Genomic DNA, 57,671 nt, shown 5'->3' on the forward strand with positions numbered 1-57,671 from the left:
TTACCCGAAGCTTTCTTCATGCACCCAAACCCTTGCGGCTTGGCATGCATAAGGCAGATAGAATATATTGTTGTTTTCTTATTCAAGTACTTTTTCCAGTGTGTTAAGATATTAGTAGTGAAATTCAGAAGTGAGTAGTTCCAAGGAACTTCAAACGGATGAACGGAAGCTCAAAAGCTTTAGGTGCCTATATCGTCGGTGTCCACCTCTTCCCATTCCGAACAGAGAAGTTAAGCCCGCCAGAGCCAATGGTACTGCCGTAACAGGTGGGAGAGTAGGTCGGTGCCCAATTTTATAATCAAAGCCTTGTCCCTTAAAGACAAGGCTTTTTTTGTTAAAAAAAATTGGTTTAGGAGACGGACATAAACCTTCTATTTTATTTCCTGACTTTAATTTGTATTTTTAAGTACACAGCATATAATTAATATTACTTTTATATTGTCCTCTTTTCAGCGAGGACTTTTTTATTTTTACTTTATGGAAGAACCAAACACCGACAACCAATTAAACATCGAGTTATCTGAAGAAGTTGCTGAGGGTATTTACTCAAACCTAGCCATCATAACTCATTCGAATACAGAATTTGTAGTTGATTTTATTCGCGTTATGCCCGGTGTGCCTAAAGCGAGGGTGAAGTCAAGGATAGTATTAACTCCTGAGCATGCCAAGCGGTTCTTAAGAGCCTTGGAAGATAACATCGAAAAATTTGAATCACTCAATGGCCGAATTAAAATTAATGAAGAGCCGCCCGCTTTTCCACTAAATTTTGGCGGCCCAACAGCCCAAGCATAAAGTGAAGCAACATCTTAAAAAGTTAGTTTATGGAAATACTGATCCCCGTAAGGGGACCAAAGTACACGTCATATCTCATTTTAAGAAGATTGAGAATGTATGGAATAGCTCCCAATATTATGATTTTGGAATTGAGCGAATTACCAGACTTTTTTTAGTTGTATCTAAAGTGTTTTTTCCCGGAATTTACATTGATTATTTATCAAGGAATTCTACATATCAGCACCGGAAAATAACAGGGGAATTCTACATAATATTTAAAACTGTAATGCCATTTCTAATGCTCTACTATAGCTTATGGCATGAGCACTGGCTTTTTGTAATTAATATTTATTTATTGATTGAGACTTTTCTATATATTTTTCACAAAATATTTCTCCCGGAGCATAATCATTACAAAACTCATAACCGCTCACTCATTTTGTTGTTCTTTAATTTTATAGAGGTTATTGCTTCTTTTGGAGTTGTTTACGCTGCTGGTAATTATCTAAACCGTCCTGTAGATAATTGGGCAGATGCCTTGTATTTTAGCTTTATAACGGGTGCAACTATCGGCTACGGCGATTATCACCCGGTAAACGAAGCGGGTAAATTACTGGTTATGCTTCAAATTATAAGTACACTTTCTTTCCTGATCCTATTTTTTAACTTTTTTGCTCCCCGGGTTCAGGATACTGGATTTGTTGATCTAGATAAATAATAATTTTAGAAATATCGTTAGGATCAAACCACTTAATATCTTTGGATTTATTGAACCAGGTTAATTGCCTTTTGGCAAACCTTCGGGTGTTTTGTTTAATCTTATCTATGGCTTCCCCAAATGTAAAATTCCCATCAAAATAATTTAGAATCTCAGAATATCCTACCGTATTTAATGCATTAGCTGTACGGAATGATTTTAGTTTTTCAACTTCCTCCACTAAACCATCCGAAATCATTTGATTCACACGGTTATTTATCCGATCATACAATTTTTTTCGATCTGTATTCAGTCCGATTTTAGCAATATTGAAAGGCCTTTTCTTAGCTATGCGTGTACGATATTCTGAAAAACGTTTACCTGTACTTTCAAAAACTTCCAATGCCCGGATGATTCGCTGTGGATTATTAATGTCAACCTCATGATAATAATCCGGATCAACTTCCTTCAGCCTTTGCTGTAAATATTCAATCCCTTTTTGGGAAAATACATTATTGATATGACTTCTTATTTCTTCTGAAACCTGCGGCAAGTCATCAAAACCATTACAAACAGCATTAATAAAAAGTCCCGATCCTCCAACTAAAATAACCTGGTTATGGGTTAAAAATAACTTTTGAAGTAATTTAATAGCTTCTTTTTCATAATCACCAACAGTGTAGTTTTCGTGAATGGAAAGTGAGTCTATAAAATGATGAGGTGCAGCAGCAAGCTCTTCTTTCGAAGGCTTTGCAGTTCCAATATCCATCTCCTTATAAAATTGCCTCGAATCGGCTGAAATAATTTCTGTATGGTAATACTCTGCCAGCTGAATTGCCAAAGCCGTTTTGCCTATGGCTGTTGGGCCGGCAATAACAATCAGGGTTTTAATACTCATTATGTGATAAAAGGCAGAAGCCTTAATTTTTAGAACTTAATAATCTTCTTTTTCCAAATCATCCGGATCAAAACTTTCATTGTCTGAAAATTCATCCATTTCTTCGTCAGAATCCTCTTCTTCAGTTTCGTTATCAGAAGTAATGCCCATATCGTTCATTTTTTCCAACTCTTCGTGATCTTCCGGATTAAAATCCATTTCATTTAAAAAGTCAAATTCTTCAGAAACTGCTGGTGCAGTTGGTGGCATCAAACCTGTTCCGGCAAGGCGTGGAGCTTCGCCAGCACTCCGGAAAACATATGGATAGGTTTTACCTGCCTCATCATTAAGCAGAATTTTAATCAGCTCCACATGGAAATCAAGCGGCCTGTCAAAATTATAGGTATAATAAAATTTTTGATGAGGATCATCAATAAAGGAACTTAATTTGGAGTTCTCCATGGTTGCCACACCATTTTTGACTTTGCGCTCATTAGGCAAATAAGCAATTTCCTCACTTTTTATCCACTGATCGTTGCTTACATAAAACGATGAGGATGTCTCGGGATTATATTTTGTAGATGCATGAATTGCATGATGTAAATCCTGAAAAGTCTGATTTGATTTAATGTCGATTTCCCTTACAACATCATCATAATCTTCAAAAGAAACCTTAAATCTGTAAATCGCCATTATAATTGTTTTTCAATTAGAATTCAAAATTAATATTTTACCAAAACGATTAACTATAATCGCTCAATAATGTTTTCAAGATATTTAATTAGTAGGGATTACCGGGATGAGTCCCATTTCTTTCCCTTTTTCTATCATAAAATGCAATGCCTCATGTCGGGAATTTTTAATATCCCCCTCTAAAATTGCTTCGCGTATCTGGTTTTTGATCATTCCCACTTCTTTACCTTCTTTTAAACCGAATGCTTCCATAATATCAGATCCGCTAATTGGTGGCTGCCAGTTTCTGAGCTGATCCTGCTCTTCTACATCTTTTAATTTTTGCTGTACAAGCTCAAAATTTTTACGGTATTTTTTAACTTTGTATTCATTTTTAGTTGTCACATCTGCGAAACATAGCATCATTAAACTATCAATGTCATCGCCAGCTTCAAATAATAAACGTCTGACCGCTGAATCGGTTACAATATCCTGAGCTAAGACAATTGGCCTTAAATGAAGTTGTACAAGCTTTTGAACAAATTTCATCTTTTCATTCAGTGGTAGTTTGAGCGAAGCAAAGATTTTTGGAACCATTCGGGCACCTTTATCTTCGTGTCCGTGAAATGTCCATCCATGTCCTTTCTCAAATCGTTTGGTTGCTGGCTTTGCTATATCATGTAAAATAGCGGCCCAACGTAACCACAAATCAGTTGTATGTTCTGAAATATTATCAAGTACCTGCAGCGTGTGATAAAAATTATCTTTATGACCTTTGCCCTCTATAATCTCCACTCCATGCAATTCATGCATCAGCGGAAAAATATGTTTTAATAAACCTGTATCAAATAAATATTTAAAACCTATGGAAGGGATTTCAGACAAAATTATCTTGTTGAGCTCATCTGTAATTCTTTCTGCCGATACAATTTTAATCCGCTGATTATTTTGTTTTATGGCTTCAATAGCTTGCTGATCAATTGTGAATTTTAGCTGGCTTGCAAAACGGATTGCACGTAGCATGCGCAATGGATCATCTGAAAATGTTTCTTCCGGATTTAGAGGTGTACGAATTAATTTCTGCTCCAAATGCTTTATTCCGTTAAACGGATCAATCAAAACTCCGAAATTATTCTTATTCAATCCTAATGCCATTGCATTAATGGTAAAGTCGCGGCGCTTTTGGTCATCTTCCAGAGTTCCGTTTTCTACAATCGGTTTCCGGGAATCGGAGCGGTATGATTCTTTTCGGGCGCCCACAAATTCAATTTCCAGATCATTATACCGAAGCATTGCTGTGCCGAAATTTTTAAAAACGGAAACCTTGCTTTTTATCATTTCCCCTGCAGCTTCAGCAAATTCAATTCCGTTGCCAATTACCAAAATATCGATATCCTTTGAATTGCGGTTCAGAAAAATATCCCTGACAAATCCACCTATCACATACACTTCTGTATGGGTTTGGTCAGCAAGTTTGGAAAGTTTATTGAAAATTGGGTTTTGAAGATATTTTTCCATGTTTATTTACGCATCAGGCTTTTAAATTGCAGCCGGAAAGGCATAATTTCAGAATGTATTCAAAGGAGGGAATATTATTGCGTTTTTTCAAGAAAAAGAACAAAAGCTTTTACTTACGGATGAATTTAAATCTTCCGTCAGCTTCTAATTTCATAATGGTGGATGGCTTTCCAATCGATGAATCATTCTGCTGCCAGTTTACAACATAATCTACGCCATTAATAATGTCATCACTGATATCACTAAACATTTGCGGAGAAGGTTCTCCGCTTTTATTAGCAGAAGTTGAGATGATAGGTTTTCTAAATCGCTGAATTAATTGCTGACAAAAATCGTTTTTCACAATGCGAATAGCTACACTGCCATCTTGTGAAATGGTATTTGGAGCCAGGTTCTTTGCTCCCGAATAAATTATGGTAAGCGGATTTTCAGCATATTCAATCAGATCATAAGCTACTTCAGGAATATCGCTGACATAGGATGCCAATTTATTTTCCGAATCCAGAAGAATAATCATGCTTTTACTTTCATCTCTTCCTTTTAATTTAAATATTTTATCCACTGCTTCTGCATTTGTAGCATCGCAGCCAATTCCCCAGATGGTGTCAGTTGGATAAAGTATTATGCCTCCATTTTTCAGAACTTCTAAAGCTTTATTAATTTCTTCTTTCATTTATTGTTGATGCTAACGTTTCTGGAGCAATTGTTAGTGCACATTTAAAGTGTTTTTCCGGACAGGATTTATAGCCATGAAGTCCGCAAGGTTTACAACTCAGATTTTCAGTTGTTTGAATAATTGTTTGAATATCTGATAAAGGCCCAAATCCAAATTCGGGTACAGTGGAGCAAAAAATAGCAGTTGTAGGGGCATTCATAGCAGATGCAAAATGTAAAGGTGCCGAATCGTTGACATAATTCATGGTTGCATCTTTCATCAAAGCTGCAGATTGCAAAAAGTTTAGTTTTCCGCAAAGATTAATGCAATTCTGGTTTTTCGAATTTCTGATAATCAGTTCACAATTTTCAAAATCAGAAGGTGCTCCGAGTAAAAAAATATGCAGATGCGGAGGTACTAGATTCAAAAAAGTTTCCCAGTGCTGATGAGGATATTGTTTGGTGAACCAAACCGAATTAGGTGCAATGGTAATATATGGTCTTGATTTATATGCAGCTACTTTCGTAAAATCAATTTCAGAAGGATAGAGTCTTGGCTTTTCGGCGAAACTGTCTGTCAGATCTTCAATCAGCAACTGGTTACGATCAATTTCATGCAAGGTTCCATTGGCTTTTATGATATGCGGGATTTTAACGTTGAAAAATGCAGAAAGTGGATTTTTATCAAAGCCGCGTGTTTGTTCAGCCCCCGATAAAACAGTTAACATACCTGATGAAAAATAACGCTGCAAATTTATGAGCAGATAGTATTTTTCGTTTCTGATTTGTAAAGATAATTTAAGAAGGTTTATAGTTTTTTGCCTTTTTTTATCCCAAACAAATACCTTTTTGATAAAGGGATGATCAGTTAAAAGTGATTCATTTCCTTTACGTACCAGAAAATCAATAGTTGCATCCGGATAATGACGATGCAGCTTTTCTGCCAGAGCAGTTGCTAAAACTACATCGCCAATAAATGCCGGCTGTACAATTAAAATTTTAAACATTAAACAGCAACATTATTTTCTCTCAGTGCATCATTTAATGATGTTTTTTTATCTGTAGACTCTTTACGCTGTCCAATAATTAAAGCGCAGGGAACCTGGAAATCTCCGGCTGGAAACTTTTTAGTATAGGAGCCTGGTATAACTACCGAGCGAGCAGGCACATATCCTTTATATTCTATGGGCTCATCGCCGGTAACATCAATGATTTTTGTGGATGCCGTTAATACAACATTGGCTCCTAAAACAGCTTCTCTCTCAACACGAACTCCTTCAACTACAATGGCACGTGATCCAATAAAGCAATTGTCCTCAATTATAACAGGTTCTGCCTGAACGGGTTCTAATACGCCTCCAATTCCAACACCTCCGCTTAAATGAACATGTTTACCAATTTGCGCACATGAACCAACTGTTGCCCAGGTATCCACCATCGTTCCTTCATCCACGTAGGCACCAATATTTACATATGAAGGCATCATGATCACGCCTTTTGCTAAGTATGAACCATAACGAGCTAATCCATGCGGAACAACCCGAACACCTATTTCTTTAAAATTGGTTTTGAGCTTCATTTTATCATAAAAAACAAAAGGACCTGCATTAATTTCTACCATTTCTCTGATGGGAAAATATAGAATTACTGCTTTTTTTACCCACTCATTTACATGCCATCTGGTACCTATTGGTTCGGCCGCCCTCAGTAATCCATTATCCAGATGATGAATTACCCTCTCAATAGCATCTCTATATTCCTTGAAGTTGGTCAGGTTACGGTCTTCCCAGGCTTCTTCAATTAGTTTTTTTAATTCGGTAGTCATAATGTTAATTTTACAGGCAAATTAAAGGATTTTATGCCGGTTTTCGCTGATTGCTTTAATTGTTATGTAATTTAGTCATCTATGGCAATTATTGAAAAACTTCGGATTGATAAATATTTATGGGCTATCCGGGCTTTTAAAACCAGAAGTATAGCTACCGAAGCATGCAAAGCCGGGCGGGTAAAACTATCCGGACAAAATTTGAAAGCTTCTCACATTGTTAAAATTGGGGAAACTTATACTGTTCAAAAAGGGATAGAAAGAAAAGTTATAAAAGTGATTGATTTGCTTGAAAGACGAGTAGATGCTAAAACGGCGGTGAATTTTTACGAAGATCTTACTCCTGTAGAAGAAACTCAGGCTTATAAATCTGTTTTTCATGCACCCACATTAACCCGCGACAGAGGAGCAGGCCGCCCAACCAAACGGGATCGAAGAGATATTGATGATTTACAAGAGGGTTGGTTTGATGAATAATAAAACTATCAGCCCTAAATTTTTTAAATTTTTATCTATCTCTTAATAGTTGGAAGTGCTATTCAGGATTTGGTTAAATTAAAAATCGCTATTTCAGCACGCGAGCCGAACCTGATGGGATAAGCCGTAGTACCTATTCCTTTTGAAACGTACAAATGAGGACGACTTTCTTTATACCAGCCATTAACATATCTTCCGCTTCCTCCGGGAGTAAACGGAGCATATCCCAAGATTTTTATTTGGCCGCCATGAGTATGGCCGGATAATACCAAATCAATTGGAATATTTCCCATCTCATCCTTTATAATATCGCGGTGCTGAGGACAATGAGTTAAAACTACATGATGATCTGCGGATTTATAGTTTTTCACTGCTTTTTTAAAATCCGCAGTTCCTGCCATAAAATCATCTATTCCTGTAATAGAAATGCTTGAATTGCCGAATTGATATTTTCTGGATTCGTTTATTAATAAATAACCATTGTGCTTTTTATAAATATCGCCTAGCTCATTAATAATAATGCCCCTTTCATATTCGCGGTTTCCCAGAATTGCAACTTTTTTAATATGATGATCAAACAAACTTAAAAATTCATCAAAAACAATTTGCTTTTTGTACCGATCAATAGAATCGCCTGTAAATAACAGGAGATCGGGATTTATCTTATTAATTTTTTTGGCGAGGTTTCGGTGATTTCTTCCAATTGACTGAAGGTGCAGATCAGAGATTTGTATAATTTTTAAATTATCTGAATTGCGGTCAGCATCATCTAAATAATATTCATTCGTTTCTATAAAATACTTTTCCAGCCAGAAAGCATCCAGAATAAATACAGAGCTGGTTAGAGTAAACATATCTATCAGAAACTGCCGTCTGGATATTTTAGGGATTTTAAACATCAATATTTAACGTTAACTATTATTAGATTATGTATATGATGAAGATAAACTTGGTTTGTTAGTTCTTAATAGGAAATTTTCATAGGAGATACGTCCCACAATTTAAAGGCTTCCTGTGCTTCATTTCGTAATATCTGCACTACAGGTAGTTTTCGATCTTCCATTGGCATATCTATCTCATCATAAATAAACTGATCATCGAAGCCTATTTCGGCAGCATCACTTTTAGTATTTGCATAATAAATAATATCCAAATGCGACCAATAAATTGCTCCCAGACACATAGGGCATGGTTCGCAGCTGGTGTAAATCACACAACCTGTTAAGTCGAAAGTGTTTAATTTTTTGCAGGCCTGCCGGATGGTTGAGATCTCGGCATGTGCTGTTGGATCGTTAGTTGTGGTTACTTTGTTTGCACTTTTAGCTATTACTCTGCCCTCTTTTACAATTACAGCTCCAAAAGGTCCTCCTTTATAATTTTCAACATTTTTTTTAGAAAGGCTGATTGCCATTCTCATGAACTTTTGATGCTCTCTATCCTCTTTTTTTAGCATTTCCTGTTTGATTATAATAAGTAATGTTGTAAAACAATAAACCCCGGCATTTGCCAGGGTTCAAATGTATCCCAAGGGATAGAATATTATTTATTTTCTTTTTTGTATTCGTCATTTAAGCCCGAAACCACTTCCTTGGTTACATCCAGGCTTTCATCAGCAAAAAGAACTGTTGGATTGGCTTTTGAATAAGTTAAAACCATTTTATATCCTTTTGTTTTTGCATGCTTTTTTAAGAAATCAGAAACCTTATTGTAAAGTTTTTCATTCTCTGCAGCTTCTTCACTTGCTAAAGCATTGCCTGCATTCTGATTAAAAGCAGCAAGTTCCTGTTGCTTACGGGCCAAACGCTCTTCAGTAGCAGCACGCTGCTCGGCGCTTAAATTTGCAGCACTTTGCTGATAGGCAGCAACTTCTCTCTGAAATGCAGTTCCTTTTGAAGTTAGATCTGTTTGGGCTTTTTTAGATTTAGCCTGAAATTTATCTTTAATAGTTTTAAAATACTCGTAATTGTTGAGTAAGGAATCAGAATTCACAAAGACAATCAGTTCCGTTTTTTTATCTGTTGCAGATACTGCAGTTTTAGGTTGTTCTTTATTGCAGGAGATTACTACCGCTGCCAAAACCAATGCGGCAGTAAATTTTGTTAGAGTTGCCAATGCTTTTTTCATTTATCTAATTTGTTTCTAAGGGTGATGAAGACCTCATATGTACAGCTAATTTAATGCTGTTTTAACACATGGAAAATTCATTCTTTTTTTAAAATTTAGGCAAATATAAACTTTCAGGCCAAGTATCCCAATCATTTAACTTTACTTAACAATTTGTAAATAAAACTGACGTTAATTTTCTCCACAATGGGTCAATATCCGGCTAAATTGGTTATTTTTGATACTTGTTGTTATACTAAAATATGAGCGAAGAAATTACAGACAGATCTAATTATTCAGCGGATAATATACAGGTTTTAGAAGGTTTAGAAGCGGTAAGAAAACGCCCTTCAATGTACATAGGTGATACGGGTTTTAAAGGATTACATCACCTGGTTTATGAAGTAGTAGATAATTCAATTGATGAAGCTCTTGCAGGTTACTGTTCGGATATCCAGGTAACTATTCATAAAAATAATTCAATTACAGTAGAAGATAACGGTCGGGGAATTCCTACCGCCATGCATACCAAGGAGAAAAAATCTGCTTTGGAAGTGGTTATGACCGTTTTACATGCCGGTGGTAAATTTGATAAAGATACTTACAAAGTTTCCGGCGGTTTACACGGTGTGGGTGTTAGTTGCGTAAATGCACTTTCAATCCACTTAACAGCAGTGGTGCATCGCGATGGACAAATATTTACCCAGGAATATAAATGCGGTAAGCCATTATTTGATGTTAAAGTTATTGGTGAAACAGATCGCACAGGTACTATTGTTAATTTCCTTCCGGATGATAGTATTTTTACGCTAACCACCGAATACAAATTTGATACAATTGCTGCCAGACTTCGTGAACTTGCTTTTTTAAATAAAGGAATTCGTTTATCCCTGCAGGATGAACGCGAAGTTTTGGAAGATGGCAGTTTGCTCAGAGAAGAGTTTTATTCTGAAGGTGGCTTACGTGAATTTGTTCAGTATTTGGATATAACACGTACTGCAATCATTCCCGAACCAATTTATGTGGAAGGTATTAAGCAGGGAATTCCTGTAGAACTTGCACTTCAGTATAATGATACTTATGCAGAGAATGTTCACTCATATGTTAATAACATTAATACGCATGAGGGAGGAACTCACGTAGCTGGTTTCCGCCGGGGGTTAACCCGTACATTAAAGGCATATGCCGAGAAATCCGGATTGTTAAAAAACATGAAGGTTGAGATTACAGGTGATGATTTTCGTGAAGGATTAACTGCAATTATTTCCGTTAAAGTTCAGGAGCCTCAGTTTGAGGGTCAAACCAAAACTAAATTAGGAAATAATGAAGTAATGGGTGCCGTTGATATTGCCGTAGGTGAAATTCTTGGTAATTTCCTTGAAGAAAACCCAAAGGAAGCAAGGCTTATTGTAAATAAAGTTATTCTTGCTGCTACTGCTCGTGCTGCTGCACGTAAGGCCAGAGAAATGGTTCAGCGTAAAAGCGTAATGGGCGGTTCGGGTTTACCCGGCAAATTAGCTGATTGTGCTAATAATGATCCTGCTGCATGTGAGTTATATCTTGTCGAGGGAGATTCTGCGGGTGGTACGGCTAAACAGGGTCGTGATCGTAATTTCCAGGCTATTCTCCCACTAAAAGGAAAAATCCTGAACGTAGAAAAAGCAATGGAACATAAGATCTACGACAATGACGAGATCAAGAACATGTTTACTGCAATGGGGGTAAGTATTGGCACCGCCGAGGATGATAAAGGATTAAATATGGATAAACTGCGTTATCACCGGATTATAATCATGACGGATGCTGACGTAGATGGCTCACATATTACCACCTTAATTCTTACCTTCTTTTTCAGATATATGAAAGAATTGATAGAATTTGGATACATCTATATTGCTGCTCCGCCATTATATCTTGTTAAAAAAGGTCGTGAATTTGAATATGCATGGAATGATGACCAGCGTGATTCTGCGGTTCAGCGTTTAAAAGGTGCCGGTAAAGAAGAAAGTGTACATATTCAGCGTTACAAAGGTTTGGGAGAGATGAATGCAGAACAATTATGGGAAACAACCCTAAATCCGCAGACCCGTACTTTAAGAAAGGTAACTATCGAAAATGCAGTTGAGTGCGATCGTATATTTTCAATGCTTATGGGAGATGAAGTTGCTCCCCGCAGAGAATTTATTGAACGAAATGCCAAGTATGCACGTATAGATATCTAGTTTATGTTTTATGAATATTTGAAATAATCAAACCCTTCCATTTTCGGAGGGTTTTTTTTATTTGCCAAAAAAATCAGGGACCATCCGGTACATACCTAAGATAAATTACAGCACTTATTTCCTTGCTGGACCTTATGGTGATATTGTGTTTTATTTTACCGTCCCAAACCGTAAGGTTTGACGTATTTGGCGGAACCAAACCTAAATTCTCCGCATAAAGTACTAATTCATTTAATTCTGAATTTTTATCAAGCCTGAAGTTTTGTTTATACGGCTTTTTGAAAATCCCTATTTTCTGCAACAGGGGACGTCGATTAAGGTAAATAGAAACAGTGTCATTATCCTCCCTTAAATAATCCCTGATTTCTAACTTAAGTACATTATTTTTTACGTTAATAATTATCGGCTTTGCCAGTTTGGTTTCAAGAAAATTTACCGAATTAGATTTGTCAGCTAAAATTGCTTGTAAAATTTCTGCGGGGATAGGTTCAAGATCCTTAACCATTTTTGAATTATATCTTCTGAGGTATACATTTCCCGGTGTGCAAGGCGAATTATTGATCAGCGAGCCGGTCCATTTCCCGGTTAAAAAATCAGTGCTGTCTTTTTGAATAAATTCAAGTCCCATGTATTTAATACAAAGCTTTAAAACATCATTTGGCATTTTTTCTTTTAAGATAACCAGCTCAGTAAGCTTGGAGGATTTTTGATTTACAGTTCCAATAAAATCAAGAATGCCATCAAATTGCAGGGGATCTTCATTTCTGTATATATACGCAGTTCCTGTTATTAAGTCTCCGGTTTGATCTTCGATATGAAGAGCATAACCTGAATTATAGGAGCTTTGGGCGGTTATATATCCCTGCCAAATTCCTTTGTAATTAATTTGCGAAAAAGTATTTGATGTGAAGCACAGAAATAAAAGACTGAAAAACGTAAAACACTGACCAGATTTTTTCCAAAAATTTTGCTTCATATTATCTTGGTTTTTTCCCCTTATATTTTAAATAGACTGCTGCTGTTTTTTGTTTATCTGATGAGATCATTATACGATGGATTTGATCGCCGTCAATTACTAAAAGCTGAGATGTATTGGGTGGAATTTCGCCCAGATTTTCTGCGTAAAGCAGCAATTCATTTAATTCGGTATTTGGATCTAATTTAAAATTAATGAGTGTGGCACGCTTAGAAATCCTCACGTTTTTGGCTAATATATTCCGATTTAAATAAACCGAAACGGTATCATTATCTACTTTTAAATAATCTATTAACTGGATTTGCAGATTTAAACTGGTTACAGATATTTCCGTAACTTTTCGCGGTTCAGTAGCTAGAAAAGGCGAATCGAAATTAATTTCCGTTACCGGATTGTCAGAAATCGTTAAGGGGGCAGCCGTTATAACAGAATCCCTGTTCTCATGCAAAAATTGGTCTAAGCCGGCAACTGTTCTGGATAATATAACTCTTCCGGGTATGCACTTATCGTTTGGATCATCTTTATTAAATCCTGTCCAGCTGCCTTCCAGATATTCATTATTATTCTCTTTACGATAAACTACCTTGATATCTTTAATACAAGCTACCCAGTTCCAGGGTACTTTATCAATTTTAACCCAATCTCTGCTCTCAATTAACCGGATAGTATCATTTTCAAAATATCCTGACAAGCCAATTTTTATTTCAACATAATTTTCGAGATAGGCGTAGGAATCTCCCCAGATATTTTTTTTCTGATTTAGTTCCAGCTCAAAATCGTAAAGTTCGCTATAGCCTCCAGGTTGCTGGGTAATTTTTCCAAACCATTTACCGCTTACATTTCGCTGAGAAAATGCAGGGGTAAGGCTGGTAAATAAGATCAGTAAGCAGACAAGCGTTTTCATAAGTAAAGCTATTGGTAATCAATATACTGATTTTCAATGGCTTTACGAATAGGCTATTTACTCAACTTTAACAATAATTTCTTGTAATTGATAATTGCATTATACTCCTGTAATATATCTCCACCTAAAACACCAATAACGGGGGGTAGCTGCAGGTTTTCATACGCAAGGCAAATGGAGGATAGGTCGAGCACGGCGGCTTCAAAGTTTTTAATCTTTATTTTGCCTATTTTAATTTCAGCCAGCTGAATCGTAAAACTTTCCATAGAATCAGTTCCCAAGCCTGTAGAAAGTTTGTCGGAAAATAGCAGATCTGAAGAAGCTGTGTATTTTTCTACGGTATTTTTGTCCAAAACAGTTTTAGACGCTCCCGTATCCAAAACCACATTAAAGGGATTGCCAAAAACAACAACTTCCACTAAAATGTGGAAGCCGTCGTTTTGTAAATTTATGAGTTCTAGAGGAACTGAAATCGTTTTCATATGCTGCTATTTCCCTTTAGGGGGAAATTTAAGAACAACTATATTACATGGGAATCACGTAAGACCTGATTCATATTACGGACAGCTTCTGCACTTTTGTTAAAAGCAGCCTGCTCTTCTTCGTTCAATTTGTAATCAATGATTTTCTCCCACCCGTTTTTCCCAATTACAACAGGTACGCCCATACAGATATCATCCTGACCATATTCTCCGCTTAAAGAAACACAGCAAGGGAATACTTTTTTCTGATCGCGAACGATACTCTCAACTAATGCAGCACCGGCAGCTCCGGGAGCATACCATGCAGAGGTTCCTAATAATCCGGTTAATGTTGCACCACCGACCATAGTATCTGCAGCAACTTTCTTTAAAGCTTCGCCGTCAAGTAAATTTGAAACAGGGAAGCTGTTCATTGTAGCTAAACGCGTTAAAGGAATCATTGTGGTATCCCCATGACCGCCAATAACAACACCCTGAAGATCATTTGGAGAACAGTCCAAGGCAAGACTTAAATAACATTTAAAACGTGCGCTATCAAGAATTCCACCCATTCCAATAATCCGGTTTTTAGGTAATCCACTTGATTTTAACGCAAGGTAAGTCATGGTATCCATCGGGTTGCTGATCACCACGATGATGGCATCAGGAGAATACTTTAAAATATTTTCCACTACACCCTTAACAATATTTGCATTGGTTCCAATTAATTCCTCGCGGGTCATTCCGGGTTTACGTGGAATTCCTGAAGTAATTACTACAACGTTTGAATCAGCAGTTTTGCTGTAATCGTTGGTGCTTCCGGAAACTTTGGTGTTGAAGCCAAGCAAAGTTGCGGTTTGCATCATATCAAGAGCTTTACCTTCTGCAAAACCTTCTTTGATATCTAACAAAACCAATTCTTCTGCTAATTCTCTTCTGGCAATATTATCTGCACAGGTTGCACCAACAGCGCCGGCGCCTACAACGGTAATTTTCATATAGTGATTTTTTGATTAGAAATAAATCTTGCCGAATATAGATATTCTTCTTCTTTTTTGAGAGGATAACAGGATTATTTGAAAGCCAATTATAGAATATTTACGCTTTTTATATGATCGCTAATAACAGTTTTAATTTAACTCCTTTTCTATTCAAAATATCAGAATGGATATCCGATAGCCAAATTAAAAACCAAATTATCTCTTCGCCATTGTTTATCTGCAAATTTAATCTGATCCACTACCCAGCGATCTCCTTTTGGAAGCCAGGGCTTCCGCAGGGGGAAAGCAAGATCTGTACGCAGAACCAGGAAAGAAAGATCAAAGCGCAAACCAAAACCGGTTCCAACAGCAAGTTCACTTAAAAATTCTTTGCTGAATTTGGCCCCCGGCTTGTTGGGGTTTTCATTGAACAGCCAAATGTTACCCGCGTCCAGTAAAAGAGCTCCATGAACAATGCCGGCAAGTTTCTGGCGATATTCGGTATTAAATTCAAGCTTTAAATCTCCGGATTGATCTGGCAGGAAATTGTCGATACTTGAATCATCCGGACGGTAAGTTCCAGGCCCCACAGAACGGGCCCTGAAAGCACGGATACTATTGCTACCGCCAATAAAAAATTGTTTGATAAAAGGAAGCTCTGAAGAGTTTCCGTAAGGGTAACCTAATCCAGCTATTAAACGACTGGCTATTTTTGAGTTTGTTCCTGTTTTAAAATAGTATCTCAGGTCTCCATCGATTTTTGCATACTGGGAATACCGTGCTCCGAATAATGTTGCCGTATCGCCTGTTGTATAATCTGCTTTCTGCAATAGTCCCAGAATGTTTCCCGCCAGATCTACATTTCCGTTGAAAAAAATATTGTTTTTACGGGTAACTTCCAGCTGATCATTATAAGTAAAAGAATATGTTGAACCTACGATGAATTGTTTTTCAATCGTTTTTGCAAGAGTAATATTGTTTCTAACACTATCGCTGTATAAAGGAGTAATATTGGCCGGCTGAACATAATTAAAGCTCAATAAATTCACTTCATGTTCTTTGCGAATATTTTCTTTCCAGTTGTATCCGGCAGATGCACGGAAGGAATTTAAAGAATAGAGTTTTCGTTTATTTAGGATTTCATACCCCAGAGTGAATTTAGAGCGGGGAACAAAAGCATTGGATGTGTTTACATCAAAAAATGGGATCAGAAAACGGGGTACAGAAAGAGTTGCTTCAGTTCCTGCACGGAAAGTGTTATAACCCCTTTGTGTGCCGCTTACCTGCACTTCAAAACTTCCGTATCCTCTAATACTTAACTGTTCGGCGCCCCGGAATGCATTTCGATTTCTCCAGCTAAGCGATAATTCAGATCCTGTTAAATTATTTGATTTTGTAGTGCCTAAAACTTCAGCCCGCAACGATTTTTTGGGCAGGGGAGTGAGATAATAAAATGCGTCAAGCGAAGGATTACTCTGACTATCATTACGCTCAAAACGGTTTTTTACAAATTTGAAAGAACCCAGAGTTGTAAGGCGGCTTAAAGATAAGTTGTGATCTTTTCGATTATAGACTTCTCCGCTTTTAAAAAACATAGAGCGACTGAAAACGGATGGCTTGAATGTGCTGTCTTTATCAATTACATAATACCCGTCAAACAGAACCGCACTGCTTTTAGACGTGTCGGCCTGTGATTGTGCAAGGGTAAAATTAGGATATATATAAATGTCATCTATTGTATAAACTTTCCGGGCTAATGACGGGGTTGAAGGTTTTACGGTTACATATAAATTTACTTTATGTTGCCCGATGGTACTATCTACACGAACAAATAAATAATCAGGACCGAAATAATAAAACCCGTTTTCTTTTAAATTCTGATCAATACGGTCACGTTCACCTTTTATTACATCCAGGTTGTACGGATCATTAACCTTTAAAAGGGTTTTTGAGGCTGTTGCAGAAATTGCCTTTTCTAAAATACTGCTGTCCGAAGGAAAATTAACAGAACTAATAAGGTATCGCGGACCTAACTCTGCAATATATTCCGCCTTAACTTTACTATTTTTTGAAATGGTATCACCGGTTACTACTGCCTGGAAATAACCTTTATTTTGAAGACGGTTTTGTAAAATATTCTGGTTATTCTGAAGATCAACATAGCTAGCAAAAACAGGTGGTTCGCCTATTTTATTTTTTAGCCAGTTACGCAAACCTTTGGGTTTTTTAGGAGTTCCGGCAATATTAAAGGCAAAAAGCTTAGGCCTTAAACCCAAAATGGAGGTATTGGGTTTAGGACGCAATAATCCTTTTAATTCAGTGCGAAGTGCTTTTGTCTCTTTTTTCTTAATACTATCGCCTTCAATTTTTACATCACCGCCTATATATAACTTTTCGCCTTTTGGCAGATACTTTATATTGCTGCATGAGGCTATAATAAGTATTGCGAATAACCAGAAGTATTTAATCAGATTCAACATTAATTATCAATATTAACCACTTGTTTAGCTTCAATTTTTTCTTGCTTTTTACTTTCTTTTTCTAGTCTTCTGCGCCCTTTTTCCTCTTCTGTTTTGCGGGCGAATATTTCTTTGAATTGATTGTAATCTAGGGTGATGATAAAGCCTACCCCGGTTTCGATAAGGTATCCTTCAACAACTCCCTGGTATTCATTTTTTCGGTAAGCCCGTAGCATATAGCGGCCATCTTTCGAAAGCTGGTAATCAAGTGCTACGTTACCTGCTATATTATTTGAACTCTGATTTGAATTTCTTGGGCCTTCTAATTCAAAATTACTTCCGATACTAACTTTTAAGCGGTCGTTAAGAAGCCTTTTGGAAAGACCAACATTCAGATCTGTCCGGTTTTGCAAAGAACCTGTAGTATAATCTTCGGATGAAACCAGATCAAAATTCAGATCTACTCCTTCAATTAAGTTACCCGCCAAATTGTTCAACTGATCGGACAAGATTTTGCTTACACTATTTCGAGCCATCGATTCAATTCCGCCGCCGCCTGCACTGCTGGCAAATGGATTTTCGGCAACAAAACGATTAAGTAATAGCAGAGCGAACACCTGTTTATTTAATTCGGAGGGCTGTGATTCAAGTTGGGTAAGACGATACTGAACATTGTCCAATACATCGCGGGCAACATTATAGTTTTTGTTGGTTGGAAGTTCAATATCAAAAGTGATCTCCGGCTTCATTAATTCTCCTTTCATATTCAGAGATACTTCAAAAGGCAACTTTTGCTTGTAGCGGTTTAAAGAGGCAGCAGGCTCATCCAGCTGACTTTCCACCAGATCAATCGGAGCGGTGTTGGCAACATAGATTGCTGTAACATTTACATCTGCAGTTGTTGGTTCTCCCTGCCAGTTAATGGTACTTCCTTTTTCTATTTCAAAACGTCTTTTTATAAAATTGAAGGAAAGTTCATAGGCACCTTTTACCAATTGAAATGCGCCGGTAAGATTTACTTTTCCGCTTGGGTCAATACCTGCAGTTAACTGTGCATCGCCTTGTACCTGCAGAAAATCGCCGTTGCCTTCATCAATAACAATATTGAAAATTGCTGCAGAATCTACTTCAATATTAACGGCTACATCCATGCCGCTGATGGCCATTGTATTTAATGTATCCAAACCTGAAGTAAGAGCGCTTGCATTTTCAGGATTCGAAAAGTCAACAAATTCAACAATTCCTTCACGGGAAATTACGCCCGGATCGCTTTGCGGAACAACTACCGTAAAATTTGTTCCTTTATTAATCTTCACGCTGCCGTCCACTTCGGGGCTATTCATATCTCCGCGAATGCGTAAATCACTATTCAGGAATACATTTCCGTAAAATAATTTATTATCTTTTTTAGTACTGCTTAAAACTTTAAAGTTTTCTGTTCTGGCTGTTAGTCCAAATCTGTAATCCAGGAAATTATTTGTAAAAACTGTACCGTCAACTACTGCTTCATTACCTATAGAATCTACCAATGTAAATGAGTCAAACTGAATCCCATCTCTGGTAAAGGCGATTTTTTCCTCATCAATCGTATAATAGGAGTTTAACATAGAAATGTTAAATGCGGCCTTGTTAAAGTTAATGTCGCCCCGAACAGAAGGTACATCCGGAGAACCTGTTAATTTTAATTCACCACTAAGATTGCCGCTTGCATTTTTAATATTTCCCATAGATAAACCTTCCATAGTCGCCAGGTTTACGTTTCTGATATTCAGATCAAAATCGAATGTGCTTTTATTTTCAGGTCTCAGATAATATTCTCCATCCAGAAAAATATCATTTCCTTTTCCGGTTATATTTACTGTTGCCGCGTAGGTATTGGCTTCGCGATTATTAACCTTCATGCTGATATCGCCCAGCGTATCGCTCCGGAAAGTGAAATCCTTAATATTCAGATCTCCAACAAATACCGGACTGCTTGCAAGGTTACTCAGGATTATGTTCCCGTTAATAGTCCCATCCGCTAAAAGTGAATCCTGTTCGGCAATTGCTGTAAGGGTTGCAATTTTAAAATTCGAAAAATCAACGCTGAGAGGAGCATTAATCTGAGCCGGGTTACTGGTCACCGAGAGGTTTTGGTTGTTATTTGAAATGATGAAATCATTTGCCAAAATCCCTTTAGTGCCGAATTGAATGAAGTTTTGCGAAGATACAGCCCATTCTTCATAATTCATGAGCAAACCGCCCGGATTAAAACTAAAGCGGTATTGATCTGTGAAGGCTGATAATAATCCCGCAATGCGATATTTATTTTTATCTGCCTGATCTTTAATGTTAAGATTTAAATCTAACTGATCATTTTTAGCACTGCCATCGAGACTGGTTTTATTTATTTGAATGGATGATGTAGAAATGTTGTCGAGATTTAAACTGTAATTTAAAGCTGTTTTATCTGAATTTATATCCAGCAGTAAATTATTAATAGTATTCCCGTTGTAAATTATTTTTGGAGCATTTGCTTCTAACGTTAAATTGCTTTGGGTGCTATTAAAAGATCCTTTGATGCTTACGGGTTCTAATCCTGTAAGTGCAGGCATAAATTCCTGAATTATTGGGCGGTTGGTTATGTTGGCTGTAAAAACGAAATCCTGTGCTGTACTTACCGGCAGCATTTTCCCATCGCCAATTTTAAAATGTCTGTTGATTTCATTAAAAAGAATATTTCCGGTTTCTGTAAGTTTATAATTTCCGATAATAGAGGCAGTTAAAAATTCAGATCGAATTCTTAGATCTTTTTGGTTGCCATTTACCGAAGCATCTACATTAATGCTGTCTAATTTATAGCGGTTTCCTTTTACAACAAGCAATAAATCAGAAGCTTTAATTGTTCCAATGAGCCGGTCGGGATCAGTGGATGGAAGGTCGGCAACAATTCTTCCGCGAAAGCGGAGATCTTCATTATATAAATTAAGTTTTTGAAAGTTGGCGCTATCCAGATCTAAAACCAGGCTGACTGCAGGAAACGTATTTTTAATATTGGCCCTGGCTTTTAAATTAAACCGAAGATTCTGATCATTCATTTTTGCAGAAAGATTCACATTCTGGTTAGCGATGCTTCCGTTTAATCCCAGATTCTGGTAGGTATATCCATTTACGTCGGCCCTGCGGGATGTTCCGCTGAATTGGGCAGTCATATATTTTGGATCCAACCCGGTTCCTGAAACTTTTGCATCAGCGGTAATCCGGCCAAGAGAGGCTTCCTGCTTTATCAGGCGTCCCGCATTAAAATTATTCAATTTTATAGCAGCATTAAAAGTTTCTCTGCCGGCACGGTTTCCGTTCTGTAAATTCCCGGCAATTTGAGCAGCACCATAACTAGAATTCAGGTTAAGGTTAGTTCTAAAACTATTTATGCCGCCATTAAATTTTCCGGTAACATTAAAGGATTCGGGCAGGCGAATGTTTGCCGGTATAATGCCGGCCGATAAAAGTTGATTTAAATCATCTCTGCTAGATTTAAACTCGCGAATATTTACATTAAAATTAGCCCGGTTCATGTCGGGTAACCCTGCTATATTGCCTGAGGCCTGTATTCGGGTATTTCTAAATCCTGTAATCCGGAGATTTGGTATAGTCATATTGCTTAAACTTCCTTTAACAGCTCCGTTAATATTCACAATTGCATTGGGATTATTTTTAAATGGATCTACATCGGCAAGCAGCGGGACAAATGTTAATACATCTTTAAAAGATAACCGACTGTTTTCAAGATTAACATTCAGGCTCATTTTTCCGGGATCTTTAGCCAGCGCATCCAGGGATGGATAACCTATTCGTACATAATCACGCAAAGTTGATCCCGGCGTTTTGATATACAAATCCTCTAAAAGTGCACCTGTATTGCTGTAAATAAAATTAGTTTGAAGTTCGTTCAAGACAAAGCCATCCTTGTTTTTAAAACTTGCGTCAGCAATACTACCAGAAATTGTATCCAGACTATAAGAAAAATTATCTGCCTGCAGGTTTAAATCAGTTATTCCCAAATGCGCATAATCCATACCTTTTTTTAGAACCGGCATGTTAAAATCATCATACTTTAAATTGGTATTGCTGAAATCCGCATTTCCAATGGTCAGCCTCCAATCATTGTTCAACGTCGCTGTTGCTACTTTTTTGACCTCGGTAACTACAATTTTAGCCTGCTCTGACCTGCCCAGAATTACTTCTGATTTTGTATTGGATAATTTAAGATTTTTTAATGCTACCCTTTGTTTCTTAAGATTTATAGAATCTACATCGGCAAGTAGCTGACCCAAATCTAAATTGGTTTTTAAGCGGGAAATATCGTTTTGGTAATTGAGCTTTATTTTCGAAAGATCGATTGTTCCCAGCTTTAAATCCAGATCAAAAGGTTCATTACTATCGGCTTCAACTTTCGCTGTGCTTTCCTGTTTAAGAGCCGGCTTGCTCTGAATGATATTTGCATTTAATCCAGATAATTTAATATTTGGAATCGAAAATTTCATTTTATCCAAATCAAATTCCCGGATACGGGTATTAAAATGATTTAGTTGAAAACGGACATCATTCGCAGTAACCGCATCCTGAAAAGAAACATTTATCCGGTCGAGATTGATCTTGTCTAATGAGAATTTCATGGCGGCCGCAGAATCGGCTGGAGGAGCATTCTTGCTTTGTTCGGTAATAAATGCCTTTAGGATGTAGTCGAAATTAAAGACACTGTCGGGCATTGTTCGCTGCACCTTAGCGGTTATTCCTCTGAGGTCGATTTCATTAATCTCAACCTGATTTTTTAAAAGTTTTAATAAGCTGATATCTACTTTTAAAGTATCGCCAGCCAATAATGTATCTTGATTCTGATCTTCAAAATATACATCTTCCAAAACAATTAACTTAGGGAGATCAAGACTTAATTTTTTGATTTCAACCTTTGTTTTGAGTTTATTCTGCAAGAAAGAAACTGTTTTTTTGCGTGCAAAATCCTGAACGGCCGGAACCTGGATTAATACAAAAATAAGCAGCACCAAAAAAATGATACTGCCTGCAATCCATAAGAAAATCTTTAGTGCTAAAGTTGTTCCTTTATTCAAAATGACATTTTTTATTTGAATGCAATTTTAGTACCATCTTAATACCTAGAAAGATAAAACCTTGAGAATGGAAAATGTTTTTAAAAACAGAGACTGTTTAATAATTAATGCGAAGCTATGAGGAATTAAAAAGAGAATTTACTTTCTGCCCGCTCTAAAAGATTAGTAAATTTGGAGCTCAATAATTAAGAATGCCAGATTTTTCCCACCTCCACGTACACACCCAGTTTTCCCTTCTTGATGGTGCTGCCGATATATCCCGATTGTTCAAAAAAGCCAAGGCTGATGGTATGAAAGCCATGGCTATTACAGATCATGGCAATATGTTCGGTGCTTTTAAATTTGTTGCCGAAGCCGGAAAACAGGGAGTTAAGCCAATTGTAGGCTGCGAGTTTTATGTGGTGGATAACCGTCATATAAAACAGTTTACCAAAGAAAAAAGAGATAAGCGCTACCATCAGTTATTACTGGCCAAGAATGCTCAGGGATATAAAAATCTCGTGAAACTGTGCTCGTTGGGATATATGGAAGGTTTATACAGTAAATGGCCACGTATAGATAAGGAGTTGATTTTGCAATATCACGAAGGATTAATAGCAACCACATGTTGTATTGGTGCTTCTGTTCCTCAAACCATTTTAAAGAGCGGCGAAGAAGATGGAGAAATTGAATTTAAATGGTGGCTGGATCTTTTTGGCGAGGATTTTTACATCGAGTTACAGCGCCATGATATTCCAGAACAGCATATTGTCAACAACGCCTTGCTGAAATATGCTAAAAAGTATAATGTTAGAGTAATCTGTTCAAATGATTCGCACTATGTAGATCAGCAGGATGCCAATGCCCATGATATTTTACTTTGCGTGAATACGGGCGATATGCAAAGTACGCCAATTGCCACTGACGAAGAAGGCGGCAAAGGATTTCGTTTCGGGTTTCCTAATGATCAGTTTTATTTTAAAACTCAGGCAGAAATGGGCCAGTTATTTCATGACTTGCCAGAATCTCTGGACAATACCAATGAGATTGTTGATAAGGTAGAACACCTTCAGCTGAAGCGGGATATTATGCTTCCTAATTTTCCGATACCTGATGAATTTAAAATTCATACAGGAGCAGAAGCGGAGAATATGAATCAGTGGGAATATCTCAAGGATTTAACTTTTAAAGGAGCAAAAGAGAGATATAAAGATATTACACCCGAAGTAGAAGAGCGATTGAATTTTGAGCTTTTCACTATCCGCACCATGGGTTTTGCTGGTTATTTTTTGATTGTTGCCGATTTTATTCAGGCGGGTAGAGATATTGGGGTATTTATTGGTCCGGGGCGTGGATCGGCGGCCGGTTCTGTGGTAGCTTACTGTACCGGAATTACCAACATTGATCCTATGAAATATGGATTGCTGTTCGAGCGTTTCCTCAATCCCGATCGTAAGTCAATGCCCGATATCGATACGGATTTTGATGATGCAGGCCGCCAGAAAGTAATTGATTATGTAGTTGAAAAATATGGCAAGAACCAGGTAGCACAGATTATTACATACGGCTCTATGGCTGCAAAATCCAGTATAAAAGATGTGGCCAGGGTTCTTGATCTTCCCTTGTCAGAATCAAATATGCTTGCAAAATTAGTTCCCGACAGGCCCGGAACCAATCTGGTTCAGGTAATGACCACACCACTGGAAAAAATAAAAAAAGAGCTTAATCCCGAAGATTATGATAATGTTGTAAAACTGCGGGATATTCTTGCTGAAGGTAAAAGCGTTCATGCAAAAGTATTGAAAGAAGCCTTGATTCTGGAAGGCTCGGTAAGGAACGTGGGGATTCATGCCGCAGGAATTATTATTGCCCCTTATGATCTGACAAATATTATCCCGGTAGCAACTTCTAAAGAATCTACTTTACTGGTAACTCAATATGACGGAAGGGTAATTGAAGATGCAGGTGTAATTAAAATGGACTTTTTGGGTCTGAAAACTCTGACCATTATTAAAGACGCATTACGTCTCATCAAACAAAACCATGATGTTCATATCGATATAGATTATATATCTCTGGAGGATCAGAAAACTTTTGAATTATACCAGCGGGGTGATACGAACGGAACATTCCAGTTTGAAAGTGATGGAATGCAAATGTATCTGCGTGAACTAAAGCCCGATAAATTTGAGGATCTGATTGCGATGAACGCATTGTATCGTCCGGGGCCTATTGAATATATCCCAAAATTTATTTCGCGGAAGCATGGCCGGGAACAGGTTACTTATGATCTGGGTGATATGCAGGAATATCTCGAAGAAACTTACGGAATTACAGTTTACCAGGAGCAGGTAATGCTTCTTTCGCAGAAGCTGGCCAATTTTAGTAAGGGAGATGCCGACGTTTTACGTAAGGCGATGGGTAAAAAGCAAATTGAAGTCCTCAATAAAATGAAGGCGCAGTTTATGGATGGCTGTAAAATTAACGGACACGATTTAAAAGTTGCCGAAAAAGTCTGGACAGACTGGGAGGCTTTTGCTCAGTATGCGTTCAATAAATCGCATTCTACCTGTTATGCTTTTGTAGCGTATCAAACCGCATACTTAAAAGCGAATTATCCTGCCGAATACATGGCAGCAGTGTTAAACAATCAAAATAATATTGAAAAGATTTCTTTCTTTATGGAAGAATCACGGCGGATGGGAATACCGGTTTTGGGGCCGGATATTAATGAATCTGAACTAAGTTTTACCGTAAATAAAAAGGGTGAGGTCCGTTTTGGAATGTCGGGTATCAAAGGTGTCGGAGAGAAAGCTGTAGAGAGTATAGTTGAAGAACGGCTGGCTAATGGCCCGTACAGCAGTATTTATGATTTTGCACGCCGCACCAATTCCAGAGCAGTAAGTAAAAAAGTTTATGAAAACCTGGTTTATGCAGGAGGTTTTGATTGTTTTGGCTTTCACCGGGCTCAGTTCTTTTTTTCTCCGGAAGGAGGGAATTATAACGGAATTGAGCGGCTGATTAAATACACCAACGATTATCAGAACAATGCCAATTCCTCTCAGGCTTCGCTATTTGGAGGAACTAACGATGCGGATATCTCTGAACCTGTTTTGTCTGAATGCACTGAGTTCGGTCTGATTGAAAAGCTGAAATACGAGAAGGATGTGATCGGGATTTATCTTACAGGGCATCCGCTGGATAATTATCGTTTCGAAATGGATAATTTTTGCAGTCATCAGGTTAAACATTTAAGCCTGATCAGCCGCATGAAATCAGCCGAAGTTTCTGAAGAAGATAAAGAGGAATTTAATAAAATTAAAAACCGTGAATTGGTTATTGGGGGATTAGTATCCATGTGTACACATCGTACTACAAAAACCGGGAAGCCTTTTGGCTCATTCATGCTCGAAGATTACAGCGATACATTTGAAGTAGTATTATTTGGAGAAGATTATGTAAAAATGAGGCAATATCTGAATGATGGATTTTTTCTTCAGATCAGGGGAATGGTTTCTGAACGCTTTAAACAGAAAGATAACTGGGAATGGAAGGTAAGCAACATGGTATTACTTTCAGAACTTCGTGATAAAATGTCAAAATGCCTTACCATTCAAATGCCTTTAACAGAAGTAAATGAAGAATTTATTTTAAAAATAGACGAAATAGTAAAAATTAATACTGAACACAATCCCAGTAGAAATTGCCAGCTAAAGTTTTTAATTATGGATTATGAGAATGAAACAACTTTAGAGATGCCCTCTAAATCTGTAAAAATAAACCCAAGCAATGAATTTCTGGAACATATTGCCAAGCTGAACGGCGTTCGGTATAAGTTGAACTAATGTCACAATGGCATCAGCATTTTTGTGGCAAGCATATTGAATACTATATTTGATTATAAACTTGAAATCTAATTATTATGGCATTAGAAATAACAGATGCAAACTTTGATGAGTTAGTACTTAAATCAGACAAACCGGTATTGGTAGATTTTTGGGCAGAATGGTGTGGCCCATGTCGCATGGTTGGTCCGGTTGTAGAAGAATTAGCTAAAGAATTTGATGGCAGAGCCGTTATAGGTAAAGTAGATGTAGATAGCAATCCAGAAATTTCAATGAAATTTGGAATACGCAATATCCCGGCTTTATTATTCTTTAAAAATGGTGAAATTGTTGACAAACAAATTGGTGCGGTTCCTAAATCTGTTTTAGCAGATAAATTAAGTAAGCAATTAGCTTAAACTTAATTCAATATTTATTTATTAATTATGCAAAACTCCGGCTTTAGCCGGAGTTTTTGTTTCTAGGCTGTTTTTACTTTTTTCGTCTCCACACTTCTTCCAGCTTCCAGTTTCCGATTAATCCGGTATGATACCATTTATCGCCTACTACTTTGGCTTTAAAGCGATAAGTTTGATTCAACGCATCCGGACGGCTGGAATAATCAATTATTTCTGTGTAATTGTCGCCATCAATAATGGCTCTTCCGCCCGAGGCCATGATAAATGAATTATCGGAAGTTTTATTAATAATGAATATGAAATGGCCCGGAGATACAATTTTCATCTCTTTCTTATAACTTTCACCTTCACGGTATACACTGTCTTCTGTAGTAAATACAGACGATTCTAAAATCCAGGTTCCGTATAATTTCGATTTTTTGGGTTGGCAAAATCCTGCAAAAAATAGAGCGAGCAGTAAACTCGTTAAGAGTAGTTTTTTCATGTCTTTAATAATTAAGTGATATTTATAGTTCATTCTGAAATTTCAGGTTGATCTGGCAAACAATCGGACTTAACTATTCGACAGGTCTTTTAAAAAGATGCAGTGAAGTTTATTTGTATTGGTAAATAGTTGCTCATTAATAATCGTATAAAAATTTATAGTCTGATTTAAAATAAATATCAAATTCTATTTTAAATATAAAAAAAAACTCCGGCTCAAAGCCGGAGTTTTTTTACTTCCTGTGGAGGTTTTATTTCCAATAATTTGAAAATTCTGCAGGGAGAGGTTTATCCAGCATATACTGGTACATAAACCGGGTATTTTCCTGAGCGGAATGCCTGGACTTGGCTCCGCGGAAACCATGGCGTTCGCCCGGGTATAGCATAAATTCAAAATGCTTGTTCAAATCTTGTAATTTATTAACTAACTGAATACTGTTTTGCATGTGCACATTATCATCCATTGTACCGTGAACAATACGCAAGGTGCCTTTTAATTTCTCAGCGTAGGTCAACGGCGCAGTAATTTTATAACCTTCCGCATTATCCTGCGGGGTATCCATAAAGCGTTCTGTATAATGTGTATCGTACAAAGCCCAATCAGTTGGCGAGAAATTTGCAATTCCGTGAGTAAATACATCGGCTGCATAGGTTAATGCCATTGCAGTTATATATCCACCAAAACTACCGCCGGTTATGCCCACTTTGTTTTCATTCACATATCCTTTGGTTTTTAAAAAATTTACAGCATCCACATAATCGTCAATTTCATATTTACCAAGCTGGCGATAGATGTAATTCATTCCTGTTTTACCTAAATGGCCGGCGCTGCGATTATCAATAGCTACCTGAATTACTCCTTCTTTTGCCCACCAGTAGTTTTGTCCTACCGGACTTTTAAAACGATCATAAACCGTTCCTGCATCCGGGCCACCATAAATGGAGATCCAAACCGGATATTTTTTGGAAGCATCAAAATTAAGAGGCAAAGTTACCGTCATTGGTAATTCAAGACCATCACGGGTTTTATAATACACCAGGTTTGTTTCAGGAAGATTGTAATTACTAAACTCAGGGCCTTTAGAATTTGCCAACTGGCGTATAATCTTTCCATTTTTATCTAGCAAAGCTGTTTGTGGCGGAGTTTGCAGGTTTGAAAAGTTACTTATAAAATACGATCCGTTTGGAGACAAACTAATCGTATGATCGTAGTTTCCGAATGTTAAGCGCTTAGGTTCGCCTCCTTTTAAAGAAACCCGATATAAATCAAAACGGGTGGTTGCTTCTTTACGGGCTGTAAAAAATATTTCCTGGGCTTTTTCATCAACCATCAATAAATTAGCAACTCTCCATTTTCCGGAAGTTAATTGCTTTTTAAGCTTTCCGTTCAGATCCATATAATAAAAATGGCCGTATCCGGATTTATCGCTTTTTAAAATGAATCCCTGTCCATTTTTCAAAAAGTACATGTCGTCAAACCAGTCAATCCAGGTTTTTTGCTTCTCTTCATAAATTACTTTCTTCTTGCCATCAGTTGGCGTTACAGAATAAATAATCAGGTCGTTTTGGTCGCGGTTCATCCACTGCATCCACAAAGTTTTACTGTCGGCCATCCAGAAGGGAGTTCCAAAGTATTGATCGTCTTTGGCATTAAAATCTGTCCACACAATTCCTTCGCGGTCTGCATTTACAATTCCCATTTTTACTTCCGGATTTTTATCTCCGGGTTTTGGATATCGTGTGTTTTCTAAAAAGCCATGTTGTCCGCTTGAGTTATAAATGGGAAATACAGGAACTTGCGAATCGTCAAAACGCATAAACGCCAGGCGTTTGCTATCTGGACTCCACCAAAAAGCTTTATATCGGGTTGCACGACCTAAAATTTCTTCGTAGTAAACCCATGATGCCCAGCCGTTATATATAACGTCAGAACCATCGGTGGTATAACGAATTTCATTTTTCCCTGTGATATCCGCTTTATATAAGTCGTTGTTGCGGGTAAATGCAATTAATTTTCCATCCGGAGATAGGGTTGGGTTTTTTTCTTCAATAGTATCGTTAGTGATTCGGGTCTCTGTTCCCTGGGCATCTTTATAATAGATATCTCGATTTTTAATAGTTACCGTAGCCACATTAACCTGGGCAGGTGCAGAAGGTACAGCATTTCCTGTTTTTACATCAACTGTATAGGGCTTAGATTGCTGACCTTCGGGACGGTATTCAATATAATGCGTGTCATCCGCCCAGCCCCGCTGAACAGGAATGGCATTAATAATGTCTTTGGGAGATTTTTCATAAACTTCCGAAAACGAGAGTTCTTTCTTTTGCTGGCTAAAGGCCGAAGCTGATAAGCAAACTGTGCCTGCCAGTAAAATAATTCTGCTTTTATTTATCATCATAATTTAACGGTGAATATTAGAAATTATAAAGGTTGTAAGATAATATCTTATTATAAGATTGAGGTGTAAAATTGTAAATACAAATTTTGTGAATACTCAACGATGGTTCTTCTTTACATAGAATACATTTTTTATTAAAACTGCCTAAATTAAATAGTACTTTTCGGTATGCAGATAAAGCTTAGTGACTATAAAGAGCTTCAGGATTTTGGTAATCTGGAATTACTGGCAAAACAGGTTGTTGAAGGATTTATAACTGGTCTCCATAAAAGTCCGTTTCATGGCTTCTCTGTAGAATTTGCAGAACACCGTCTGTATAATAGTGGAGAATCGGTGAAAAATATTGACTGGAAGTTATACGGACGAACAGATAAACTTTTTGCTAAACGATTTGAAGAAGAAACTAATTTACGCTGCCATGTAATTTTGGATGTTTCATCATCCATGTATTATCCCGAAAAGGATTTTAATAAACTGTTATTTTCTATTTATTCTGCAGCCTCATTAATATATCTGTTTAAAAAGCAGCGTGATGCTTTTGGATTGGGAGTTTTTTCTGATAAACTTGAGTTTTTAACTCCGGCCAAATCTACATCGGTACATCAGAAATATCTTTTTGCAGAGCTGGAAAGTTTGCTTACCCGTGAAGGCCGCGGTCAAAAAACATCGGTTGCATCAGCATTGCACAGCATTGCAGAACAAATCCATAAAAGGTCACTGGTTATTATTTTTAGTGATATGCTTGAAGGGGGAAATTCTCCTGAAAAATTGACTGAAATATTTTCTGGTTTGCAGCACTTAAAACATAATAAGCATGAAGTTGTAATTTTTAATGTGATGGATCACAAAAGAGAAATGGATTTTGAATTTGAGAATCGCCCGTATCATTTCATAGATTTAGAAACCGGAGAAGAATTAAAAGTGCAGGCAAACGAAGTTAAAGAGACCTACTTGAAAGCTATACAAACCTATCATCAGGAGCTAAAGCTAAAATGTGCTCAATTTAAAATTGATCTGGTAGATGCAAATATTCACGAAGGTTTTTATCACGTTTTAAATTCATATATCATTAAACGCGAAAAAATGATTTAGTGCATTTTGGTTGTTGTAAAGATCTTATACAATTGCCGCTATTTATTGCATTTTGTTGCCAGTAAATTAACTTTAAGATTAATAAATTCACACAAAATAGTGTTTGCCGAAATTTAATTTTATTCTTTAAATTCTTTAAACATAGTGGTTGATAAGTGCGTACAATTGCCCCATAATTGATATTTGCCCCGGAAAATAAACCAAAAAAATTAATTGGGGCCAATTAAAAAAATAGTATGAGATTATCTATAGAACGCAAACAAGAGAAAGTTTATCCGGATCCGAAAAGGGTTATAGCCCGCTTTTTTTTTAGTTATGACGGCAGGGCAAAAGAGTTGATTTTAAGAGTCATGAATTTATCGGATGAAGAGGTATTCTCTATCATATCTCCGGTATTGCAGGAATATTCTAAAAGACATCGTAATATCACCCGAATTTTGAATCGCCATTGCGATAAAGTAAAATATTTATTTCAGGAGCTTGAGATTAATTTTGATGAGATTCCTTCTTATCGCAAATTGCTGATCGGCTCTTATTTTACCCACGAGTATTCAATTGAATCTGCAGCTTTTTTTAATCCCTCTATAGTCGAAGATCCGGATCAGTCTGAACTTGAAGAAGGGCAAAAACGAGTAATTATTAGTTTTAGAGCAGTAGGCGAGGGTCATATTTCATCTATTGTTTTCAGACGTGCATTACTCGATAAACACGCAAATATTCATGTGATGCCGGCAGGAAATTATATTGATGAGGCTGAAGTAATTTTAAATGCCACCTATAACAAAAAACTATTTTTCGAGAAAGCGGCCGAAACTAAAATCGACGTTCATATTCTGGAAGAGGTTAAAGATAAACTGGCAGATAAGTTCGAATATTTAAACCTGCGCAAAATTATCATGGATTCTAAAAATTTGCAGGAAGATTATCGGACTAAAATAGAATATGATAAAGTTCTCTGGCTGTCTGATTCTTACCACAACATCAGTTTTTCAAAAGACACGGATATATCTGACCGCGTTATATTCCCCATCTCAGAATTTGAGCGGAAAGGTATAGAAGATGCCCGCTTTGTTAAATTTGTTGATGATGATGGTAAAATTAGCTATTATGCAACCTACACGGCGTATGATGGTGCTTTAATAATGCCTAAACTTTTAAATACTACAGATTTCTATGATTTTAAAATAAGTCCTTTGTTTGGTGTCGGGGCTCAGAATAAAAATCTGGCGCTTTTTCCACGTAAAATAAATGGCAAATACGCCATGATGTCCCGAATTGATGGATGGAATAATTATATCATGTATTCTGATAAAATTACCATCTGGCAAAATCCGATAAAATTACAGGAACCAAAATTTTCCTGGGAATTCTCTCAGATTGGAAATTGCGGTTCTCCAATAGAAACCGAGCATGGATGGTTGGTGATTACTCATGGAGTGGGACCGATGCGCCGCTATTGCCTGGGTGCAAGTCTGCTCGATTTGGAAGATCCTTCTATAGAAATTGGCCGTTTAGAAGAGCCATTACTCATCCCTAACCAGGAAGAACGTGAAGGATATGTGCCTAATGTTCTATATTCCTGCGGATCAATTATTCATAACAATAAACTTATAATTCCGTACGGACTTTCAGATTATTGCTCATCATTTGCAACAGTAGATCTTCAGGAATTATTAATTAAGCTTAGAGAAACAAATCCGGTTCAGGCTTCAGGCTTAATCAGCTAATATTTGATTATAACAATCGATATAATCACTTACCATTTTATTACGGGAAAATTGTGATTGGGACCATTTCCGGCAATTTTCCCGTTTTATTTTATGCAAATTCTGAAGAGCTTCCAGAGCTTCGTCGACCGTGTTTACTAAAAATCCCGTTTCTTGATCTTTGATCAGTTCGGACATACTTCCCTTATTAAAAGCGATAACCGGTGTTCCGCACATCATTGCTTCAGCAATACTTAAGCCGAATGGCTCATTAAAATTGATAGGATGGAGTAATGCAGCAGCCTTACCTAAAATATTGTTTCGTCCTACCGGATCTGAGTTTCCAACGTATTTAATTTGCTCATTTAAAAAAGGCTCAACTTTTTCTTTGAAATAATTCCCATCCTGTATAAGTCCGGATATAATCAGATTACGTTTACTTTTTTGGGCTATTTCAATAGCTTCCGCAGTTCCTTTATCAGGATGAATGCGGCCAAAATATACTAAATAATCTTCCGGATGATTGTTAAATTTAAAGTCAGCTACATTTATCCCGTTATAAACTGTTGCCAGGTAGTTTAATTCCGTGCTACGGTCTGAGTTGCTTATTGAAACGTAATGCGTATTGCTGTTATACTTCTTATAAACCGGAATTATTTTAGGTGACGAAAAACCGTGTATCGTAGTAATTAGAGGAGTTTTAATTAACCTGGAATAGCTAAGGGGCAGAAAATCAAAATGATTATGAATAAGATCAAATTTGGAAGCCTTTTCCATCAAATTACTGATATGAAGACATTCAGCCACTTTTGCGTCAACTTGCCTGTCTTCTTCATAGCCGTCGTCTATCACACCGTCTAACTTACCGCTTGTAATAGAATTTTTAGTAGCAAATAAGGTTACATCGAAACCCTTATTTACTAATCCTTCCGCTAAGTTAGAAGCCATTTGCTCCCAAGGTCCATAATGTTTGGGCGGAGTTCTCCAGGCTATGGGAGAGAGAATGGCGATCCGCATTATCAGGCTACTTCCGTTTTAATCTCAGTTATTTCAACAGGTGCTGCCGGTTCATATTCATACTCTATTTCCAGTGCTTTTAAAACGGTTAAATGAGATATCAAATACGCCAGTGTGCTTTCAGCGCCCTGATTACGGTTAATTCCATGAGGCTGTAAGCCATCGCAACATCCGTGTGTTTCATGATCATATAGCGGAATCCTGAGTGTATTTTCTCCAAGAAACCATTTATAACTTAAATACATTTTGCTAATAAAAACCGTTTTCTTGGTTACATGAAATGCTTCAAAATACATCAGAACCATTGCCATTACTTCAATTGCCTGCTGATCGAAAACAGCCATCTGCTTGTTTTTGAAGAACCAGCCCTCACTTCCAACAGGATGCAAATAACCGTTGCTCATGGTATGCTTATCTAAAAACTCAAGGGATTCCAAAGCGATTTCCATCACTTCTTCATCAGAGGTTATTTCATAAGAATACAATAATGCCAACGGCAAAATGGCGTTGTCATAAGTAAGTTTTTCTTCAAACCAATGCCAGTCTGTTGATTTATGGTTTTGATAGGCTTTTACCAATGGTTTGGTCAATTCCTTAAGCTGATAGTTCATCCCTTCATTATAGGGGTGTACCCGCAGATAATTCACAACCCCGATAATGGTGTTTCCAATCCCTCTTAAATGTTCAAGATTTTTGAAATGAGGTACAGACCTGAAAAAAAGCTCTTCCGCGAACTCTCTGTAGGAGTTATTTGGTGCGCAATTGATTAGGTATCCCAACGACCAAACCGTTCTTCCAAAAGAATCTTCTGAACCAACCTCGTCCAAATATTTTCTGTCAAAGCTTAAAAAGTTTCTGAAATTACCATCATCCTGCTGCATGTACTGAATATAACTCAGATATACAGGCAGCAATTCAAGAGCAATTTTACTTTTGTTTTGCTGATACGACATTAAGGCCATAATGAGCGCCCGGGCATTATCATCCAGACAATAACCTTCCTTTAAATTGGGTATACCGTATTTGGCATGCTGAACAATTCCCGTATCATCTGTAAGACGCTTTACATGAGAGAGGTTAAATGTGGGAATACTTTCGGAGTCTATTATCGGCTTTGCCTTTTCAATACGAATAAGTTTTCGCCTTGCATGATTCAAAACTTTGATATATTCCTGACCAATTACAGGCCATCTTAAATGCAAACCATAATCGTACGCATTCTTTTTCAGTTCAGCTAATTTTTTTGGATGGTCCAGTAAATCTATGATTTGTAAGGATAAAGCTGCTGAATCTTTAAAGTCAAATAATTTTCCCCTATTATCTGCTAAAAGTTCCTGAGCATGCCAGTATGGTGTAGAAATAACTGCTGAGCCCGAACCCACTGCATAGGATAATGTTCCACTGGTAATTTGCGCTTCGTTCAGATACGGAGTTATGTAAATTTCTGAGGCTGTCAGATAATTAAATAACTCATCTTCCGAAACAAATTTGTTGATGAAGACCAGGTTTTTTTCCACTCCTAACTGGGTAGCAAGAGATTTTAAGCTATCGCGATATTCTTCACCAGAATTTTTTCTTACTCCGGGATGAGTATTTCCCAAAACAACGTACATAACATCCGGATGTTTTTCAACAACCTGTGGTAAAGCTTTTATTACCGTTTCTATTCCTTTATTTCGGCTGATCAGTCCAAAAGTGAATAACACTTTTTTATTTCTGAAAGGACTTAAGCTTTTAATAGGGTTAAATGCATTTGGTTCCAGATCGGGCACACCATGTTCTATAAATTGAATCTTATCCCTGGGAATGTTGTAGATTTCTGTTAAAAAATCAACTGCCCGCCTGCTCATTACTACAATTTTAGCTGACTGATTCGCTATTTCCTTGATGATTATTTGCTGCAGGTACGAAGGCTCTTTTAAAACTGTATGGAGAATCGTTATTAATGGTTTTTCCAAGCGATTGATCAGGGGTAAAAGGTAAACGCCATTTTCCCCGCCAAAAATCCCGAATTCATGCTCAACGATACATACATCAGTATCGCTGGTATTGATATAATTGGCAGCTTTTATATAATCCTTCTGATGTTCCTGCCTGATAGTTAATTTCACTTCATCCGGATATTCGTATTCGTGAATGTCGTCTGAGTCGGTCATGGCTACAACAAAACCATTTGGCGATACAGCTTTGCTATCAGCTCCAATTGCTCTGAATAAGTTAAAATTAAATGTTGCAATACCACATTCTCTCGGTGGATATGTAGAAATGTATGCTATTTTCATCTAGTAATTTTTTTTCTCTATAAATAAGTAACGCTTTTTATCTAAAGATTGTTCGCAGGGTTATGTCATCAAAATTCATTTAAAGTTATTGCTGATGATTAATGAAGCTAAATCTTTAAAATTTCAACAGTATATCCTGACTTTTTTATCGAAGATTAAGATGCTTGTTAATTTATCTGAGAAATGATGTGCTGACTTTTAGCAATTTTTTATCCCTGACAAATTAATTGTAAACTTTTAGAAGCTAATGTGTTATATAATATAAGATGGAGAAAAGAGAATTAGTTCAAAAAGCACATATGGTATGTACTTTACTTGAAGATGATGGAGTTTTTCCGAACAATGGATATTTAACTATGCTGGTTTACAAAGGTGCATTGCTCTTGCAACCCGAAGATGAATCTTCTGTTATTGAAAAATTATTTGAAAGTAATCAATGGTCTAATTCATGGAAGAACGGCATTTTTGATTATCACCATTATCATAGCAACACGCATGAAGTATTAGGGGTATTTTCAGGGACAGCTGAATTGCAAATTGGCGGACCTCAGGGATTGCGGGTGGAGGTTGTAAGGGGAGATGTAATTATTTTGCCGGCCGGCGTAGCCCACATGTGTCTTAAAAAAAGCGATGATTTTGTAGTGATCGGGGCGTATCCCGAAGGAAAAATTCAGGATATGAATTATGGGAAAGAGGGGGAAAGGCCGGCTGCTGATACAAACATTGCGAATGTTCAAATGCCTCATACAGATCCAGTGTACGGAAAAAATGGACCTCTTATAGAAAACTGGAAATAAGACTTGGCGGATTTCCGCTAAGTCTTATTTGTAGGATTTTTTAAGGTTATCTGCCGGCAGGTCTTTTTCCGCTAAATCTACGGTTAGCTCCGCTTAATCCCGAGCCGCCGGATGATGGTCTGGATTTTTTTTCGGGAGCCTTTTTCTTTAATGGCTGGGAAAATTTGAAATCAGCGCCTTTCATGTGATAAGGTTGTTCTTCAACAACCGGTATAGTTTTAGAAATTAATTTCTGGATGTCTTTTAAGAATTCCATTTCCTCATCATCACAAAAAGAAAATGCAATACCGCTTGAGCCGGCCCGGCCTGTTCGGCCAATACGATGAACGTAAGTTTCCGGTACGTTTGGCAATTCATAATTCACTACATGAGAAAGCTCATCAATGTCAATCCCGCGGGCTGCAATGTCTGTTGCAACCAAAGCTTTTATTTGTCCGCTTTTAAAATTGGTTAAAGCTTTTTGTCTGGCATTTTGCGATTTATTTCCATGAATTGCCTCCGCTTTTATATTTGCTTTAATAAGGTCTTTTACAATCTTATCAGCGCCATGCTTGGTTCTTGCAAAAACGAGTGCAGATTTAATGGTTCTGTCATTTAATAAATGAATCAGCAATTTTTTCTTATCCCCTTTTTCTACAAAATAAATGGCTTGCTCAATGGTATCAGCCGTAGAAGAAACCGGTGTAACTTCAACTTTTTCCGGATCTACCAGGATTGTGTTTGCGAGTTTTTGAATTTCCTGAGGCATTGTTGCCGAGAAAAACAAAGTCTGTCTTTTTTGAGGGATTTTGGTGATGATCTTTTTTACATCATGTATAAATCCCATATCCAGCATCCGGTCTGCTTCATCAAGTACAAAGATTTTTAAATGATGGAGATGAACAAATTTTTGATTGATCAGATCTAAAAGCCTTCCGGGAGTTGCAATTAAAATATCAACTCCATTTCTTAAAGCCGTAACCTGGGCGCCCTGAGATACTCCGCCAAAAATAACAGAATGCTTAAGTCCGGTGTGCTTTCCGTAAGCTGCAAAACTTTCACCTATTTGTATGGCAAGCTCTCTTGTTGGAGTCAAAATTAGTGTTTTTATAGCTTTTGGACCATTCTCGTATATTTTTCCGTTATTCAGGATTTGAAGAATAGGGATAGCAAATGCAGCAGTTTTTCCCGTACCTGTTTGTGCACAGCCAAGGAGATCTTTTCTGTCTAATATAATTGGGATTGATTGTTCCTGAATAGGAGTGGGAGTAGTATAACCTTCAGTTTTTAAAGCCCTGAGGATAGGCTCAATTAAATTTAAATTTTCGAACGACATTCAATATGATTAAAGTATTCAGGCTAAAATGTCCTGAATTTTATTGCTGGCAAAGATAATGCTTTTAAAATGAAATGTCTGCGTCAAAAAATCAAGCTTCATTTTAAGCCGCAGCCTCATCAAAAACATAGTCGATAGCCTCTGAAATTACTTTGCATGCTTCTATAATTTCAGTATCAGTAATAATTAATGGAGGCGCTAATCTTAAAGCAGTATCACAATGTAAAAACCAGTCGATGATTACTCCGTTTTCCACACATCTTTTACTGATGTTTTCTACATGCTCAAACGTGTCGAGTTGGATAGAGAGCATTAATCCTTTTCCTCTTATCTCTTTAATATGGCGATTTTGTAAATGTTTGCGGAACAGGTTCTCCTTTTCTTCAACCGAATTTATAAGATTTTCCTGAAGAATTACTTTGAGGGTTGCTAATCCGGCCGCACAGCTTACCGGATGTCCGCCGAAAGTAGTGATATGCCCAAGAATTGGATTATCCTTTAATACATCCATAATTCTTTTATCGGAAATGAAAGCACCAATGGGCATTCCACCGCCCATACCTTTCGCAAGCAATAAGATATCTGGAATGATGTTGAAATTTTCAAAGCCGAACAGCTTTCCGGTTCTTCCGAAACCGGTTTGAATTTCATCCAGTATCAAAAGGGTTCCGGTTTCATCGCAACGCTTGCGTAACGCCTGCATATAAGCTATATCCGGCACTCTTATTCCGGCTTCTCCCTGGATAGTTTCCATAATTACCGCCGCAGTTTTTTCAGTAATTAATTCCAGTTCTTTGCTCTGATTAAAATTTATGAAACGAATACCGGGAAGTAAGGGGCGGTATTTTTGTTTATAATATTCATTACCCATTACACTTAAAGCACCTTGCGTACTTCCGTGATATGAATTATTAAAAGCAATGATCTCCCCTCTGTTGGTATAACATTTAGCGAGTTTCATAGCACCTTCTGTTGCTTCTGTTCCAGAGTTTACAAAATAAACCGAATTCAATTTTCCGGGTAATACACTGCAAATTTTCTCTGCAAATTTTATTTGAGGAGCCTGAATATATTCTCCGTAAACAGTTATATGTAAATATCGGTCCACCTGATCTTTGATGGCCTGCACGACTCGAGCATGCCTGTGGCCGATATTGCTTACCGCAAAGCCAGAAACAAGATCCATGTACTTTTTGCCCTTCGTGTCATGTATGTAAATTCCCTGGGCGAAGTCAACTTCCAGAAGCCTGGGAAAGTTGGATGTTTGGGCCGTGTTCAGTAAAAATAACTGGCGATTTGTGATCATTTTCAAAAATAAGAAAGGCTTTCAGGTTTAACCTGAAAGCCTGTATTTAACCTGACTATTTTAGTAATTAATTTTTTCTCCGTTCTTTCAGCTCCTTAATCAGATGTTCCCTGAATTCTCGTTCTGCACGATAAAGTTGTAAAACTTTTTCTGACGGAATTACTTTTGAAAATTCCTGCTTATACTTTTTGCGGATATCCAGCAAACGGCCTTCAAATTCCAGTTCACTATTTAAAACGTCATCTGCATTATTATCCTGATTGCTTTTGGCTTGCTTTTTAAGTTTCAGCAATCCGTACACCTCTTTCTGATAATTGTTATAAACAGGCCAGAATTTTTCAGCTTCCTCGGTATTCAGATCAAGTTTTTGTGTGATAAAAGCAACTTTTACAGCTTCAATTTGCTGCGAGCGATTTTGAGGTGATTGAGCCTGCGCTGATGAAAACATTGCAAAACCAATCAATAAACTCCAAATCCATTTCATAATTTATTATAATTTATAAGGTGGTATTAATATAAAACTCCAGATCCTCGGGAGAAATTTCTTTATTTAATTCTGCCAGATCTACGTTCTGTCCTAAATTTTCAAGAATTGCAGGAGTATCTCCCTCGTCAGTATGGACTTGCAGATAATTGATAATTTCCTGTTCTGGAACTTTCCCCAATTGCTTGTCTAAATTAGGAGACTGATTTAGATTTAAAAATGCGACAAAACCTATTACCGCAGTAATTGAGGCGGCAGCTGCATATTTGGCCCAGGCCGGAAATAATTTTCTGACTTTAACAGGAGATTTCCCCGCTGATTCATCCATCCTGGAAATAATATTATGATTCAGGCTTTCAAAATATCCGTCCGGAACTGCAAACCCGCCATTATTTACATCCTGTTTAAGAGATTCTAAAGTAATTCTTGATTTGATGTTTTCTGAAAGCAAGTCAAAATAATTCTCGGGGATTTGAAATTCTTCCTCAATATCAAAACGGGAATTCTCAATTGTTATCCTCGCTTTAATAAGCTCAGCTGTATTCTTAAAATAATTTTCAGGTACAGAAAATGGATTTGAATTCCTGATTGCCGAAAGGGCAGGAACTTCATTTTTCCATTCATTCTCTGTATTGTCTAAATCCATAGTGTTTAAGATACAATTATTGCAAAAAGGTTTAATCGGTATTTAGGAGATAATGCTCTATTTTCTTAACTGCCAGGTGGAATGATGCTTTGAGGGCGCCTACGCTGGTTCCTAAGATTGAAGATATTTCCTCATATTTCAGATCATCAAAATATTTCATGTTAAATACCAAACGCTGTTTTTGAGGAAGAGTTAAGAGCGCTTTTTGAAGTTTCATCTGCGCTTTATCGCCGTCAAAATAAGACGAATCGGCAAGAGTATCGGCAAGATTTAAACCGTCCTGATCCAGATCAAGTGATATATTATTCTTTAATTTTTTGCGATTCAAAAAGGTGATGCTCTCGTTAGAAGCAATCCTGTAAAGCCATGTATATAACTGAGAATCATTTCTGAAATTAGCCAGGTTTTTCCAAACCTTAATAAAAACATCCTGCACAAGATCATCCGCATCATCGTGATTTATAACTAAACGCCGGATGTGCCAGTAAATTTTTTGCTGGTATTTATTTAATAATAAGTTGAAAGCCTCTTCACGGGTTTTTTCCTGAGCAAACTTTTCAAGAATTTCTGAATCTTCTATATTCATATATTTAGCTGCAGCTTGTCTTTAGCTTCCAGCTAAATTATTTACCTGTTTTACGATTAATTGCTTTCTGTGCAGCCTTTATAATATCACCGCTTTCTAAACCATATTTTTCCATTAACTGGTCTGGAGTTCCGCTTTCACCAAAGCTATCATCAACAGCAACATATTCTTGCGGAGCCGGATTGTTTCTTGCTAAAACCTGTGCAACGCTATCACCTAAACCTCCTAAACGATTGTGTTCTTCGGCTGTAACTACGCAACCAGTTTTTGCAACTGAATCCAGGATCGCTTTTTCATCTAATGGTTTAATGGTGTGTATATTTATAACCTCTGCATTAATTCCCATTTCTGCTAATTTTTCAGCAGCTTCAATAGCTTTCCAAACCAGGTGGCCTGTAGCTATAATACTTACATCGGTCCCTTCGTTTACCATCCAGGCTTTGCCGATTTCAAATTTTTGATCCGGATCGGTAAAAACAGGAACACTTGGCCTTCCGAAGCGTAAATAAACCGGGCCTTCGTATTCTGCGATTGCCATCGTTGCCGCTTTGGTTTGGTTGTAATCGCAAGGATTAATAACTGTCATGCCGGGAAGCATTTTCATTAATCCGATATCTTCTAAAATTTGATGGGTTGCCCCGTCTTCGCCTAATGTTAAACCGGCGTGTGAAGCACAGATTTTCACATTTTTATTGGAGTAAGCAATTGACTGACGAATCTGATCATATACTCTGCCGGTAGAAAAATTTGCAAAAGTTCCTGTAAAAGGAATTTTGCCGCCGATGGTCATACCTGCAGCAATTCCCATCATGTTTGCCTCAGCGATACCTACCTGAAAAAATCGATCAGGAAACTCATTTTTAAAAGCATCCATTTTTAACGAGCCGATAAGATCAGCACAAAGTGCTACCACTTCTTTATTCTTTTTTCCGGCTTCTAATAAACCGGCACCAAAGCCAGAACGAGTATCTTTTTTTTCGGTATATGTATATTTTTTCATCAGTTTCTTTTTTAGCGTTGAAGCAAGTTCCGTAAAGTCCGTTAATTATTTTATTATCGGCTTGGAAAATCCATCGGAGTATTAACAGTTATAATTCGTCAGTTGTAATATATAAATCAGCCTGATACGGAAATCAATATTCATATTGAGGCTGATTAAACTAATCAATAATCTTCTTTAGTATCTTTTAGTTGAAGTAAGGCAGCAGCTAACTGCTCATCATTAGGAGCAATGCCATGCCATTTATGTGAGTGCATCATGAAATCAATTCCATTACCCATTACGGTTTGCATCAAAATTAATATCGGTTTTCCTTTACCTGTTTTTGATTTGGCTAATTCCAGAACGCGTAATACATCCTGCATATCATTCCCGTTCATTTCAAGAACATCCCATCCGAACGCTTCCCACTTGGCACGTAAATTACCTAATGAAAGTACGTTCTCTGTAGAACCGTCAATTTGCTGCCCATTAACATCAATGGTTGAAATCAGGTTATCAACTTTATTATGCGGAGCATACATTGCCGCTTCCCAGATCTGACCTTCCTGTAATTCGCCATCTCCGTGAAGTGTATAAACCAGGTTGGGATCGTTGTTTAATTTTTTAGTAATTGCCGCTCCGATAGCCACAGAAAGACCTTGTCCTAAAGATCCGGAAGCAATACGAATTCCAGGTAAATGCTCATGCGTAGTAGGATGACCCTGCAAGCGTGTATTTAATTTACGGAAAGTAGCAAGTTCTTCCACTTCAAAATATCCTGAACGGGCTAAAACACTATACCATACCGGAGAAATGTGACCGTTTGATAGAAAAAATAAATCCTCATTTTTCCCATTCATCTGGAAGTCCGAATTATGTTTCATCACCTGAAAGTATAAAGCCACAAAGAAATCTGCACATCCTAATGAACCTCCGGGATGCCCCGATTGGCTTCCATGAACCATTCTTACAATATCTCGCCTAACCTGAGTGGCGATGCCCTCTAACTTATTTAAATCTGGAGTCATAATCTAACGCTTTACGCGGCGCTAAATTAGCCAATTTGTTGAATAAGCGGGATTTTCTGTTTAAAAGAAATCAACAGTAAATGTGGATAAGTTGTAACTATAATAGGTTGTCAACGTAAAAAAATAGATTTATTGTGACAAAAAATTTTTAGCATACAATTAATATGGTAATATTGTTTTACCAAAAATAAACTCAATAGCATTTTTATGAAAAAAAAATTACTTAAAGCCTTATGGTTTAAAAAACTTTTAATAAAATCATCACTCTTTCTGGTTCTTATTTCGTTGTGTTTTCAGAAAGATTTATCAGCTCAAACCGGATCAGTGGGAATCGGTACAGAAACACCCAATAGTAAATCCATTCTGGATGTAGTTTCTACAAATAAAGGAGTATTAGTTCCACGACTAACATTAGCTCAAAGAGATGCCTTGCAGGCTGACGGAGTTTCAAATACCGCTATCAATGGTTTATTAATATATAACTCTACTGCCAATCGTTTTAATTTCTGGCTTACAAATAAGTGGTACGATTTGTCTGATGGACCAATGGGACCTCAGGGTTTAAAAGGTGATAAAGGAGATATTGGTGTGACCGGATCTATTGGTTTAACGGGTCTTCAGGGAATTCAGGGAATAAAAGGTGATCAGGGTGATGTTGGTGCAACGGGTCCGATTGGTTTAACCGGCCCACAAGGTGCTCAGGGTATTCAGGGAATTAAAGGCGACAAAGGTGATCAGGGTGATGTTGGTGCAACAGGTCCAATCGGCTTAACAGGTCCACAAGGAATTCAGGGAATTAAAGGTGATCAGGGAGAAGTTGGTGCAACCGGTCCCATTGGTTTAACCGGCCCACAAGGTGCTCAGGGAATACAGGGAGTTAAAGGCGACAAAGGTGATCAGGGTGATGTTGGTGCAACAGGTCCAATCGGCTTAACCGGTCCTCAGGGAATTCAGGGAATTAAAGGTGACCAGGGAGATGTTGGTGCAACAGGTCCGATTGGTTTAACCGGCCCACAAGGTGCTCAGGGTATTCAGGGAATTAAAGGCGACAAAGGTGATCAGGGTGATGTTGGTGCAACAGGTCCAATCGGCTTAACCGGTCCACAAGGAATTCAGGGAATTAAAGGTGATCAGGGAGAAGTTGGTGCAACCGGTCCCATTGGTTTAACCGGCCCGCAAGGTGCTCAGGGTATTCAGGGTTTAAAAGGAGATAAAGGTGATCAGGGTGATGTTGGTGCAACAGGTCCAATCGGTTTAACCGGTCCTCAGGGAATTCAGGGAATAAAAGGTGACCAGGGAGAAGTTGGTGCAACTGGTCCGATTGGTTTAACCGGCCCGCAGGGTGCTCAGGGTATTCAGGGTTTAAAAGGAGATAAAGGTGATCAGGGTGATGTTGGTGCAACTGGCCCGATTGGCTTAACCGGTCCTCAAGGCCTTCAGGGTATTCAGGGATTAAAAGGAGATAAAGGTGATCAGGGTGATGTTGGAGCAACCGGCCCAATTGGTGCAACCGGACTTCAGGGACCCCAGGGTGATAAAGGAGATATAGGCTTAACCGGACCTCAGGGTGTTACGGGCAGCACTGGTCCCATTGGTCCTGCAGGTGCAACCGGCCCGGCTGGTCCTCAGGGAGCTGACGGAAATGTTGGTATACAAGGTCCTGTTGGCCCTGCTGGTCCTCAGGGAATTGCCGGTGCAGCCGGTGCTCAGGGTCCTGCCGGTCCTCAAGGTGCGCAAGGTGATACTAATGGCTGGTTGAAAGTTGGTAATACAGCGACAATTCCGGGTACCGGAGTAGGACAGAATTATGTAGGTACTGCTGATCTACAGGATTTTGTATTGGCTTCTAACAGAAATGAACAACTTCGTTTACTTTCTTCAGGTGGAATCAGAATCGGGACAAATGGTACAGCTATCAATACAGTTATTAAAAATATCGCGGTAGCTGATGTAAATTCAATTGCAGCCGGAACGTCAGGAACACAAACTTTTTCAATTGCAAATGCTCCTTTAACATCTGCTGTTAATGTAAGTCCGGGTACTGCTTTGCCAGATGGATTGATCATTTCGTATGCACGTGTTTCGGCAACCGGAACTGTTGAAGTGAAGTTTATGAATGTAAGCGGTTCTTCTATTGATTTACCATCAATGAGTTTTTACATCACTGTAATTCAATAATTATGTTTAAGAAAACCCTTTTATTCCTCAGCTTGTGCTGGAGTTTTCCCTACATAAGTACTGCTCAGGTTGTAAATACAGGCGCTTTGATTTCTTTAGAAAGTAATTCTCTTTTATTTATAGAGCAGGATTATACGCACACCGGAGGTTCTATAATTAACCACGGTCTAATAAAAATTAAAGGTAACTGGTATAACAATGATGCAGCATCCTCAGTTTTTGATCTCCGTTCTGAAACTCCGGTGGAGTTAAATGGCGCTGTTCAAACTATCGGAGGTGCTTATAAAACTACCTTTCCGGGTCTTAGTTTAACAGGCACAGGAAATAAGATGATGCTTACCAATGCTGAAGTACTTTCGGTACTATCTTTAAATGATAAGGAGTTGGCTGCAGATCAGTTTTCGATAACTGTACTTAATTCAAAACCTGAAGCGGTAACACGTTCAACCGGATTTGTGAGTACAGGTAAAAAAGGAAAATTTATACGGGTTACCAAGGCTGCAGGGAATTATTTATTTCCAATGGGCTCATCTCAGAATTCAGCGGTTTTGTATCGTCCGCTGGTGTTTGAAGCTCAGGCTGCTACCGAAAACAGGTATGCTGTAACTTTTACCAAAGGTGATCCAACATTAAGTGGATATAATGTCAATAATAAGCGTCAGGATATTCAAAACGTTTTTGACAAATACCTTTATGTAATTGATCAGCCTGCCGGATCTTCAAATACATCAATTAAATTTCATCAGAATAGTATTGTTGATGGAGAATTTAAACAGCTTGTTAACTGGAGCCCATTTCAATTATGGGAAAAAGCAGGACCTTCTACTGCAACAGACGGCGGATTTGGTGATAATTTAAACCGGACTATTTCTTTCGTTTCTACAAAAACTATCAAAAATACTCCCTTTACATTTGCGAATACCACATCGGATGTAAATGATCCCTTATCATTTTTCAATGCATTTTCTCCGGATGGGGATGGTAAAAACGACAAGTGGATTGTAAATAATCTGGATCTGTTTCCGAATAACGATTTAACAATTTTTAACCGTTGGGGAGATGAAGTTTTTAGAACCAAAAGTTATTCTTCCTCAAAAGCATGGGATGGCGGTAATATGAATCCTGGAACTTACTTCTATGTTTTAAATGTAAACATAGATGGTACTACTAAATCTTACAAAGGTTTTATTACCATGCTAAAGAAAAATTAATATGAAAAGAATTTTACTAACGCTTTTACTTTTCTGTATTATTCAGCTGGCAGCCAAAGCTCAGCAGGATGCACATTACAGTCAGTATATGTTTAACAGTTTGGTTATTAATCCTGCTTACGCAGGATATAAAGAAGCCTATAACCTGAGCTTATTAAACCGAAATCAATGGGTTGGAATAGAAGGCGCCCCTAAAACACAATCGTTTATTGCAGACGGCGCTTTTTTTAAAGGTCAAAAGGTGGGATTGGGATTAGCCGTTGTTAATGATAAAATCGGCTTGCAGGGTACAACTTCGGCATATGCCAATTATGCTTATCGCTTGCCGGTAGGTAAAGATAATGCCCGGTTAGCTTTTGGACTGGCTTTAGGTGTAACTCAATATACACTTAATGGCAACTCGGCAGTTATTGAAGATCCCAATGATCCCAATTATAATGACGGCAGATTAAATTATACTGCTCCGGATGCAAAATTTGGTTTGTTTTTTAGCAATGATAAGTTCTACGCTGGTGCTTCTGCAACAAATCTACTTTCTGAATCTCAGGATTACCAGGAAACCGGACAGAGTGTAATTGCCCGTCAGGGAAGACATTATTTCTTAACTGCAGGATATTTGCTGGATCTGAATCCAACTTTAAAGTTTAAGCCTTCTTTTATGATTCGGGATGATGCGAAGGGGCCAACCAATATTGACCTGAATACGTTCTTTTTAATCAAGGAAGCGGTTTGGGTTGGAGCATCTTATCGTACGGGAGCTTATTTTAAAAACAATCCGGATGTTGAGGCTAATTCTTTTAAGCAGAATTCTTTGGTGGGAGCTGTAGAATTATTTGTCGCTAAAAAATTCAGATTGGGATATGCTTATGATTACGCACTTTCAGATTTAAGTTCGTATTCAAATGGAACTCACGAAATATCGTTGGGTTTAATATTACAATCCTCAAAAACTACTAATGCCTTACCAACGCCAAGGTATTTTTAACGCCTCCAAACTATGAAATTTTACAAAATTACGTTAACGCTCTCCGCTTGCTTATTGCTCTATTTTACACCTCAGCAGGCATTTTCTGATGATCTCCAAAAAGCGAATAAATACTATGAGCAGTATGATTATAAATATGCTATTGATCTTTATGAAAAAATAATACAAAAAAAACCGGGTCTGGAAGTTGCCGAAAAACTGGCTAATTGTTATCGCTTTGTTAATAATACAGAAAAAGCTCAGTTGGCATATGCACGGGTGCTTTCTTATCCGCAAGCTGATCCGGTAAACTATAAATATTTTGCAGATGCATTAAAGCAAAACGGGAATTTTAATGATGCCAGGGTCAATTATTTAAAATACGCCGCACTGGTTCCAGAAAAATCAGCAGATGCCAATAAAATGGCTGTTGCCTGTGATTTTGCAAAGAACATGTCTGAGAATCCTAATAAGAATGTTTTTCTGAGTAATGAATCCCCGTTAAATTCCGAGTATTCTGATTTTTCTCCGGTAAAATACGGCGAAAGTTATGTGTTTGTTTCTGACAGGGATGCCGGTTCTAAGGATAATGAAATCTCCGGCTGGACAGGAAATCCATATCTTAAATTATTCGAAGCAGATTATCGTCAAAAAAATCCTTCCATCAACCGCTTGTCAGAAGAAATTAATAATCAGTATCACAATGGTCCGGCTGTATTTACTACTGATGGAAATGGTGTTTACTTCTCACGTACAGACGTTAATCGTGATAAAAAAACAAAAGGAATTAAAGTTGGATCAAAACAGATTTACTATTCTGCTAAAATAGATGGAAATTGGGGAACAGCTCAAATTTTACCTTTTAATAAAGATGGTAAATATTCGGTACAGCATCCTGCATTATCTGCAGATGGAAGCACATTATATTTTGCCTCTAATATGCCAGGCGGTTTTGGTGGGATGGATATCTATTCTTCCAGAAAACTGGAAAACGGAGAATGGTCTGAAGCTGTAAATTGCGGATCGGTTATCAATACTTCAGAAGATGAGGTTTTTCCTTCTGTAAATTCTGAGGGTAAATTCTATTTTTCTTCTAAAGGACATCAGGGCATGGGTGGTCTTGATTTATTTTCTGCTAAGGGGTCAAATAATTCATTTACTGAAATCACAAATCTTGCATCTCCAATGAATTCAAGCAAAGATGATTTTGGAGTCTTGTTTTTTAATGCTGATTCCGGATTTGTTTCTTCAAACCGAAATGGTGGAAAAGGCCTTGATGATATTTACAGATTTAGCGGGATGAATTACATGAAGCCTGTTCCTGTTTTTGTGCTGAATGGTTCTGTTACTGAAGAAAGTAACGGGATGCCGGTTAGTGGTGCTGAAATCTTATTACATAATAAATTAACGGGTGCCGATAGTATTCTTAAATCTGATGCTTCTGGTAAATTTCAGTTCTCACTAAAGGAAAAATCAGAATATTTGGTTAAAGTAGATGATACCCGCTTTTTATTAATTCCTGAGAAGCACATCAGCACCGGATCAGAATCTTCTGTTCAGGATGCCAATTTCCTGGTTAATAGAATTGAATTTGTTAAGCTGAACAATATTTATTACAACTTTAATAAATGGAACTTAAGACGTGATGCGTATTCAGAGCTCAACAAACTAAATGAGTTTTTACGCACCAATTCTGCTATTAACATCCAATTGAATTCACATACAGATGCTCGTGGTTCTGCAGCTTATAATCAGTGGCTTTCTCAAAAAAGAGCTCAGTCAGTGGTTAATTACCTTATTAAATTAGGTGTGAGTCCGCAACGATTAAAAGCAGCCGGTTTTGGTGAGACACAGCTGTTAAATAAATGTGCTGATGGTATTAACTGCACAGAAGCAGAACATCAGTTAAATCGGAGAACAGAGTTTAATGTTAAAAAATAGAAGCCAATCCACGTATTGCTGAAAACAAAAAGAGCCTCAATATTATTGAGGCTCTTTTTGTTGAAATCGGGATTTAAAGCAATTCCAGAATTTGTTCTGAAGAGTTTTTAGTATCCACTTTATCAATGATCTTTTTTATTATTCCTTCTTTATCTATTATAAAGGTTTTGCGGGCAGTGCCCATGTACTTTTTGCCGTAAAGATTTTTTTCTACCCAAACGCCGTATGCTTCAACAATTTTCTTATCTGTATCTGCAATAAGCGTAAATGGCAATTCGTATTTGCTGATGAATTTCTGATGTGATTTTTCATCGTCTATGCTTACTCCAATTACCTCAAATCCCTTTTGCAGGAGAGATTGGTAGTTATCCCTGAAATTACAGGATTCAGCGGTACAGCCCGGCGTATTATCTTTAGGATAAAAATACAGGATCACTTCTTTGCCCAAAAAATTACTCAATGAAACCGATTGTCCGTTTTGATCATTTGCAGTAAAGCCGGGAGCCTGATCACCTTCTTTTAATTCTGACATAGTATTACCTATTAAAGTTCGCTCTGTATGTTTTGCTGTTATTTTTCATATCAATAACAGTAAGTTCTAAATTATGAAATCCCGGAAGAATTTTCTCATCAAATGTATGCGATAAAGTTGCAGTTTTTGCATCAAACTCCATCAGCACCCAGTTGCCATCAATAGTTCCCCTGTACGACCGTAATCCGGATAAATTATCAGATATCCGGAATGTAATTTTTGAAGTGCCGGACATGTTTTTGCCATCTGTCATATTTACCGGAACAATTCTCGGCGAAATTGTATCCACCATCACAGAAAAATCTCCGAAACTTCTGCTGCTGGTTTTAATATATCCATCTTCAAAAGTTCCTCCCTGGGATATTCTTTTAGAGTCCACAATTAAAGCTTTGGATTTTAATTCTTCAGACAGGGTAGAGTCTGGCTTGATCCAAAGAGAATAAAATAAATGGAGCGGTGTAAGATTATTGTGCACAGAGTAAATGTTTGAATAACTTCCTGCTTTCTTTGCTTTTGTATCGAATTTAAAATTCAAATCGGTATAAAAAGTTCCTTTCGGCATGCTGATTTTGATACCTTCTGCTTCAAAATTATTTTCCTGATTATGAAGGAAATTGGCTTTAGAAATTACCTCCGGACTTTTAATAACCGCCTGAGGATTATATTTGATTCTGAAATTAAGCCTGCTTGTATTTCCGGCAACATCTTTAATAGTATAGCGCACAGTATGAATTTCACTGTCAGCAATATTTAAAAGTCCGTTATCAATTAGAGTTTTATATAATTTTAATGGATTCCCCGGATCAACAAAACTCTTCTGGATTCTTCTGCGTGAACTAATTAATGCCGGGAAATCTAAATGCGAATTAATTGCCCGGGAATTATCGAATGAAAAACGTTCCCAAACCGAGTTGTAAATAGTTTTCCCATCAAATTCAAGATCGATAGAATAAACTCCCAGAACATTTTCTGAAGCCGAGTTTTTATCGTGCGTCATAATTCCAAAAGCAAACTGACCGCTTACGTTTATTAAAGGTGATTTTGTAAGGTTGTAAGCACCATTGGCACCTGTAACTTCAAAATATTGTTTAGGAGTATTTTCGCTGAATGGTTCATCATTCATTCGGTAAAGATAAACTCCATTGATAACCGGCTTTACGCGATCAGGAATAGTTAAACCAAAAAGCTGCGGATTTATAGTTTCTTCAGTCTCGCTATCACGAAGTTCAAAATGAAGATGCGGACCACCGGAGCTTCCCGTATTTCCCGACCAGGCAATGATTTCGCCCTTTTTTACAGGAATTTCGACAGTTAACAGCGGAAAATCAACTTCAAATGATTCAATTCTGTATTGGTAATTTTTAACAGTCTGTGTAATACGGTTATTAAATCGTTTTAAATGCCCGTAAACACTTGTGAAACCATTTGGATGCGTAATGTAAACGGCGTTCCCAAAACCTGTAGCCTGAACCCGTAAACGTGATATATATCCATCTGCAACTGCATAAATAGGATATCCTTCCCGCTGATTGGTTTTGTAATCCAATCCTGAGTGAAAATGATTTCCGCGAAGTTCACCAAATGAACCAGCTATAACCGGAGCAATGTCCAATGGCGGCCTGAAATAATTCTGCGGATAATTAATGCTTTTATAAATTTCCTGTGCGTTTGTAGAAGTAAAAAGGAACGGAATAAAAAGTAGAAGGTATATCTTTCGCATATTGTGGAATAAGGTTTTTCTAACGGATATAAAAATCCAATAGCTTTTCTTCTTCCAAATAGCCTGCCAAATGATCTCCAATATTCACTTTTCCTACTCCCGCGGGTGTTCCTGTATAAATTAGATCTCCTTTTTTTAGCGTGAAGTATTTTGATACAAACGAAATAATATAATCAAATGAAAAGAGGAGGTTAGCTGTATTTCCTGTCTGTACAGTTGAATCATTTACCTCCAGATGAAAAGTAATATTATTAAGATCTGTGAATTTCGATTTGGGTACAAACCGGCCTATTGCTGCAGAATTATCAAAAGCCTTTGCAAGTTCCCATGGCAATCCTTTTTCTTTATGCTTCTGCTGAATGTCTCTTGCTGTAAAATCAATCCCCAAACCGATCTCTTCAAAATAATTGGAAGCGTGTTTTTCTGCAATGTGTTTCCCTTCTTTAGAGATTTTCAAAACCAGCTCAATCTCATGGTGAATATCATTAGAAAACTCAGGATGATAGAAAGGCTTATTGTCTTTCAGTAAAGCTGTGTCTGGTTTTAGAAATATTACCGGAACAGTAGGGATAGCATTATTTAACTCTTTTGCATGTTCTGCATAATTTCTTCCTATAGCAATTATTTTCATCTGAATAATTTTAGATAACAGTGCGGGTTTAGATTACAATTATCGAAAAATGAATCAGCGAATATAGAAAGGAATTTAAATTTAGGAGGAGAATTCGTCGGCGGGAAACAAATTATCTACAGAACAGATATTCTTTTAATCACAGCCTCGTTCCCGGCAACCACCCGGACAAAATAAAATCCGCTGCTTAGCTTTGATGCAATATTAAATGAGTTGGTTTGTTCGCCGGCAGCTATGTGTTCAGAAAGAAGGGTTAAAATTTCATTGCCGAGCACATCCATAATCTTGATGCTGATATTAGAATCCTTATTTACTTTATAGCTTAAGTTTAGCTGATCAGAAACCGGATTGGGATACACTTTAACATTGGTGATCACTTTATCATCACTTGTATCAACCTTTATAGCAACAGGTAAAGAGGATGTATTTCCAAAAATCTTATCAACCGTAGGTTTAAACGGCACAAAATTTACTTTTACACCATTTTTAAGATATGCAGGTTTGTTGGATCTTGTATCTGTAATTTTTGTTTTTGAGGTTTTGGTAGAATCACCAGTGCTTTGACGAATATCTGCATGAGCAATACCCGTACCAGGCACAAACACGCCGGTAACGAAAAATATTACTAAATAGTACAGGTATTTGTGCTTCATATTTATGATCAATTACAAAAATATAAATAATTAAGCTATACTTTAATACTCAATTATTGCATTCAATGTTTTTAACATAATTTAACATTCCTTCTCAGAGCACATCAAATTTTCGAATTTTTTAAAATTTAATTAAGATATATGAATAAAATATTGTGGTGCTAAGATTGTACTTTTGTGGCATAATTTTTACAAATGTCAAGTCATAAAAATCTGCACAAGCTAAGTGCCGGCGGTCTGCTTATCAGTTTAGGGATTATATATGGTGATATTGGAACTTCTCCATTATATGTATTCAAAGCTATTGTTGGCGATGGAATTATCACTACTGATTTGATTCTAGGAGGATTGTCCTGTATATTCTGGACCTTAACTCTTCAAACTACCATTAAATACGTAATCATTACATTAAGGGCTGATAATAAGGGTGAAGGAGGCATTTTTTCACTTTTTTCATTAGTCCGAAGGAGGGCAAAATGGCTCGTGGTACCGGCAATGATCGGCGGAGCCGCACTGCTTGCTGATGGAATGATTACACCACCGATTACTGTATCCTCAGCTATTGAGGGATTGCGGGTATTTTATCCCAATTTAACAACGGTGCCAATTGTTATTGCGATCATTTCGGGCCTGTTTCTTATCCAGCAATTCGGGACTTCTTTTGTAGGAAAGGCTTTTGGTCCCTTAATGTTTGTATGGTTTAGTATGATGGCCGTTTTAGGATCGGTTTACATATTTCAGTTTCCCGAAATTCTTAAAGCGGTTAATCCGTATTATGCTTATCACATACTTGCAACTAATCCTTCGGCTTTATTTATTTTAGGTGCGGTTTTCCTATGCACCACCGGAGCCGAAGCCTTATATTCTGATCTTGGACATTGCGGTCGCTCAAATATCCGGATTAGCTGGATTTTTGTAAAAAGCTGCTTATTACTAAATTATTTTGGGCAGGGTGTTTGGTTATGGCAGCACCAGGGAAGCCCTCTTGGCTTGGATAATCCATTTTTTAGCCTCATGCCCGAGTGGTTTTTGATTTTTGGAATTTGTATAGCAACTACTGCTGCAATTATTGCTAGTCAGGCAATGATTGCCGGATCATTTACTCTGATCTCTGAAGCTGTACGAATGAACTTATGGCCTAAAGTAAAAATAAACTATCCAAGTAATCAAAAAGGCCAGTTATATGTGCCTTCAATAAATATTTTGTTATGGGTGGGCTGTATCATTGTGGTTCTTATTTTCCGGGAATCACGAAATATGGAAGGCGCATACGGCCTGGCCATAAACCTTACATTTTTAATGACAACCATTCTGGTGGCTGTATTTTTAAAACGTAAAAAAGTTCCTACTTATTTGGTGGTTCTGTTTGTTTCTATTTATGGAGTAATTGAGCTGGTGTTCCTTGTTGGTAATATGGCTAAATTTCTTCATGGAGGCTGGTTTACTTTGGTTCTTGCATCTATATTATTATCAGTTATGTGGGCATGGTCATCCGCCCGCCGTATTAAAAACCGTTATGTGCGGTTTGTGGAAATTGAAGATTATTTCCCCATCATGAGTGAATTAAGTGATGATGAATCTGTACCGAAATATGCATCTCAACTGGTTTATTTAACCAGCGCTAATTTCATCTCAGAAATTGAATCTAAGATTATGTATTCAATTTTACAGAAACAGCCAAAACGTGCAGATGTTTATTGGCTGGTGCACGTAGACGTAATGGATGAACCTTTTACTAAAGAATATAAAGTTGAATTTCTCATTCCGAATAAATTAATAAGAATTGATTTCAAGCTTGGTTTCAGGGTTGAACAGCAAATCAATGTTTTATTCAGAACAGTTGTAGAAGAGTTGGTTCATAAAGGCGAAATAGATATAACCAGTAAATACGACTCTTTAAGAAAACACAAGATCGTTGGTGACTTTAGATTCATTGTATTAGAAAAAGTTTTATCAAGAGCCAATACGCTGAGATTTATTGAGCGGGTAATAATGGATTATTATTTTATCCTGAAAAAGTTCAGTTTATCAGAAGAACGTGGCTTTGGTCTGGACGCAAGTTTTGTAACCATTGAACGGGTTCCATTAATTGTTTCGGTTCCGGAGAATTCAGAACTTACCAGGATATCGTATCCGGAAACAATTGAATCTTAGTAAGAGATTTTTAAACGAAGAAAGCCCTCAAAATTGAGGGCTTTCTTCATTTATTTCAGTTTCAATTATTCTTTTGTATTTAATTTACTCTTATGATAACCGTAAGAAAAATAAATTATTAAGCCTAATGCAAGCCATATAAGAAAACGAAGCCAATTGGTGTAACCCAATTCAGTCATCAGATATAAACAGCTTAGTAAACCTAATACAGGGATCAAAGACAGGTTTTTCCGGAATGATAATACGGCCATAATTCCTGCAGCAATGATAAACAGGAAGTACGGAAGCTTATCCTTGTAATTGTGCCAGTCGCCCTGGTAATCCATAAGAGATAAAATCGGGTTCCAGAAAAATACCAGTCCGGTTATAAATAAAGCCGGAATGATGAATTTTGAATTTACATACGGAATGCGGAATCTCTTTTTGTTAGATTCATCAATATTTTCCTTGGGGAGCAGAAGCACACCGCCGCAAACCAGTACAAATGCAAATAATGTTCCGATACTGGTTAAATCTGTAACTTCAGTCAGGTTCATAAATAAAGCCGGAATAGCTACAACAAAACCGGTAACAATAGTTGCAAAACCCGGAGTTTTGTATTTTGGATGGATGCTGGAAAATCTTTTTGGAAGTAATCCGTCGCGACTCATGCTCATCCAAATACGGGGCTGACCCATTTGAAAAATCAATAAAACACTCGCGGTAGCAATTACTGCACTAATAGAAATTACGTAACTGATGCCGTTTAAACCAATTCTCTTAAAAACAAATGCCAGTGGATCTTCAACCTGAAGTTCGGTGTAATTAACCATGCCGGTTAATACCAATGCAATTAAAATATACAAAACGGTACATATTATCAGCGAATAGATCATTCCTTTAGGTAAATCTCTCCTTGGATTTTCGCACTCTTCTGCAGTTGTAGAAATTGCATCAAAACCAATGTAGGCAAAGAAAACTCCCGAAACACCTTTCATCATTCCCGAAAATCCGTTCGGTAAAAATGGATCCCAGTTTGCCGGATTTACATAGAAAAAGCCGATAGCAATAACCCCGATAACAACGGCAACTTTTAAAATTACCATCGCATTGGTTGCCTTTTTGGTTTCTTTAATTCCGATAAAAACTAACCAGGTAATCAGAAAAACGATTCCCAAAGCAGGGATATCAGCAATTAATTTAAAATTACCCGAACCTGGCGCAGTTGCCCATGCCTGAGCAGCGTAAGATAATTTAGCTGTTGCTGCTGTGCCGCCTGCACCTCCCAATGCGCTTAACTCTTCGTGAGCTCGTAAGGCTGTCAGGTAATCCATGGTTAAATATGCGGGTATATGAATATTAAAACCTTCGAGAAGGTTTGTGAAATATTCACTCCATGAAATAGCTACCGCGATGTTACCAATAGCATATTCCATCAGTAAATCCCAGCCTATAATCCATGCGATAAGTTCTCCGAAAGAAGCATAAGCGTAAGTATACGCACTTCCTGATACGGGAATTCTGGAAGCAAATTCTGCATAACACAAAGCCGAGAATCCGCAGGTAACTGCTGTAATTACAAATAAAATACTAACCCCGGGTCCGCCCTGAAATGACGCATTGCCAATGGTTGAAAAGATACCTGCGCCAATTACGGCTGCAATTCCCATTAATGTTAGATCTTTTACTTTAAGAACCCGGTTAAGACCTGCAGATTCATGTTCTGCATCCGAAAATCCCGCCTTACGATCTCGCATAATCAGATCGATTGACTTTTTGCGGAAGAAGTTATTCGACATAGTTATTTACTTATATAAGGTTTTTTCTTCCAAACATAAAAAATAATTAGTTTTGAAATCACTTTCTTCTGAAATAATGCCCAAAAGCTTCCTTTCTATTTTAAAACGCTATCCGGTTTTTTTGATCAGTTATCTGATATTTCTAGTTATAGCTCTTACCATACAGCTGAGCATTCCCAAAACGGATTTCTTTTTATGGACGAATAGGCACCACACTAGTTTTATGGATGAGTTTTTTAAATTGAATACTTATCTGGGGGATGGCCTGACCATAATAATCATCGGGCTGGGACTGATGTTTGTGAAAATCAGATACGGTGTGTTAACCCTGATGGCTTACGCTTATACATCCGTATTTGTTCAGGTTTTAAAACGGGTGTTTCATTCGCCTCGTCCTGTAAAATTTTTCGAAGGAATACAGGAAATTCGTTCAATAGAAGGATATCCTTTACATCAGTGGAATAGTTTTCCTTCGGGTCATAGTGTTTCTGCTTTTACTCTGGCAGTTATATTAACTTACCTCTTGCCTTATAAAAATAAACACTGGATTTTATTGCCTGTCGCTATTATTACTTCTTTTTCAAGAGTGTATTTAGCCCAGCATTTTTTTGAAGATATTGTGGCAGGATCGGTCCTGGGCGTAATACTTACCTTTCAATTAATCTGGTGGTTAGAAAACAGCAACTGGTACAATTCAGCAAAACTGGATGGGAAACTTGATTACAGATTAAAACGGATCACTTCATCATTTTCTTCTGCGGAGACTGAAAAATAGAATAATTCCCAGTATGACCAGCACAATAGCTCCGATCAGATAATAATTGGGTTGCGAACCCGGGATGTTATCTGCTGTAAAC

Annotated in this window: 47 protein-coding genes and 1 rRNA gene (1 of these 48 running past the window's edge); 16 read left to right on the top strand and 32 right to left on the bottom strand. The window is 37.4% G+C overall.

From position 1 onward, the window contains the following. Positions 1–179 precede the first annotated feature (179 nt). The 3 genes from rrf to G521_RS17810 all read left to right on the top strand — a co-directional run bounded on the left by rrf (position 180) and on the right by G521_RS17810 (position 1,492). Positions 180–291: ribosomal RNA gene (rrf, locus tag G521_RS0110865) — 5S ribosomal RNA — on the top strand. A gap of 186 nt (positions 292–477) precedes the next feature. Next, a complete protein-coding gene (locus tag G521_RS0110870) occupies positions 478–792 on the top strand; it encodes a DUF3467 domain-containing protein (protein ID WP_026898562.1) in 315 nt (104 codons plus the stop codon). Position 793: 1 nt separating this feature from the next. Further along, complete coding sequence (locus tag G521_RS17810; RefSeq protein ID WP_051189700.1) at positions 794–1,492, top strand: potassium channel family protein; 699 nt, start codon at positions 794–796, stop codon at positions 1,490–1,492. On the opposite strand, the gene miaA is transcribed toward G521_RS17810, so the two are convergent. From miaA to G521_RS0110905, 6 genes are all read right to left on the bottom strand, one after another. After that, entirely contained in the window at positions 1,437–2,369 is a 933-nt protein-coding gene (miaA, locus tag G521_RS0110880; protein WP_036679100.1) for a tRNA (adenosine(37)-N6)-dimethylallyltransferase MiaA, read from the bottom strand. The genes G521_RS17810 and miaA overlap by 56 nt on opposite strands. 36 nt (positions 2,370–2,405) lie before the next feature. Further along, entirely contained in the window at positions 2,406–3,041 is a 636-nt protein-coding gene (locus tag G521_RS0110885) for an IS1096 element passenger TnpR family protein (RefSeq protein WP_026898564.1), read from the bottom strand. 84 nt (positions 3,042–3,125) lie between these two features. Next, on the bottom strand, positions 3,126–4,538 hold the full coding sequence (locus tag G521_RS0110890; RefSeq protein WP_026898565.1) for a CCA tRNA nucleotidyltransferase: 1,413 nt from the start codon (positions 4,536–4,538) through the stop codon (positions 3,126–3,128). 109 nt (positions 4,539–4,647) lie between these two features. Then, a complete protein-coding gene (locus tag G521_RS0110895; RefSeq protein ID WP_026898566.1) occupies positions 4,648–5,211 on the bottom strand; it encodes an L-threonylcarbamoyladenylate synthase in 564 nt (187 codons plus the stop codon). Then, a complete protein-coding gene (locus G521_RS0110900) occupies positions 5,195–6,199 on the bottom strand; it encodes a glycosyltransferase family 9 protein (RefSeq protein ID WP_026898567.1) in 1,005 nt (334 codons plus the stop codon). The genes G521_RS0110895 and G521_RS0110900 overlap by 17 nt, the downstream gene beginning before the upstream one ends. Further along, the gene (locus G521_RS0110905) at positions 6,199–7,017 is read right to left on the bottom strand and encodes a 2,3,4,5-tetrahydropyridine-2,6-dicarboxylate N-succinyltransferase (protein WP_026898568.1); all 819 of its coding nucleotides are present in this window, start codon (positions 7,015–7,017) and stop codon (positions 6,199–6,201) included. Before G521_RS0110905 ends, G521_RS0110900 begins: the two co-directional genes overlap by 1 nt. An 81-nt stretch (positions 7,018–7,098) precedes the next feature. On the opposite strand from G521_RS0110905, the gene G521_RS0110910 reads away from it, so the two are divergent. Beyond that, positions 7,099–7,494 (top strand): RNA-binding S4 domain-containing protein, encoded by a 396-nt coding sequence (locus G521_RS0110910; RefSeq protein ID WP_026898569.1) that lies wholly within the window; start codon positions 7,099–7,101, stop codon positions 7,492–7,494. A 62-nt stretch (positions 7,495–7,556) separates the two neighbouring features. Here the strand turns inward: G521_RS0110910 and G521_RS0110915 are convergent, their stop codons facing one another. The 3 genes from G521_RS0110915 to G521_RS0110925 all read right to left on the bottom strand — a co-directional run bounded on the left by G521_RS0110915 (position 7,557) and on the right by G521_RS0110925 (position 9,618). Beyond that, a complete protein-coding gene (locus tag G521_RS0110915; RefSeq protein ID WP_036679104.1) occupies positions 7,557–8,393 on the bottom strand; it encodes a metallophosphoesterase in 837 nt (278 codons plus the stop codon). A gap of 65 nt (positions 8,394–8,458) precedes the next feature. Further along, positions 8,459–8,947: a nucleoside deaminase gene (locus G521_RS0110920; protein WP_051189701.1), complete on the bottom strand. Its 489-nt coding sequence runs from the start codon at positions 8,945–8,947 to the stop codon at positions 8,459–8,461. Positions 8,948–9,033: 86 nt separating this feature from the next. Then, positions 9,034–9,618 carry an OmpH family outer membrane protein gene (locus tag G521_RS0110925; RefSeq protein WP_026898572.1) on the bottom strand — a complete coding sequence of 195 codons (585 nt, stop codon included), beginning with the start codon at positions 9,616–9,618 and terminating at the stop codon, positions 9,034–9,036. Between the two features lie 242 nt (positions 9,619–9,860). Here G521_RS0110925 and gyrB point away from each other — a divergent pair, with 242 nt between their 5' ends. Then, the gene (gene gyrB / locus G521_RS0110930; protein WP_026898573.1) at positions 9,861–11,819 is read left to right on the top strand and encodes a DNA topoisomerase (ATP-hydrolyzing) subunit B; all 1,959 of its coding nucleotides are present in this window, start codon (positions 9,861–9,863) and stop codon (positions 11,817–11,819) included. Between the two features lie 73 nt (positions 11,820–11,892). Here the strand turns inward: gyrB and G521_RS0110935 are convergent, their stop codons facing one another. From G521_RS0110935 to G521_RS0110960, 6 genes are all read right to left on the bottom strand, one after another. Then, complete coding sequence (locus G521_RS0110935) at positions 11,893–12,795, bottom strand: hypothetical protein (protein ID WP_026898574.1); 903 nt, start codon at positions 12,793–12,795, stop codon at positions 11,893–11,895. A 1-nt stretch (position 12,796) separates the two neighbouring features. Then, on the bottom strand, positions 12,797–13,699 hold the full coding sequence (locus tag G521_RS0110940; protein ID WP_026898575.1) for a hypothetical protein: 903 nt from the start codon (positions 13,697–13,699) through the stop codon (positions 12,797–12,799). A 53-nt stretch (positions 13,700–13,752) separates the two neighbouring features. Then, positions 13,753–14,181: an aspartyl protease family protein gene (locus G521_RS0110945; protein WP_026898576.1), complete on the bottom strand. Its 429-nt coding sequence runs from the start codon at positions 14,179–14,181 to the stop codon at positions 13,753–13,755. 38 nt (positions 14,182–14,219) lie between these two features. After that, entirely contained in the window at positions 14,220–15,158 is a 939-nt protein-coding gene (gene mdh / locus G521_RS0110950) for a malate dehydrogenase (protein ID WP_026898577.1), read from the bottom strand. 161 nt (positions 15,159–15,319) lie between these two features. Then, a complete protein-coding gene (gene tamL, locus G521_RS0110955; protein WP_036679107.1) occupies positions 15,320–17,620 on the bottom strand; it encodes a translocation and assembly module lipoprotein TamL in 2,301 nt (766 codons plus the stop codon). After that, the gene (locus G521_RS0110960) at positions 17,620–22,707 is read right to left on the bottom strand and encodes a translocation/assembly module TamB (protein ID WP_026898579.1); all 5,088 of its coding nucleotides are present in this window, start codon (positions 22,705–22,707) and stop codon (positions 17,620–17,622) included. Before G521_RS0110960 ends, tamL begins: the two co-directional genes overlap by 1 nt. A gap of 191 nt (positions 22,708–22,898) precedes the next feature. Here G521_RS0110960 and dnaE point away from each other — a divergent pair, with 191 nt between their 5' ends. Together dnaE and trxA are read left to right on the top strand one after the other, a co-directional pair. Then, entirely contained in the window at positions 22,899–26,531 is a 3,633-nt protein-coding gene (gene dnaE / locus G521_RS0110965; protein ID WP_026898580.1) for a DNA polymerase III subunit alpha, read from the top strand. Between the two features lie 77 nt (positions 26,532–26,608). Further along, a complete protein-coding gene (trxA, locus tag G521_RS0110970; RefSeq protein ID WP_026898581.1) occupies positions 26,609–26,929 on the top strand; it encodes a thioredoxin in 321 nt (106 codons plus the stop codon). Between the two features lie 73 nt (positions 26,930–27,002). On the opposite strand, the gene G521_RS0110975 is transcribed toward trxA, so the two are convergent. After that, positions 27,003–27,413, bottom strand: coding sequence for a hypothetical protein (locus G521_RS0110975; RefSeq protein ID WP_155975778.1), 411 nt, complete (start codon positions 27,411–27,413; stop codon positions 27,003–27,005). Between the two features lie 250 nt (positions 27,414–27,663). Next, positions 27,664–29,811 carry a S9 family peptidase gene (locus G521_RS0110980; RefSeq protein WP_155975780.1) on the bottom strand — a complete coding sequence of 716 codons (2,148 nt, stop codon included), beginning with the start codon at positions 29,809–29,811 and terminating at the stop codon, positions 27,664–27,666. Positions 29,812–29,979: 168 nt separating this feature from the next. On the opposite strand from G521_RS0110980, the gene G521_RS0110985 reads away from it, so the two are divergent. Together G521_RS0110985 and G521_RS0110990 are read left to right on the top strand one after the other, a co-directional pair. After that, on the top strand, positions 29,980–30,903 hold the full coding sequence (locus G521_RS0110985; RefSeq protein ID WP_026898584.1) for a DUF58 domain-containing protein: 924 nt from the start codon (positions 29,980–29,982) through the stop codon (positions 30,901–30,903). 236 nt (positions 30,904–31,139) lie between these two features. Further along, entirely contained in the window at positions 31,140–32,630 is a 1,491-nt protein-coding gene (locus G521_RS0110990; RefSeq protein ID WP_026898585.1) for a glycoside hydrolase family 130 protein, read from the top strand. Here G521_RS0110990 and G521_RS0110995 read toward each other — a convergent pair. Further along, positions 32,619–33,626 carry a glycosyltransferase family 4 protein gene (locus G521_RS0110995; RefSeq protein ID WP_026898586.1) on the bottom strand — a complete coding sequence of 336 codons (1,008 nt, stop codon included), beginning with the start codon at positions 33,624–33,626 and terminating at the stop codon, positions 32,619–32,621. The two genes, G521_RS0110990 and G521_RS0110995, sit on opposite strands and share 12 nt — an antisense overlap. Positions 33,627–33,628: 2 nt before the next feature. Then, positions 33,629–35,908: a glycosyltransferase family 4 protein gene (locus tag G521_RS0111000; protein ID WP_026898587.1), complete on the bottom strand. Its 2,280-nt coding sequence runs from the start codon at positions 35,906–35,908 to the stop codon at positions 33,629–33,631. A 266-nt stretch (positions 35,909–36,174) separates the two neighbouring features. Between G521_RS0111000 and G521_RS0111005 the strand changes: the two genes are divergently transcribed. Continuing rightward, positions 36,175–36,705, top strand: coding sequence for a cupin domain-containing protein (locus G521_RS0111005; RefSeq protein ID WP_081675066.1), 531 nt, complete (start codon positions 36,175–36,177; stop codon positions 36,703–36,705). A gap of 46 nt (positions 36,706–36,751) precedes the next feature. Here G521_RS0111005 and G521_RS0111010 read toward each other — a convergent pair whose 3' ends face one another. The 7 genes from G521_RS0111010 to G521_RS0111045 all read right to left on the bottom strand — a co-directional run bounded on the left by G521_RS0111010 (position 36,752) and on the right by G521_RS0111045 (position 43,052). Beyond that, on the bottom strand, positions 36,752–38,020 hold the full coding sequence (locus tag G521_RS0111010) for a DEAD/DEAH box helicase (RefSeq protein ID WP_026898589.1): 1,269 nt from the start codon (positions 38,018–38,020) through the stop codon (positions 36,752–36,754). Between the two features lie 103 nt (positions 38,021–38,123). Then, positions 38,124–39,326 carry an aspartate aminotransferase family protein gene (locus tag G521_RS0111020; protein WP_026898590.1) on the bottom strand — a complete coding sequence of 401 codons (1,203 nt, stop codon included), beginning with the start codon at positions 39,324–39,326 and terminating at the stop codon, positions 38,124–38,126. Between the two features lie 67 nt (positions 39,327–39,393). Next, complete coding sequence (locus tag G521_RS0111025; RefSeq protein ID WP_026898591.1) at positions 39,394–39,810, bottom strand: hypothetical protein; 417 nt, start codon at positions 39,808–39,810, stop codon at positions 39,394–39,396. 13 nt (positions 39,811–39,823) lie between these two features. Continuing rightward, positions 39,824–40,456, bottom strand: a complete 633-nt coding sequence (locus G521_RS0111030; protein WP_026898592.1) for a hypothetical protein — start codon at positions 40,454–40,456, stop codon at positions 39,824–39,826. Between the two features lie 31 nt (positions 40,457–40,487). Then, on the bottom strand, positions 40,488–41,036 hold the full coding sequence (locus G521_RS0111035; RefSeq protein WP_026898593.1) for a sigma-70 family RNA polymerase sigma factor: 549 nt from the start codon (positions 41,034–41,036) through the stop codon (positions 40,488–40,490). 43 nt (positions 41,037–41,079) lie between these two features. Next, on the bottom strand, positions 41,080–42,042 hold the full coding sequence (locus tag G521_RS0111040) for a transketolase family protein (RefSeq protein WP_026898594.1): 963 nt from the start codon (positions 42,040–42,042) through the stop codon (positions 41,080–41,082). 164 nt (positions 42,043–42,206) lie between these two features. Next, the gene (locus G521_RS0111045) at positions 42,207–43,052 is read right to left on the bottom strand and encodes a transketolase (RefSeq protein ID WP_026898595.1); all 846 of its coding nucleotides are present in this window, start codon (positions 43,050–43,052) and stop codon (positions 42,207–42,209) included. A gap of 207 nt (positions 43,053–43,259) precedes the next feature. Between G521_RS0111045 and G521_RS17815 the strand changes: the two genes are divergently transcribed. The 4 genes from G521_RS17815 to G521_RS17035 are packed head-to-tail and all read left to right on the top strand — an operon-like array spanning position 43,260 to position 49,346. Further along, positions 43,260–45,230 carry a collagen-like domain-containing protein gene (locus G521_RS17815; RefSeq protein WP_051189702.1) on the top strand — a complete coding sequence of 657 codons (1,971 nt, stop codon included), beginning with the start codon at positions 43,260–43,262 and terminating at the stop codon, positions 45,228–45,230. A 2-nt stretch (positions 45,231–45,232) separates the two neighbouring features. Then, positions 45,233–46,441 carry a gliding motility-associated C-terminal domain-containing protein gene (locus G521_RS0111055; protein ID WP_026898596.1) on the top strand — a complete coding sequence of 403 codons (1,209 nt, stop codon included), beginning with the start codon at positions 45,233–45,235 and terminating at the stop codon, positions 46,439–46,441. Position 46,442: 1 nt separating this feature from the next. After that, positions 46,443–47,426, top strand: coding sequence for a PorP/SprF family type IX secretion system membrane protein (locus G521_RS0111060; protein ID WP_026898597.1), 984 nt, complete (start codon positions 46,443–46,445; stop codon positions 47,424–47,426). A gap of 12 nt (positions 47,427–47,438) precedes the next feature. Next, a complete protein-coding gene (locus G521_RS17035) occupies positions 47,439–49,346 on the top strand; it encodes an OmpA family protein (RefSeq protein ID WP_051189703.1) in 1,908 nt (635 codons plus the stop codon). Positions 49,347–49,419: 73 nt separating this feature from the next. Here G521_RS17035 and bcp read toward each other — a convergent pair whose 3' ends face one another. The 4 genes from bcp to G521_RS17820 all read right to left on the bottom strand — a co-directional run bounded on the left by bcp (position 49,420) and on the right by G521_RS17820 (position 52,882). Beyond that, on the bottom strand, positions 49,420–49,878 hold the full coding sequence (bcp, locus tag G521_RS0111070; protein ID WP_026898598.1) for a thioredoxin-dependent thiol peroxidase: 459 nt from the start codon (positions 49,876–49,878) through the stop codon (positions 49,420–49,422). A gap of 4 nt (positions 49,879–49,882) precedes the next feature. Beyond that, positions 49,883–51,598, bottom strand: coding sequence for a M23 family metallopeptidase (locus G521_RS0111075; RefSeq protein ID WP_026898599.1), 1,716 nt, complete (start codon positions 51,596–51,598; stop codon positions 49,883–49,885). 19 nt (positions 51,599–51,617) lie between these two features. Continuing rightward, complete coding sequence (locus G521_RS0111080) at positions 51,618–52,229, bottom strand: fumarylacetoacetate hydrolase family protein (RefSeq protein WP_026898600.1); 612 nt, start codon at positions 52,227–52,229, stop codon at positions 51,618–51,620. 116 nt (positions 52,230–52,345) lie between these two features. Beyond that, on the bottom strand, positions 52,346–52,882 hold the full coding sequence (locus G521_RS17820; protein WP_051189704.1) for a T9SS type A sorting domain-containing protein: 537 nt from the start codon (positions 52,880–52,882) through the stop codon (positions 52,346–52,348). Positions 52,883–53,077: 195 nt separating this feature from the next. On the opposite strand from G521_RS17820, the gene G521_RS0111090 reads away from it, so the two are divergent. After that, positions 53,078–55,036: a KUP/HAK/KT family potassium transporter gene (locus G521_RS0111090; RefSeq protein ID WP_026898601.1), complete on the top strand. Its 1,959-nt coding sequence runs from the start codon at positions 53,078–53,080 to the stop codon at positions 55,034–55,036. 65 nt (positions 55,037–55,101) lie between these two features. On the opposite strand, the gene G521_RS0111095 is transcribed toward G521_RS0111090, so the two are convergent. Further along, entirely contained in the window at positions 55,102–56,814 is a 1,713-nt protein-coding gene (locus tag G521_RS0111095; RefSeq protein WP_026898602.1) for an amino acid permease, read from the bottom strand. Positions 56,815–56,890: 76 nt separating this feature from the next. Between G521_RS0111095 and G521_RS17045 the strand changes: the two genes are divergently transcribed. Beyond that, positions 56,891–57,589, top strand: coding sequence for a phosphatase PAP2 family protein (locus G521_RS17045; protein WP_051189705.1), 699 nt, complete (start codon positions 56,891–56,893; stop codon positions 57,587–57,589). Here G521_RS17045 and G521_RS0111105 read toward each other — a convergent pair. Further along, positions 57,560–57,671: the end of a hypothetical protein gene (locus G521_RS0111105; protein WP_026898603.1), read on the bottom strand. 530 nt of this gene lie beyond the right edge of the window; 112 of the gene's 642 nt are visible here — the last part of the coding sequence; its start codon lies beyond the right edge, outside the window — the gene reads right to left on this strand; its stop codon occupies positions 57,560–57,562. The two genes, G521_RS17045 and G521_RS0111105, sit on opposite strands and share 30 nt — an antisense overlap.

The organism is Daejeonella oryzae DSM 19973 (genome assembly GCF_000422945.1).
GTDB lineage: Bacteria > Bacteroidota > Bacteroidia > Sphingobacteriales > Sphingobacteriaceae > Daejeonella > Daejeonella oryzae.

What these genes read in the sequence shown, in the direction of transcription:
- G521_RS0110870 (WP_026898562.1), top strand. Translation starts at nt 478, where the DNA reads ATGGAAGAACCAAACACCGACAACCAATTAAACATCGAGTTATCTGAA.
- miaA (WP_036679100.1), bottom strand. Translation starts at nt 2,369, where the DNA reads ATGAGTATTAAAACCCTGATTGTTATTGCCGGCCCAACAGCCATAGGC.
- G521_RS0110885 (WP_026898564.1), bottom strand. Translation starts at nt 3,041, where the DNA reads ATGGCGATTTACAGATTTAAGGTTTCTTTTGAAGATTATGATGATGTT.
- G521_RS0110890 (WP_026898565.1), bottom strand. Translation starts at nt 4,538, where the DNA reads ATGGAAAAATATCTTCAAAACCCAATTTTCAATAAACTTTCCAAACTT.
- G521_RS0110895 (WP_026898566.1), bottom strand. Translation starts at nt 5,211, where the DNA reads ATGAAAGAAGAAATTAATAAAGCTTTAGAAGTTCTGAAAAATGGAGGC.
- G521_RS0110900 (WP_026898567.1), bottom strand. Translation starts at nt 6,199, where the DNA reads ATGTTTAAAATTTTAATTGTACAGCCGGCATTTATTGGCGATGTAGTT.
- G521_RS0110905 (WP_026898568.1), bottom strand. Translation starts at nt 7,017, where the DNA reads ATGACTACCGAATTAAAAAAACTAATTGAAGAAGCCTGGGAAGACCGT.
- G521_RS0110910 (WP_026898569.1), top strand. Translation starts at nt 7,099, where the DNA reads ATGGCAATTATTGAAAAACTTCGGATTGATAAATATTTATGGGCTATC.
- G521_RS0110915 (WP_036679104.1), bottom strand. Translation starts at nt 8,393, where the DNA reads ATGTTTAAAATCCCTAAAATATCCAGACGGCAGTTTCTGATAGATATG.
- G521_RS0110920 (WP_051189701.1), bottom strand. Translation starts at nt 8,947, where the DNA reads ATGCTAAAAAAAGAGGATAGAGAGCATCAAAAGTTCATGAGAATGGCA.
- G521_RS0110925 (WP_026898572.1), bottom strand. Translation starts at nt 9,618, where the DNA reads ATGAAAAAAGCATTGGCAACTCTAACAAAATTTACTGCCGCATTGGTT.
- gyrB (WP_026898573.1), top strand. Translation starts at nt 9,861, where the DNA reads ATGAGCGAAGAAATTACAGACAGATCTAATTATTCAGCGGATAATATA.
- G521_RS0110935 (WP_026898574.1), bottom strand. Translation starts at nt 12,795, where the DNA reads ATGAAGCAAAATTTTTGGAAAAAATCTGGTCAGTGTTTTACGTTTTTC.
- G521_RS0110940 (WP_026898575.1), bottom strand. Translation starts at nt 13,699, where the DNA reads ATGAAAACGCTTGTCTGCTTACTGATCTTATTTACCAGCCTTACCCCT.
- G521_RS0110945 (WP_026898576.1), bottom strand. Translation starts at nt 14,181, where the DNA reads ATGAAAACGATTTCAGTTCCTCTAGAACTCATAAATTTACAAAACGAC.
- mdh (WP_026898577.1), bottom strand. Translation starts at nt 15,158, where the DNA reads ATGAAAATTACCGTTGTAGGCGCCGGCGCTGTTGGTGCAACCTGTGCA.
- tamL (WP_036679107.1), bottom strand. Translation starts at nt 17,620, where the DNA reads ATGTTGAATCTGATTAAATACTTCTGGTTATTCGCAATACTTATTATA.
- dnaE (WP_026898580.1), top strand. Translation starts at nt 22,899, where the DNA reads ATGCCAGATTTTTCCCACCTCCACGTACACACCCAGTTTTCCCTTCTT.
- trxA (WP_026898581.1), top strand. Translation starts at nt 26,609, where the DNA reads ATGGCATTAGAAATAACAGATGCAAACTTTGATGAGTTAGTACTTAAA.
- G521_RS0110975 (WP_155975778.1), bottom strand. Translation starts at nt 27,413, where the DNA reads ATGAAAAAACTACTCTTAACGAGTTTACTGCTCGCTCTATTTTTTGCA.
- G521_RS0110980 (WP_155975780.1), bottom strand. Translation starts at nt 29,811, where the DNA reads ATGATGATAAATAAAAGCAGAATTATTTTACTGGCAGGCACAGTTTGC.
- G521_RS0110985 (WP_026898584.1), top strand. Translation starts at nt 29,980, where the DNA reads ATGCAGATAAAGCTTAGTGACTATAAAGAGCTTCAGGATTTTGGTAAT.
- G521_RS0110990 (WP_026898585.1), top strand. Translation starts at nt 31,140, where the DNA reads ATGAGATTATCTATAGAACGCAAACAAGAGAAAGTTTATCCGGATCCG.
- G521_RS0110995 (WP_026898586.1), bottom strand. Translation starts at nt 33,626, where the DNA reads ATGCGGATCGCCATTCTCTCTCCCATAGCCTGGAGAACTCCGCCCAAA.
- G521_RS0111000 (WP_026898587.1), bottom strand. Translation starts at nt 35,908, where the DNA reads ATGAAAATAGCATACATTTCTACATATCCACCGAGAGAATGTGGTATT.
- G521_RS0111005 (WP_081675066.1), top strand. Translation starts at nt 36,175, where the DNA reads ATGGAGAAAAGAGAATTAGTTCAAAAAGCACATATGGTATGTACTTTA.
- G521_RS0111010 (WP_026898589.1), bottom strand. Translation starts at nt 38,020, where the DNA reads ATGTCGTTCGAAAATTTAAATTTAATTGAGCCTATCCTCAGGGCTTTA.
- G521_RS0111020 (WP_026898590.1), bottom strand. Translation starts at nt 39,326, where the DNA reads ATGATCACAAATCGCCAGTTATTTTTACTGAACACGGCCCAAACATCC.
- G521_RS0111025 (WP_026898591.1), bottom strand. Translation starts at nt 39,810, where the DNA reads ATGAAATGGATTTGGAGTTTATTGATTGGTTTTGCAATGTTTTCATCA.
- G521_RS0111030 (WP_026898592.1), bottom strand. Translation starts at nt 40,456, where the DNA reads ATGGATTTAGACAATACAGAGAATGAATGGAAAAATGAAGTTCCTGCC.
- G521_RS0111040 (WP_026898594.1), bottom strand. Translation starts at nt 42,042, where the DNA reads ATGAAAAAATATACATATACCGAAAAAAAAGATACTCGTTCTGGCTTT.
- G521_RS0111045 (WP_026898595.1), bottom strand. Translation starts at nt 43,052, where the DNA reads ATGACTCCAGATTTAAATAAGTTAGAGGGCATCGCCACTCAGGTTAGG.
- G521_RS17815 (WP_051189702.1), top strand. Translation starts at nt 43,260, where the DNA reads ATGAAAAAAAAATTACTTAAAGCCTTATGGTTTAAAAAACTTTTAATA.
- G521_RS0111055 (WP_026898596.1), top strand. Translation starts at nt 45,233, where the DNA reads ATGTTTAAGAAAACCCTTTTATTCCTCAGCTTGTGCTGGAGTTTTCCC.
- G521_RS0111060 (WP_026898597.1), top strand. Translation starts at nt 46,443, where the DNA reads ATGAAAAGAATTTTACTAACGCTTTTACTTTTCTGTATTATTCAGCTG.
- G521_RS17035 (WP_051189703.1), top strand. Translation starts at nt 47,439, where the DNA reads ATGAAATTTTACAAAATTACGTTAACGCTCTCCGCTTGCTTATTGCTC.
- bcp (WP_026898598.1), bottom strand. Translation starts at nt 49,878, where the DNA reads ATGTCAGAATTAAAAGAAGGTGATCAGGCTCCCGGCTTTACTGCAAAT.
- G521_RS0111075 (WP_026898599.1), bottom strand. Translation starts at nt 51,598, where the DNA reads ATGCGAAAGATATACCTTCTACTTTTTATTCCGTTCCTTTTTACTTCT.
- G521_RS0111080 (WP_026898600.1), bottom strand. Translation starts at nt 52,229, where the DNA reads ATGAAAATAATTGCTATAGGAAGAAATTATGCAGAACATGCAAAAGAG.
- G521_RS17820 (WP_051189704.1), bottom strand. Translation starts at nt 52,882, where the DNA reads ATGAAGCACAAATACCTGTACTATTTAGTAATATTTTTCGTTACCGGC.
- G521_RS0111090 (WP_026898601.1), top strand. Translation starts at nt 53,078, where the DNA reads ATGTCAAGTCATAAAAATCTGCACAAGCTAAGTGCCGGCGGTCTGCTT.
- G521_RS0111095 (WP_026898602.1), bottom strand. Translation starts at nt 56,814, where the DNA reads ATGTCGAATAACTTCTTCCGCAAAAAGTCAATCGATCTGATTATGCGA.
- G521_RS17045 (WP_051189705.1), top strand. Translation starts at nt 56,891, where the DNA reads ATGCCCAAAAGCTTCCTTTCTATTTTAAAACGCTATCCGGTTTTTTTG.